A 57,671-nucleotide genomic window follows, 5' to 3' on the forward strand; every position below is an offset into this window, starting at 1 on the left:
TACAGTTAAATGGGGTGTGACAACTTCACGTACGTACTTCCCTAAAGATAACTCAGAATTCTTCGATGGTGTGAATATGACATTAGTCGACTGGTTAAGACAATATGCACCTGAAGATGAACAAACTGAGACATTCTTACGTGGTTTCCTAGGTCGTATGTTATTCAGCGGTGAAGAAGTGAAGAAGAAAGCAAGTGTCCTTTCAGGTGGAGAGAAAGTACGTTGCATGTTAAGTAAAATGATGCTTTCAAGTGCGAATGTTCTCTTAATGGATGAACCAACAAACCACTTAGACTTAGAAAGTATTACTGCAGTCAACGATGGGTTGAAATCATTCAAAGGTTCAATCATCTTCACATCACATGACTTTGAGTTTATTAACACAATCGCAAACCGTGTGATCGACTTAAACCCACAAGGTGCCCTTTCTAAAGAAATCAGTTACGAAGAGTACCTAAAAGAAACTGGTGTATTAAGCTAGAAATTATGCAGAGGTTAGGTGAAAAATCCTAACCTCTTTTTCTATGTTTAATCCCTACAGTTCAGTCTATATAGAGTATATAGCTAAAAAATTGATAATAGACGATGAAAAAAACAAAGTATAAATTACACTTAATTAGTAAATACTTTCGGAATTTAGGCTTTTTTCAGTAAATTTCTAAAAATCATATATTTCTGGTTTACATCTCAATGGTAACTATGTATAATGTGATACATACTAATTAATTGAATAGTTTTTTGATGAGGCGCATCAATCATAAGTACTTGCCACGCCTACTGTCTGTTGCAGTTGGTAAGGAAAGGGTGAGATGCCGAAATAATCATAAATGCAGAGTTATGATTGTTGGACTTTCAGGTTAAGAGCTAAGGGTCTGTCATTATTATCAAATAATGGAGTGCATCACTTGTATATAAATTTACGAGCAAGTTCGCATTCCGGACTTGCTCTTTTTATATATGTGATTCTCCCCTACTATCGAGGAGGATATGTAAAGCAATGAAGAGAAGTGTTTTAAAATTCGGCGGTTCGTCTGTCAGCGATTTTACGAAAATTAGGAATATTGCTGAAATGCTGAAAAATAGAATTGAAAATGACGAACAACTTATTGTCGTGGTCAGTGCAATGGGAAAAACAACTGACCAATTAATGGAAAATGTAGCTGCGCTGACCAGCGAACCAAAACAACAAGAGCTTGCCCTCTTATTAACAACTGGTGAACAGCAAACTGTTTCCTACTTGTCTATGGTGCTAAACGATATAGGCGTTCAAGCAAGAGCCATGACAGGATATCAAGCCGGAATTAAAACAGTTGGACATCATCTCAAAAGCAGGATTGCAGAAATCAACCCTGATACTTTTGATAAAGCATTTGAAACGCATGATGTACTTGTTGTAGCCGGGTTCCAAGGTATCAATGATGAACTTGAATTGACTACGCTTGGCCGAGGTGGTTCGGATACGACAGCAGTTGCATTAGCAGCAGCCAATCAAACACCATGTGAAATTTATACAGACGTTGACGGTGTCTATGCGACTGACCCTCGTATTTATAAAGATGCCAAACGTTTAAGTGTAGTTTCTTACGAAGAAATGATGGAAATGAGCGCACTGGGTGCTGGGGTTTTAGAAACACGCAGTGTCGAACTCGCAAATAACTATAACATTCCATTGTATTTAGGAAGAACGTTATCAAATGTGGAAGGAACGTGGATTATGTCACAAACAGAAATACTAGAGAAAAAAGCAGTAACGGGCGTAGCTTTAGATAGCAAAATGATGCATGTCACTATCAGCTATCCCCTATCTGATAATAAACTCTTAACAGATTTATTTACTTTACTTGAAGAAGGACAAGTCAATGTTGATATGATTTCTCAAATCGTCAACCTTGAAGGGTTACAGCTCTCATTTACAATTAAAGATACTGATTTGACACAAATCAAAGGTATTTTTAACAAATTGTCAGAAAGTTATCAAGCTTTAGATTATAATTTAAATGATGCCTACGCAAAGATTTCCTTGATTGGATCAGGTATGAGAGATATGTCAGGTGTCGCATCGAAAGCTTTCATCAGTTTAATTAATGCAGGTATTCCGTTCTACCAAACAACGACATCTGAAATCAGTATCTCTTATGTTATCGATGCTGATAACGGAGAACGTGCAGTCAAACAACTTTATGAAACATTTGATATTTAAAAGTTGGAAAGCAGCAAGAATCAGAAACTCAAGAAAGAATTAACGACTTTCTTAAATAATAATATGGAGTGAATTGAATATGACAAAATTAGCAATCGCAGGTGCAACAGGTTTAGTAGGAAGCAAAATGTTAGAGACAATCGATCGTAAAAATATTCCATTTGATGAGCTTGTATTATTTTCTTCAGCAAGATCAGCAGGAAAAGAAATCGAGTTTCAAGGTAAAACATATACAGTTCAAGAACTAACAGAAGACGCTGCAAGCGAACATTTTGATTATGTATTGATGAGTGCTGGGGGCGCTACAAGTGAACACTTCTCACCTATTTTTGAAGAAGCGGGAGCCATTGTTATCGACAACTCAAGTCAATGGAGAATGCACGATGATATCGATTTAGTCGTACCAGAAGTCAATGAACCTAAATTTACAAGAGGTATCATCGCAAACCCTAACTGTTCAACAATCCAATCAGTGGTACCTTTAAAACCATTACAAGATAAATACGGTTTAAAACGTGTTGCTTATACAACATATCAAGCAGTATCAGGTTCAGGTTACGCTGGCCGTGAAGATTTATTAAATGGAGAAAAAGGAGAAGAACCAAAAACTTATCCTCATCCTATTTATAACAACGTGTTACCTCACATTGATGTCTTCTTAGAAAATGGTTATACAAAAGAAGAACAAAAAATGATTGATGAGACACGTAAAATCTTAAACTTACCAGACTTAAAAGTAACAGCAACTTGTGTGCGTGTACCTGTACAAGACAGCCACAGTGTTGAAATGGACGTTACTTTAGATAAACCAGCGACAGTAAAAGAAATTCAAGAACTATTTGAAAATGATGATCGTGTTGTCTTAGTAGACAATCCAGAAAATAATGAATATCCGTTGGCTGTTTATTCTACTGGTAAAGATGAAGTCTTTGTCGGTCGTATCCGTAAAGACGATTCATTAGATAATACATTCCATATTTGGGTAACATCAGATAACTTACTTAAAGGCGCAGCATTGAATACAGTCCAAATTTTAGAACAAGTTTTATCAATGAAAGGAGTTTCTTAATATGAGTCGTTTATTTGAAGGAGTTGGGGTAGCTCTTACGACCCCATTCACAAATAATGAAGTCGATTATCAAGCATTAGAGAAACATGTTAATTATTTATTAGACAATAATATCCAAGCGATTATTGTAAATGGTACAACTGCAGAGAACCCTACTTTAACTGAAGATGAAAAAGAAAAAGTATTAGAAGCAGTTATTAAACAAGTGAATGGCAGAGCAACTGTTATTGCTGGTACAGGTACAAACTCAACTAAAAAATCTTTAGATGCTTCATTACGTGCTAAAGAATTAGGTGCAGATGCAATTATGCTAATTACACCTTACTACAATAAAACAAGCCAACGTGGTTTAATCGCCCACTTCACTACAGTGGCAGATGCAGTAGAACTACCTGTTGTTTTATATGATGTACCATCAAGAACAAATATGAGAATTGATGTAGAAACAATGGTTGAGTTAGCGAAAAATCCTTATATTGTAGCATTGAAAGATGCGACTAATGATTTTGAACATCACCGTGCGTTAAAAGAACGCTTAGACTTATCTGAGTTCTCATTATATAGCGGTAACGATGACAATGTTGTACGTTATTACGCTGAAGGCGGCCATGGTGTAATTTCAGTTGTCGCAAACGCGATTCCTGGTGATTTCCAAGCACTTTATGAAAAAGCAAAACGTGGCGAATCTATTGATAAAGATTTCGAACCAATTAACCGTTTGTTAAATGCGTTATCAGTAGATGTTAACCCTATCCCAATCAAAGCACTTACTGCTGTTGAAGGATTCGGTAACTACGAAGTACGTTTACCGTTAGTGACTTTAGAAGAATCAGACCGTAAACAACTTGAAGAAGCATATGCCAAATATAAAGCAGGTGAACTTTAATGAAAATTTTGTTAATCGGATATGGTGCAATGAACAAACGTGTGGCACGTTTGGCTGAAGAGCAAGGACATGAAATTGTAGGTGTTATCGTTCCAGATCCTGAAAATGACTATCCCTACCCTACTTATTCACAAATCAGTGAAGCAAAAGATGCTGAAGTAGCGATTGATTTCTCTAATCCGGAATTATTATTACCGTTATTAGACCAAGATTTCAAATTACCAGTTGTTGTAGCTACAACGGGTGAAAAAGAAAAAATTCAAGAAAAACTACAAGCATTAAGTAAAGACATGCCAGTCTTCTTTAGTGCAAATATGAGTTATGGTATCCATGTCATGACAAAATTATTAGAAGTTGCCGTACCACTTTTACAAGGTTACGATATCGAATTAATCGAAGCACACCATAATAAAAAAGTAGATGCACCAAGTGGTACATTGATTAAATTGTTAGATGTTATCAAAGATATTAAAGAAGTAAACCCTGTCTATGATCGCTCACAAACAACTGAACGTAGAAAACCTGAAGATATCGGAATTAGTGCTGTTCGTGGCGGTACAATTGTTGGTGAACATGAAGTATTGTTTGCTGGTGTCGATGAAACGATTGAATTAACACATCGTGCACAATCAAAAGATATCTTTGCGAACGGTGCAATTACAGCCGCTGAGCGATTGGTTTCTAAACCAAATGGGTATTATACATTTGATAATTTAAATAATTAATTAAACAAAGGAGAGGTTTTTACCATGGCAAAAGATTTAACAGCTGAGGAGATTATTCAATATATTAGTGATGCGAAAAAATCAACACCACTAAAAGTTTATATTAACGGAGCGTTCAAAAACGTAGAATTCCCTGAATCATTTAAAGTATTCGGCGGAGAAGATTCTAAAGTGATTTTCTGTGAAGCAGATGACTGGGATAAATTCTATGACGAATATCAAAACTACATTGAAGATGTAGAAATTGAAATGGATCGTCGCAACTCTGCGATTCCACTAAAAGATTTACGTCATACAAACGCGCGTATTGAACCAGGTTCATTCATTCGTGAACAAGCGATTATCGAAGATGGTGCAGTTGTGATGATGGGCGCAACAATCAACATCGGTGCGGTAGTCGGCGAAGGTACAATGATCGACATGGGTGCGACATTAGGTGGTCGTGCAACAACAGGTAAAAATGTACATGTCGGTGCAGGTGCTGTATTAGCAGGTGTTATCGAACCACCAAGTGCATCCCCTGTTGTAATTGAAGATGATGTATTAATCGGTGCCAATGCAGTTATCTTAGAAGGCGTTCGTGTCGGTAAAGGCGCAATTGTTGCTGCAGGTGCAATTGTGACACAAGACGTTCCACCCGGTACTGTAGTTGCAGGTACACCAGCGAAAGTAATCAAACAAACTTCTGAAGTTGAAGATTCTAAACGCGAAATCGTATCTGCTTTACGTAAATTAAATGACTAATCAAAAACCAGACGTTAACAACTATTAAATAAATCAAAAAAGGCGTATCGTGTGCGTTTTGCAGAGCCTCACATACGCCTTTTATACATATTATTAAGTAAGACAAAAGGAAGGATATTATGACACAAACTGAATTAGAATTTGTAACACAACATCGTCGCCATTTACATCAAAACCCAGAACTAAGTTTGGAAGAATACGAAACAACGAATCATATCATTGCTTTTTTAGAATCTATCGGCGTACCTTATGAACGTCCTTTAGAAACAGGTGTCGTTGCACACTTAAAAGGTAACGGTAATCATACAATTGCGTTTAGAGCTGATATTGATGCTTTACCGATTGATGAAGAAAATGACATCGACTTTAAAAGTTCAAAAGCAAATGTGATGCATGCGTGTGGACATGATGGCCATACAACTGCCCTACTCTTATTTGTCAGACGATGCAAAGCTTTATTTGACAAAGGCGAATTACCGCAAAATGTAGTGTTTATTTTCCAACCTGCTGAAGAAACAGGCGCAGGTGCTAACCGTTTGATCAAAGCTGGTGCATTTGATCATCATCCAATCGAAGCGGTTTTTGGTATCCATGTTATGCCGTTTAATGATGAAGGCACTGTAACAATTATGAATGAAGAAATTACTGCGAGCGCTACAGAATATCGCTTCTTCTTAAAAGGACAATCTAGCCACGTTGCGAATAAAGAACAAGGACGCTCATGTGGTGAAGGTTTAATCCATGTATTAAACCAAGTGAGTCAAATTCAACAATATCATTTGAATGGTTTACAAAGAAATATAGTTCATATTGGTCGTTTTAATGCTGGTGAAGCGATTAACACAGTCCCTAGTCAAGGTTACTTAGAAGGTACAATTCGTACGTATGACACAAATGATCTACAAGCAGTAAAAGATCAAATGTCTAAAATTGCGCAAAGTGTACAGTTATTATTTGGTGTTAATTGCGAAGTGAAGTTTGAAGAAGGTTACCCACCTACTTTTAATGACCCTACTTTACATGATGGTGTCGTTAAAGCTTTAAAAGATGCGGACTTTAATGTAGTAGAATTAGAAAAACCTTATTTATTCGGTGAAGATTTCAGTTTCTATAGCCAAATTGCGCCAAGTTACTTTGCTTTTGTCGGTATTCGTAATGAAGCAAATGACTGGGTACATGGTTTGCATACACCGAAACTTAACTTCGACGAAGCACAATTAATCCGTATTGCGGATTATTATGAAAATCTATTATTCCAATATGGCAAGGAGGTTTCTTCATGACAGCGATTTGGTCGGTAAACCGTCAACAATTTATAGATAATGCGAAAAAAGTACGTCATAACCAAAATTTAATGGCCGTTGTGAAGAACAATGCTTATAACTATGGGTTAGAATTTTCTGTAGAAGCCTTTTTAGAAGCTGGCATTGATACATTCAGCACAACTTCACTTGCTGAAGCTATTCGTGTCAGAAAAATTGCACCAAATGCGACGATTTTTTTAATGAACGCTGTTTATGATTTTGATGCGGTAAGAGATAATCATATTCACATGACCCTGCCCTCTTTAACTTATTACTATCAATATAAAGAAGAGTTACAAGGTATCCATGTTCACTTAGAATTTGAGAACTTACTTCATCGTTCTGGGCTTAAAACCATACAAGAAATTAAAGAAGTACTTGAAGATCATGCGAATAACCAAAATGAAGATAAGATGATTATCAGTGGTTTATGGACACATTTTGGTTACGCAGATGAATTTGATGTTCCTGAATATGGTATTGAAAAACAAGCGTGGGTTGACGTTGTCGATGCATTACTTTCTGAGGGATATCATTTTGATTTAATTCATGCACAAAACAGTGCTTCATTTTATCGAGAAGAACAACAACTTTTACCGCATCACACGCATGCACGTGTCGGTATTGCTTTATATGGCTCAAGACCTTACAGCAGCTTATCAGAAGACGTTATCAGTCAATCACTTACTGTTAAAGGTAATGTGATTCAAGTCAGAGATGTAAATAAAGGTGACTATTGCGGCTATAGCTTTGCGTATGAAGTCGAACAAGATCATACAAAACTTGCGGTTGTTGATATGGGTTACGGTGACGGTATTTTAAGAACCAGAGCTAAACACGAAGCCATTATTAATGGTAAACGTTACCCTATCAAAGCTTTGATGATGAGTCATATGTTCGTTGCGGTTGATGAAACCGTTACTGCACAAGATGAAGTGATACTATATAATGAAGATATGCGTATTGATGAATATACGTTTAAAGGTGTCGGCGCGAACTCTGAACAATTAAGTGCGCTAAACCATGATTCTTTGATAAAGGAGATTCGATAAAATGGTTGTAGAATATAAAAATGGTAAATTAACAATGGGTGGCACAAGTTTAGAAATGATTGCTCAAAGCTTCGGTACCCCACTGATTGTTTATGATGAGGACCAAATCCGTAATCAAATGCGCAGATATAAAGAAGCATTTGAAGCTAGCGGCCTTGATTATAATATTTCATATGCTTCAAAAGCATTTACTTGCCTGCAAATGGTTAAGCTTGTACAAGAAGAAGGATTAAGCTTAGATGTTGTATCTGAAGGTGAACTTTATACTGCTTTAGAAGCCGGTTACGACCCAGCAAACATCCACTTTCATGGTAATAACAAAACAAAACACGAAATTCGTTATGCATTAGAAAGTAAAATCGGTTATTTCGTGATTGATTCTTTAGATGAAATCGAATTAATTAATAGATATGCATCAGAAACAGCTGATGTTGTACTACGTGTAAATCCTGGTGTAGAAGCACATACCCATGAATTTATTCAAACGGGCCAAGAAGATAGTAAATTTGGTTTATCTATTCGCTATGGTTTAGCAGATCAAGCGATTGAAAAAATTCAAAATAGCGATAAATTAAACTTAAAAGGTATCCATTTCCATATTGGTTCTCAAATTGAAGGCACAGAAGCAATGATTGAAACAGCTAAAATTGTGATTAAATGGTTAAAAGATTTGAATTTAGAAGTGGATTTACTAAATATTGGTGGTGGCTTCGGAATCCGTTATGTTGAAGGTGATGTCAGCTTCCCTATCGAGTCAGGTATCAAAGAAATTACAGATGCTTTAAAAGATATTGCGAAAGAAGCAGATTATCCACTACCAACAATTGGTATTGAACCAGGACGTTCTATTGTGGGAAAAGCTGGTGTAACGCTTTATGAAGTCGGTACAATTAAAGAAATTCCTGGTATTAACAAATATGTATCTATTGACGGTGGTATGAGTGATCACATCCGTACAGCATTATATGGTGCAAAGTATGATGCCTTATTAGTTAATCGTGATGAAGAAGCGGACGATACAGTCACTATCTCTGGTAAATTATGTGAGTCTGGCGATATTATTGCGCGAGATGTGAAATTACCTTCATCTGTTCATCGTGGCGATTACCTTGCGATATTATCAACAGGTGCATATCACTACTCTATGTCATCTAACTATAACCAAATGCAGAAACCTGCAGTGTTATTTGTGAAAGATGGTAAAGCAAGAGAAGTTATTAAACGTCAATCACTACGTCAATTAATTATTAATGATACAAAAGTAAAATAAATCATAAATGTAAAAAACGAACTGAGATAAGATCAGTTCGTTTTTTTGTATTATACGAGATTTAATAAATTAACAGAAGAAAAATCACTCTTTTCCAAGAAACAACAATATATCATTATCTAAATTTTCCTTCCGTTTTATATTGGGGATAAAGCCAAAAAAGGAAAAAGACAAAGAAAAAAACACTTTACAAAGTGTAAAGTGTTTAATAATCAATAAAAGCCATCTATTAATTATAGTTTAACAACGTTTGCAGCTTGAGGACCGCGGTCGCCTTCAACTACTTCAAATTCTACTGATTGACCTTCTTCTAATGATTTGTAACCTTCTTGGTTAATTGCTGAGAAGTGTACGAATACATCGTTTTCTCCTTCAACTTCGATAAAACCGAATCCTTTTTCAGCGTTGAACCATTTAACTGTACCTTGTTTCATAATTTGTGAAACCTCCAAGACTAAAATTCAATATGCTTATTCGCATATTACAAAAAATACTTACGATAATTAGAGTATTGTAAAACCACAAAAGTAAATCTAGATATCTATATCATTCTAATCACTTTTCAACAGTCTTATGTATATGCTGCAGGTGGATTAATAACTGTTCATGACTCAATATAAATCTTACGATACCACCCTTAGTTGCAGATTACGCAAAAGCAATGTTATCGGTATGTTCTATATGTGTTTGAGCTAAATATTCTTTGCAATATGGAATAAAACTATTGCTTAAAACCCATTATAGTGCATTCCCCATATCATTGCAATACAAATAGTAAAAAATAATTAGTCAATAATTGGGAGGTCGTAATATACTTCGTTATTATATAATACGATAAAGCTATAAAATATTTGCATATCTTCATCGCAATCTTCACAAAACCCCATATCACAATTATTGTAGAATGCATAAATGTTGTACTTACCTTTTATGAAATTATCAAACTTCATTTTAGACAAACAAATCAGTTCTCTGTATTTTTTAAGCATATCCTCATATTGTTCAAATTGAAATTGTTCATAGATATTATCGCGCCAATCATCGAACAACCACCATCCCTCATAGTCAGCTCTGATTATATTGACTGTCCACACTTTAAAATCCCCTTTTTAGAAAATCATTTCTCTTTATATTCTTAACTATTGAAGAGATAATTTCAAGAAATGTGTTTGTATTTATAGATATTGGGTTGTGTAGTAAATATTAGTTTTTTGCCCTGAAAATTCGTATAATAAAACAAAGAGGTGATCTTATGCAACGTAGAAAAATTCAAGTATTTGGACAAGTACAAGGTGTCGGATTCCGTTATTTTACTGAACGCCTTGCACAAAAATATCATATTACAGGAACAGTACAAAATGTTGAGCAATATGTAGAAATATATGCCCAAGGTGAAGAACAAGAACTCGAACAATTCACACAAGCGATAATCGAGGGTGCTTCCCCTGCTTCCAATGTCACAGACTACAACATTGAACATCTAGATACAGATTCATCTTTAGAAAGATTTAGAACTATTTAAAAAGGAAGATGTAAATTGAGATATTATATTTCTCGAATTTATGGAACACTTGTAGGTGTTCCAGCTGCTATTGTCGCTTGGCTCACAAGTATTTATGCATTCGATATATTATTTGTATATGATTTAGGAATCGGTATTGTAGCATTCTTTGCTTTTTACCTTCCTACTCAATTTTTCACATCCAAAAAATATTTAAATGAAATAGGATTAACACGAAGAGACTTTAGATTTGTGCGTCACCATTTAAATAATGCGCAAACAAAAGTTAGAAAACTACTAAAATCCTTTATCAACGTGCGATCAATAAAAGATTTCAAGCAAGTTAACGAAATTCATAGATTAGCACGAACAATATATTTTACGGTGAGACAGCAACCACAAAAGTTCTTTATTGTTGATAGCTTTTTCTATTCGCACTTAGACAATGCGTTGAACTTGATTGAAAGCTATACAAGATTGGCAAAAATGCCAGCAAAATCTAAAGAAGAAAAACAAAAGTTAGAACAAACACGTATTACCTTAGATGAAGTTAAAAGGACTTTAGTTGCTGATTTAAAGCGATTAAATGAAGAAGACTATACACGTCTTGATGTTGAAATGGAAATGAATAAAATAGAGCAACAACGTCACTTACAAAGAAAGGAGCATGATTAATGGCTAACGAAAATGAAATGCCGACACATCCAGAGTTACAGAGCCAGATTTCAAATAACCAGACACTCATGGAGGCTAATAAAGATTTCACGCCAGAACAACAAAAGAAAATTCAAGAGTTGGCAAATCAGATTGAACCGATGAATTATGACTCACTGATGAAATTCGGTTCCAATGCACAATCTAGTATGTCGACTTTTGCACATAAAATGCTGACTGAAGTAAAGTCTAAAGATACAGGCCCTATCGGAGATACATTAAATCAATTAATGGTAAAACTTAAAGAAGTACAACCCGATGACTTTAAACAAGAAAAAGATTCTTTCATAAAGAAAATTTTTAAACGCGCTAAAGCTTCTGCGAATGAAATTTTCTCAAGAATGCAATCAGTTGGCTCTCAAGTAGACCGTATTTCTGTTGAATTAAAAAATCATAAAGATGGATTGAACAGAGATATTCAATTATTAAACGGTCTATATAATCAAAATAAAGACTACTTTGAAGAACTTAATCTTTATATTGCAGCGGCACAAGAAAAGAAACAAGCAATCTTAGAACAAGAATTACCTGAGAAAAGACAAAAGGCATATGAATCAGGCAATCAAATGGATATTCAAGAAGTAGCTGATTTAGAACAATTTGCGGATCGTTTAGATAAACGTATCTACGATTTACAGTTATCTAGACAAATATCACTACAAACTGCACCACAAATTCGTATGATTCAAAATGTGAACCAAACACTTGCCGAAAAAATTCAAAGCTCCATTTTGACAAGTATTCCATTGTGGAAAAACCAAATGGCTATTGCGTTAACATTGATGCGTCAACGACAAGCAATGTCAGCACAACGTGCAGTTACTGATACTACCAATGACCTGTTAACTGCGAACTCAGAGTTGTTAAAACAAAATGCAGTGGATACAGCTGTTGAAAATGAACGTGGAATTGTTGATATTGAAACATTAAAATCAACACACGAGAATATTATTGAAACAGTTGAACAAACATTGCAAATTCAAGCTGAAGGTCGTGAAAAACGTCAACAAGCTGAACAAGAATTGCAACATTTAGAAGCGGATATGAAAGAACGCTTATTAACAATGAAAGAAAATAAAGTACAATAACAAACAAAAACGATTATCTCCCCTACCGTTTTGGTGAAAGATAATCGTTTTTTCTTTTGTATGATTGAACAATATTAATTTTTGGGTAAGTATAACGAGATAAGTTCAAAGGAGTCTGGTAACTAATGACACAACACTTCAATAAAGGTGTTTTGTTTTATCATCAAGCTGCAGGTCAAGGCAATCTGTATAAATCTATTGGACAAGTAACAGAAAGCTTAGTTCAAATGTGTGATGATTTAACAATTAAATTAAGTGAAGAAGAAGGAGATATTAAAAAGTTTTGTGATACTGTAGCTCAAAATGATGACCATTCATATGATATCTTCTTTATCTTAGGCGGCGATGGTACAGTTAATGAGTTAGTAAACGGCGTCGTAAAAAATGAGTTGAATATTCCTATCGGCATTATTCCAGGCGGAACGTTTAATGATTTTGCTAAAACATTAAATTTGGCTGCTAGACCTGTACAAGCAGCACAACAATTGCTTGAAGCTAAAGTGAAATCTTTTGATGTATTAGATATTAATGGTCATATTGCGTTAAACTTTGCCGGAATCGGTATGATGGTAGAAAATGCAGAAAATGTAGATTCAAACAGTAAGAAAGTTTTTGGTAAGTTAAGTTATATCTTTACTACTTTAAAAGTAATTGCTGATCCTGAAACCTATAAATATGAAGTTAAAGCAAATGGTGAAAGTTATTCAGGAGAAACATCCATGATCCTCATCGCAAATGGTAATTTTGTCGGTGGAAGCAGAATTCCTTTAGAAGACTTATCCCCTTGCGATGGTAAAATGAATATCTTCCTATTCAAAAATCATAATATGAGTTTAATTAAGGATTTCTTCCACGTGAAAGACAGTATGAATTGGAATGATATCACTGAGAATATCACATTAGTATCCACTGATGAAGCAACTTTAGAAACGACTCCAAATACTAAAATGGACATTGATGGAGAAATATTATTTGATACGCCTGCAGAAATTAAATTGTTAAAAGACAAAGTAAAACTATTGTATGTAGATATAGAAAACGAATAAGAATAGAAAACGGGAGTGTACGTATGATTTGTACACTCCCGTTCTAGATTTATAGAATTATTCTTTTTCGTAAACGATTGGTTTTTGATTTTTTGCGCCTAAGCTGATTAAGTACCCGATAATTACAGCTGCAATCGCAATTGGGAACCATTCTAGGCTGTTGCTAGCAAGTGGTAATTTGCTCCAAGCTCCAAAATGAATCCATTCTTTAGCAACCGCTACACTAATTAATGATGTAATTGTAATCACAATAATTGTAAATTGTTGGACGATTGGTTTCATTGGAACAAATCGTGCCATCAAAATTAATAATACAGTTGTAATTCCGATTGGATATAAAATCATCAATACTGGAATTGAAAGTTGAATAACTTGGTTTAAACCTAAGTTAGCAAGTACTAAACTGATACCAGTAAAGACTAATACATAAGCTTTGTAAGAGATTTTAGGGAAAATACTATTAAAGTATTGACTTACTGATACTACAAGTCCACATGCTGTTGTTAAACAAGCAAGTGCAACGATGATACCTAATAAGTATTTACCAAATTCACCATAACCAGTTCCGGCAATTGTAGTCAGTAAGTATGTACCGACGTTTTGGTCATGTGCTGCTAAATCTTTTAATTTCTCTGGAGATACAACCATATGGTTACCGATATAACCTAGAGAAATATAAATGAACATTAAACCAGCTGCTGCAATTACACCTGCCATTGCTGTTTGTTTGAAGATTGTATCAGCATGTGTCACTCCTGTTGCTTTAACTGCATTTACTACAATCATAGAGAAAGCAATTGCGGCAATTGCATCCATTGTAAGGTAACCTTGTGTAAAACCTTGAGAGAAACCAGTTAATGTTGATGTATATGCTTCTGTACCATGGCTAGATGGATTACCACCGAAGTCCATAAATCCTTTGATAATCATAGCAATGATTGTAATCAACAATGCTGGCGTTAATAATGAACCGATACGGTCTACCATTTTACCAGGACTCAAACAAAGATATAATACTACTGCGAAATAAATAACTGAGAAAATAAATAACGCAATTGGGCTGCTTGTATTAATGATCGGTGTAACAGTCATTTCAAATGATGTTGACGCTGTACGCGGAATTGCGAACAACGGTCCGATTGTTAAATAAATAGCCACTAGGAATACTACTGAGAAAATAGGTGATATTTTATTAAATGATCCGATATAACCTTGTTTATCTAAAGCACCTACTACCACACCTAATAACGGAAGCCCGATTCCCGTTAATACAAATGCGAGAATAGCTGGCCAGAAATAATGACCGCTATCTAGTCCTAAATTTGGTGGGAAGATAAGGTTTCCGGCGCCAAAGAAGATGGCAAACAAGGTAAACCCGATAATCCATGTGTTTTTATTCATTTTGATGTGCTCCTTCTGTTACTATAAATCTTAAATATTGCTTTATTTTAGCATAATGCACTAGGAATTGCCATATAAACTTTCAGAAAATTTAAAAAGTATCACGCGAAATTTGTTACATAATCAGTGAAATATGTCATTTTACTAATTTTAAAACAAAATAATACGCATACAATCAACAAGATAATGTCTTATTGTGTTTTGTATGCGTATTGTATAAGGTCTTTAGACAGACTTCAATAATAGTTTTTTCAATAAAGGTGAAAGTTGACTCGGTAAGTTCTCAACACCTTCTACAAATAAAGCGTATTGCCCATAAATATTATGGATGGTACGTTCAATATCTTCGGTAATTTCTTCTTGACTTAAGAATACGTTAAATATCTCAACACCATATTTTCTAGCTTCTTCAACAGCTTCGTACGTGTCAATAATACCATCTTGATCGTAATTATATGCTGAAGGTTCACCATCAGAAAAGATGATTAAAAATTGTTGGTGATGCGGTCTGCTTAATAAGCGTTCACTTGCAATTCTGATTGCGACACCATCCCTATTATCATCTTGTGGCGTTAATTCCATTATTCTAGCGCTGTCTTTTGAACCGATAGAATAATTATAATTGATAATTTCATCAATAATATTAGGTTGCGATTTGTCATCAGCATCAAATGCATCCTCATTAAATGCTAAAACTTCATGTTTTACATTCAGTTTTTTCAAGGTTTCATGGAATAATACGACACCTTTGATTGTTTCTTCCATTTTATCAATCATACTTGCTGATGCATCAACAAGTAATGTGAATGTCGCATCGAAGGAACGACTTAAATCTTGTTTTTTATAGAACATTTTATATTGGTCATCAATAAACCAATTGATTAAGTCTCTTTGTAAACGTCCTTTAGTAAGGTTATGACGTTCATCAACTTGTTCACGTTCTATCGTTTTTTCAATGATTTGTGTTAAATCCTTGATTTCGTATTGTACTTCTCGTTCTACTTCGTGATATGCTGCACGATCCTCAGCTGTTATTTCCGGCACATTCCATTTAATTTCCACATTTTCATTGATACCTTTTAAGGCAAAAGGTTGTGATGAAGCACCTGTTTGGCCACCCGACTCATTATCTAAGGTCTCATTTGATCCTTTACCCTTTTTAGTCATCATATCTGTCATATCATCAGAAGCATCACCTTCCCGTGCGTTGTCATTATCACTGACAGCTTCACTGTTCTCGCCTTCATGGAGTTCCATTTCTAGGTAAGAACCACCTTGCGATTTAGAGTCTTGTGCTTTGGTGTCAGCTTCAGCTGTCTCGATGTCATCATCTTCATCTGTGTCATCTTTACCGTCAACATTTGCTGCATCCACACGTTTAAGGTCATCGAAAGTTTCAGCTTGGATTTCTTTATAAACTTTACGTGGAATGTAATAATACTCATTTAGCATGTCTTCATCTAATAAGTCATCAAGCTGATACATAATACGTTCAGCTAAGAACTTATTGTCTTCTGATGTGTAGTTCATAAAGAAATTAGGCAGATACATATACATACTTTGTAAGATTGGATCTAAATCAGGTCTAATACTAGGCACTTCATAAAAGTCTTCAGTTAATAGTGATTTCTCTAAATATAAGAAGATTAAATCAGTATAAGTTGTTTTTGTGCGATAAACACTGATTTGTGACTCAGTATAGTTAAGACGAATTTGTTTGCGCAAAGCGATTGCATCTTTCATACTTGGGCGAATTTTAACAATCGCATTTAGCACACGCATATCTTCTAATAATTTGAAGACTTGTTTAAAGAAGCTTGGATGTTTAAATTCTTGATTGTCTAATACTTCATTCACAATAAATTCATCCATTAATCGATAACCATAGGTCGCAAGTAAAACATCTGTCTTTAGTCCAGTAATTTCAATATGACTTGGACGGTGTGTCCAGAAGACACTAGCGATTAATTCATTTTCGATCGGATCATAATAAGGGAATTTTTGAATTTTGACATGCGTTTGATTATTTTCCAAAAGTAAACGTGCAAGGTCTTGCAACATCATCACTTTTTTAGCGTCTAAGATTTCATCATTAAACTTGATAAATCGATTGGTCATAAAAATCCCTCACTAAAAGTTCAATTCTATTGCATTAATAATCGCTTGTTGTTCACGTTCATCTTCTAACTTGTCAATAATCGCACGTTGAATTGCACGTTCAATCGGCATGACTGTTGCTAAATCACTCATATCAATCAATGCACGGATACTTGCAGCTTCTTCAGAAATTTGCCCTTGTTTTGTCATAGTACGTAAGTCTTCATTAAATGCGACAATTTTTGAAATAAGTGCATCATCGTCTAAGCGACTTTGTTCTTTAATAACTGTTTTTAATGTTTCGCCATCAATATAGTCTACATGAATAACAACGAAACGGTTTTTTAATGCTTCGTTCATCGGTAATGTACCTACATAACCTTCGTTAATTGCTGCAATGACATTAAAACCAGGTTTTGCTTTAATAATTTCACCAGTAAACGGATTTGTAAGACTGCGACGATAGTCTAGCACACCGTTTAAGATAGGAAGTGTTTCAGGTTTCGCCATATTGATTTCATCAATGTATAGAATGTGTCCTTCTTTCATCGCTTGGATAACAGGTCCATCAATAAAGACAATTTCTTGATTGCCATCTGGACTTGTTTGGATAGTTTTGAAACCTAGTAAACTTTCAGCGTCTAAATCAACAGAACAATTGACTTGATGCATTGGAATATTAATATCTTCACTTAATGATTCTGCGAGTTTCGTTTTACCTGACCCTGTCGGTCCTTTTAATAAAATGTTTTTATTTAAGCGCATCATTGCATATGCGTCACCAAATACTGTTTTATCGGCATTAATATACTGATGTTGTGCCATTTAAAATTTCTCCTTTTCATACATCAAAAAATAGACCGAGGCACATCATTGTGCCCAAGTCCCTAATCGAATATTTAATTCAAATTGCTTATTAAACTTCTTTAAAATACTCTTTATAATAACCGCCAACTTTACCTGAGTTATCAATGATTTGATAATATTCTTCAGTTTCGTTAACGACATCGTATTGTTTTCCAATAGTCAACATATCAGATACTGTAAATTTTTTAGCGTCTGTATGCAGTACTTCTACCTTTTTAATTGGTTGTTTGTCTTTCCATTCTTCGTGTAACATATGTTCACAATCCTTTCTGTGCAGGTTATGCTTTTTCTAAAGTTAAGATGAATGACAATCCACTATTTTCTGTAATACGAACTGATTCTGAATCTTGTTGTTCAAGTGTTTGATATGGAATGCCAATTGTTTCTAGCTGTTGGACCGCATTGCGGTATTCTTGTTTAGATTGCGTACTAAATTCGATTTGTTCGACCGAACCATATTCTGGTAAATTAATTGGTTCTGTAGCTTGGAAGATGTGTAATTCTCCACCTAAGCCGCCTTCTCCAATTCGAAATACTTGTACTTTAAAGTCATCATCTGTAGTCGGTGTGTATTCAGCAAAATGATCAAGGCCGAATACTTTAGATAAAATCGATGAAGTCAGCAACATTTCATTAACTTGAACAATCACTGGTCCAAGTCCTTGGATTTGGTGAAGCGGATTCACCGTACCTTCATCGGTAGGCATACCTAATGGTACACCACTATTATTTTCATTAGAATAGATATCAAAGAATTGTCCGTTACCGTCTTTAAATTCAAAATGTTTATTATTATTCATTTCAGTAACGTCACCATATTTGATTTCATTTTGGTCTAAAATTGATTGATACTCTTCTAATCCTAAATCTGATGGTGTTCTTAAACCGACACTTAAGACATGATTATTTTCTGTCGAATAGTTTGGTACTTCAATAAAGTGTATTCTTGTACCCGGACTTAAAAATGCATCACCAAAACGTACTGCATTTTTTGAACCTTGTCTTTCATAATTCAATCCTAAAATATCATGAAATAAATAAATTGATTGTTCTAGATTTCGAGTACCTATTGTGACACTTCGTAAACCTGCCATTTTACCCACACCTTCTTTTGTGATTTCTCATTCATTATAACTTAAATGAAGTGGTTTTTGTATGATGAAGTGTTCAATGAATGAATTCAGTCAAAATAAGGTATAGTAATAATATATAGGATTAGAAAAGGCGTGTTTGATCTGAAAATTTGGATCAAAGGAGATGATTAATAATGCTTACTTTCTGGATATTATTCGCTTTAACGATACTTGTAGCAGCGTACTCCGGTATTAACTACTTCACAGGTCGAATTAAAGAAAATGCGAAGTTTAAAAAGCAACATTTCGGAGTTTTATGTATCGTATTTGTCATCCTTGCAATTATAGAACTTGTCGTTTTCAATATGCTATAGAATTAAAAGCAGCGATGATTGATTTTAATGAGTTAAATCAATCACGCTGCTTATTTTTGTTTCTAAATTCAAAAATCAACATAAAAATACGACGGCAAAACTGCCGTCGTATCAAGGTTTGTAATATGATTTACTTTATAGATTAAGATTCTAATAATAAATCTTCAGGGCTTTCGATAAGCTCTTTGATTGTTTTCAAGAATCCTACTGCCTCTTTACCATCAATAATTCTGTGGTCGTAGCTTAAAGCAAGGTACATCATAGGACGGTTCTCAATTGTATCTTTATCAATCGCGATAGGACGCGTGATGATTGAGTGCATACCTAAAATAGCTGCTTGGCTTCCGTTAATGATTGGTGTAGACATCATTGAACCGAAGATACCACCGTTTGTGATAGTGAATGAACCGTTCATTAAATCACCAAGTGATAATTTGTTGTCGCGTGCTTTAACTGCTAAGTCTGCGATTGAACTTTCGATTTCTGCGAAGTTTTTCTTATCACAGTCACGTACGAATGGCACGATTAAACCATTATCTGTAGATACCGCAATACCGATATCATAGAATTGTTTAGTAATCATGTCTTGTCCATCAATTTCAGCATTCACTGCAGGGTATTTTTTCAATGCTGCAACGGCTGCTTTTGTGAAGAATGACATGAAACCTAATTTTGTTCCGTCATGATCTTTGATAAATTGTTCTTTTTTACGTTTACGTAAGTTCATCACATTTGTCATGTCAACTTCGTTGAATGTAGTCAGCATTGCTGTGTTATTAGATACTTCTAATAATTTCTTAGCTGCTGTTTGTTTACGACGAGACATTTTTTCGCGAATCACTGGTTTGTTTGGTGTGCTGCTTTGTGGTTTAGCTGGTGCTTCTGATTTCGCTGGCTCAGCTTGTTTTTGGTTACCTTGTTGTTGACGATCAATGTCATCTTTACGTACAACATCGTTACCTTTAGAAGCAACTTCTGCTAAGTCGATACCTTTTTCACGCGCATATTTACGTGCAGATGGTGTTGCATTGACGCGTTGGTCACTAGAAGCACTTTCTTTTTCTTCTGATTTGTCAGCTTCTGCTGGTTCAGATTTTGATTCTGATTTGTCTTCAGATTTTGGTGCTTCTTCTTTTTTGTCATCAGATGAAGCTGAAGATGATGAACTGCCGCTGCCTTCCCCTACAGTTGCGATTGCTTGTCCTACTTCAACAGTATCACCAGGTTCTGCTAAGTGTTCTTGTAAAACACCTGCTTCTTCAGATACAACTTCAACGTTGACTTTATCTGTTTCTAATTCGACAACAGCTTCACCTTTGTCTACTGAATCACCTGGATTCTTCAACCATTCAGCTATTGTACCTTCTGTAATAGATTCTGCTAACTCTGGAACTACGATCTCAGACATACTAATTTCCCCCTAATTTTTGTTAAGACTCTCTTCGATAATAGATTTTTGAACGAGTTTATGATTTTCTCCGTCACCTTCAGCTGGCGCAGAACGTTTAATACGACCGCTATATTGCAATTCGTATTGATCGCTAGCGATATCACTTAAGTAAGGATATACGAACAACCAAACACCTTGGTTTTGCGGTTCTTCTTGAACCCATGCAATTGTTTCAAGGTTTGGCAACTGATCAATAACTGCTTTGATTTCGTCAGCTGGGAATGGATATAAGCGTTCTACCGCAATCAATAAAATCGATTCATCCGGTTCTTTTTGCAGACGTTCCTTCAAATCAATAAACATTTTACCTGAAGCTAAAATCACTTTTTTGACTTTGCTTGCTTCATGCTCTTCTGGCAAGATAGGTTCGAAATGGCCTTGTGTAAATTTATCGATTGTGTCAGCTACAGTTTTATTTCTTAATAAACTTTTCGGTGACATGACAACTAGTGGACGCATTGCATCAGTATCCAAGCTTGCTGCTTGTGCACGTAATAAGTGGAAATAGTTACTAGAGCTAGATAAATTTACGACAGTCGCGTTATTCTCAGCTGAGAGTTGTAAGAAACGCTCTAATCTTGCTGATGAGTGTTCTGGACCTTGTCCTTCATATGAATGTGGTAAGAACAATGTTAGACCTGAGCGTTCGCCCCACTTCGCATAACTGCTGAATAAGAAGTTATCGAACATCATTTGTGCCATATTCGCAAAGTCGCCGTATTGAGCTTCCCAGATATTCATAGTACCCTTGTTTTCAACATTGTAACCGTATTCGAAGCCTACAACAGCTGCTTCAGATAACGGTGAGTTATGAACATCGAATGATGCACGTTGATTTGGTACATGTTGTAAAGGCACATATTCTTCGCCAGTATCAGGGTTATGCAATACCGCATGTCTGTGACTGAAAGTACCACGTTCACTGTCTTGACCTGTTAAACGAATTGGTGTGCCATCTTGCATGATTGTCGCAAATGCAAGTTGTTCAGCTTGTGCCCAATCTACTAAACCATCTTCTTTTTCAAATGGTTCTCTACGTTTTTCTAAAACTTTGTTCAGTTTTTTCAAGACTTCAAAACCTGTTGGATATGTTAATAATGCATCATTGATTGATTTCAATTCTTCGAAATCAAATTGACGATCATCAGGTTGAAGCGGTAAGTCAACATTGTCCGGTTTAGACATATCTTGTGTTGTTGTTTTATCATTTTTATCGATTTTATCATGTGCTGCACGTAGTTCTTTTTGAACATCATCTAAGATGTCATTCTTTTCATCCTCAGAGATAATGCCTTCTTCAACCAATTGGTCACCATAAATGTGATCTACAGTTGGATGCTTACGGATGGCATGATAAGGAATTGGGTTTGTAATAGATGGTTCATCCATTTCGTTATGACCATAACGACGGTAACCGACTAAATCGATAACAACATCTTTGTTGAACTCTTTTCTGAAGTCCATTGCAATATCAATTGCTTCAATTGTTGCTTCAACATTGTCTGCATTAACATGCATAATCGGTACATCATAACCTTTAGCAACATCAGTAGAATATGTTGTTGAGCGACCATCTTGTGGCTCTGTAGTGAAACCGATTCTGTTGTTAGTAATCAGATGCAATGAACCGCCTGTTGAATACCCCTCTAAGTTGCCTAAGTTCATTGTTTCAAAGTTGATACCTTGTCCTGGATAAGCAGCATCACCATGAATTAAAATCGGCATAGATTTGCTGAAATCTGTTTGTACTTTGCCGCTTTGATGACGGTCATCTTGTACAGAACGTGTTTTACCTAATACAACCGGTGACACGATTTCTAAGTGACTTGGGTTGTTTGCTAATGAAATGCGTTGTTCTATACCATAAGTGTCTGTTGTTTTCGTACCGCCTAAGTGATATTTAACGTCACTTGTCCATGCTGAACCTGAAGTTAATTCTAGACTGCCGTCTTGTGGTAGGAACTTCATTGGATCAGTATGCATGAATTCAGAAATCATCATTTCATAAGGTTTTTCTAACACATGTGTTAAAACGTTGAGGCGTCCACGGTGTGCCATACCTATTTGAATATTTTGAATTTCTTCTTTAGCTGCACGACTTAAGATTTGTTGCAGCATTGGCACAAGGGTATCTACACCTTCAATAGAGAATCGCTTTGCCCCTACAAAGTTTTTATGAAGATATTTTTCGAAACCTTCAACATGTGCTAATGTCTTGAATAATTCTAGCTTTTGGCTTTTATTTAAGTTTGCTTTATATGGCGTTTCAATACGTCGCTTGAGCCAAGCGCGTTCTTTATTGTTGTTAATGTGTGTGTATTCAAAAGCAATCGGCCCTTTATAACGCTTTTCCATGCGTTGGATTGCTTCATAGGCATTGTCATAAATATCAGAAAAATGATCTGACACAATGCCTGAAGAAATTTGTTGTAAATCTTCTTTTGTTAAATTGAAATCTTCAAGTGTCAATCTAGGAACATTTTTACGTTCTGGTCGATTGACTGGATAAATATCTGCCTGCAGATGCCCATATTGTCTGATGTTATCGATTAAACGCATAACTTGTTTAATTGTCATATCATCAGAACTTGATGAAGGTGCTGCAGCCACCTCTCTGTTGTCATTGTTAATTGTACTAAATAGAATTTGTAAATCTTCAGAGACAGAAGTTGGATCTTGTAGATATTGATCGTATAAATCAATAATTACCCCTAAGTTAGCTCCGAAATTTACAGGTGCTTCACTAACCTGTGTATATTTCGTCATATTACTCCCTCCACAATATATTGAAACGCTTACAAATAAATAATATCATTAAATGTTCACAAATTAAAGGGAGAATGACGATTTGATGGCATGAAAAAGAGCCGATATGACGGCTCTTTATACACATATATAACCTTAAATATAATATTGTACAATAATAGACGAATTATCATTAAAATGTAATTATACGTTGAAGGTAATTTTGAATGTAGTAAACGTATCAACTTCACTTTCAACTTGAATCGTACCGCCATGTAAATTCACTATATTTTGAGCAATCGATAATCCTAAACCATTACCTCCACGTTGTCTAGAACGTGATTTGTCTACGCGATAAAAACGGTCAAAGATAAAGTCTAAGTCTTTTTTAGGAATGCCTGAACCATGATCGGTAATTTCAATAGTTGCTTGTCTATTTTTAAGTGCAGTACAAATTTCTATTCTTTTCTCTCTTGTATCATATTTAATCGCATTATCCAAAAAGATAAGCAATACTTGTTCAAGTTGATAACGATTAATATTCAGCCATATTGGTTTCACTGACGGTGTAAATGTAAAACTATAATCAGGATGTAATTGTTTGAGAGATTTTAGTCTAGATTTAATCTCGTCATTCACATCAACAGGTTCTACATCTAAAGCATCCTTATAGGTTGATTCTTTCGTTAATAGTAACAACTCTTCTACTAACTTGGTAATACGATTCATTTCTTCGATTGTTATATCTAATGATTCTTCTAAAATTGCTGGGTCTTTCTTACCCCATCGTTGGATAAGATTTAAGTGACCTTGAATGATTTGAAGCGGTGTTCTCAGTTCGTGTGAAGCATCTTCTACGAACTGGCGTTGTTGATCAAATAGTTCTTCAATTTGAATCATCATATCGTTGAATGTATCAATCAAGTCAGTTGTTTCATCGTATTCTGTCGGTAGTTCTAACTTTTCCTGGAAACCATCTCTACGGATTTTACGCATTTTGTTAGCCATAATTGTAATAGGTTTTGCGATTTGTGCAGAAAAGATATAACTGATAGTGGCAGTAATAATAATGGCAATAATACCAAATAACACCGATAAGATGATTAATGAATGCATAACACTATCATAACTTGCGAGCGAATGGATAATCACAGAATAACCATGAAACTTTTCAGTTTCGACTGGATGAGAAACGATTAAAAAGTTTGCATCTTTAATACGTTGCACGTAAACACTGTGATACTGAGAAGGTTCAATACCTTTTGTGCTATTAATAAAATCACTCATAGTCGATGTTTCGGTTATCTTTTGTTTGTCATTATCAAACAGAATCACTTTTTGGAAATTACCAAGTGATGCGTTTAAATCTAAAGGTTTAATATCAACCAAAGATTTCGTCGCAAGTAAAGCTGAAACGTTATCAGCACTTTTTTCTGCATCATTAATTTCACTGTCTCTTAAAGTAATGCTCAAAAAGTAAATGATGACTAAGCTGAAAATGAAAACAATCAAAAACGTAATACTCGTAGTAATTAGCATCCATTGAGTTTTTAATTTTCGTTGCTTCATTTGCGTATCACATAACCGACACCACGTACTGTTTCGATTACCTTTTCTTTACCAAACGGTTTCAATTTATTTCTCAGATAACGAATATAAACATCCACTACATTGGTTTCTACTTCGCTGTCATAACCCCAAACATGATTTAATATTTGTTCACGTTGCAAGACATGATTTAAGTTTTCAGAAAGCAGCTGTAACAAGTCATATTCGGTTTTAGTTAATTCAACCTCTTGACCATCAATCGTAACACGAAAGGCTTCTTTATTAATTTGAATACCTTTAATGTCGATGATATCTTTAGCTGGTTGGCGTCTTAATGTTGCACGAATACGTGCTAATAGTTCTTCGATATCGAAAGGCTTTACGATATAATCATCTGCACCATAATCTAAACCTGCTACTTTATCATATGTATCACCTTTTGCTGTGATGATAATAATTGGAGTAGATTTGACTTCACGTATTCTCTTACATATTTCTAAACCATCCATATGTGGCAACATCAAATCGAGTAAGTACAGATCATATTCTTTTTTTAATGCTGTTTCTAATCCTTCTGCACCATCATTTTCAATATCAACTTCATAATTCTCATGTACTAATTCTAATTCAATGAATCGAGCTAAGTTTTGCTCATCTTCTACGATTAATATTTTTGTCATTGAAAGCACCTCAATCATGATTTTATCATAATCAAAACGTTTAAGAACGAATGAAACGAATCAAATGATTAATTGTGACAAAAATATGGAGTTGAATAAAAAAGTGAAATTATTTTTGATTTCTAATTGACAACCATTCTCACTAATGTATAATAGTAATTGAAAATGATTATCAATCACAAATGAGACATCCCCCCCACATTTCGTTCTTAATTGGATTGGTCATTTTCGATTTATCCCCTTTTATATATGCCCGTAAATACTGACGTTACACTAAAAGTAACGTGACATACTTAACCGATTCTCAATTAAGCAGAATCGGTTTTTTTCTATTATAAATTAAAAAAAGTGAGATTAAGCAGCACTTAATCTCACTTTAATTCTCATTTAGCAAAGGCTTTGAATTTACCTTTGAACAATAATGATACAGATAAAATACATACAGCACCTGCAAGTACACCTGCAATGACATCAGTAGGATAATGTACACCTAAATAAATTCTAGACATACAAATCATCGCAATCATGAAGATGCAGAATGAAGTCATCATCACACGTGGTGTCCCGTGTAAGTAATGGCTTGAAATTGCAATCAAGCTACCGAAGAAAGATGTAGAACCTTGCGCGTGGCCACTTGGGAAACTATAGCCGCCAATTTCTACAAGTCTTAATTTAGTAGGACGCTCTCTATCAATTGTGTTTTTCATAATTGGATTAGAGATACTTGAAACTGCCATCACAATCGCAAAGAATAAAGCTTCTATTTGCATTTTACGCATTAATAAAAATGCGACAACACAAAGTGAAAGGCAGATCATTGACCATACTTCGCCTATCCAAGTTGCACCCATAAAAATACTAGTTGTAATGATGCTGTGTGAGGCATAAATAAAATCATAGACTTCTGTATCAATCCAATTACCGATTCTATTTTGATGGAACACAGCAATCGCGCTGAATATCAATGTAAATACTAGAATCAGTGAAATTCTTTTAGCTCGACTCAACTCAGCTTTCCCTCGTTTCCTTTTGGTTTGTATCTTTAAGAATCTTGTCTAATAAATCTTCTTTAGTAAATAGCTGGTGATAGTTCGACATTTGTTGTTCAATAGTTGAACGATTATTTTCAATCTCTTTTAACGCATCCATGAATTTTTGTTGAGAAGCTTCATCTTCTGGTAATGTTTGCGCATACCCTTTAGATTGGAAATATTTTGCATTATCAATCTGATCGCCACGAGACTGGTCTAATCCTAATGGAATCAGCAACATAGGAATGTTTAATGTTAAGAATTCATAGATTGCATTAGCACCTGCTCGGCTGACTACCATGTCTGTAATCGCGAGTAAATCTGTTAATTCACTTGTCACAAATTCAAATTGACGATAACCTTCTTTTTGAATAGATGAATCAAGTAGTCCTTTACCAGTTAGATGAATGATTTGATAATCTTTTAATAATTCGTCAAGATTGCGTCGAATTAAATCATTAATCGTTTTACTGCCTAAACTGCCGCCCATGACTAATAACACTTTTTTCTCAGCGTTAAATCCTGTCAGTTGATAACCTTTTTCTTTGTTACCCTGTTTTAAGTCATCTCTAACAGTTGCACCGACAAAATCTGCTTTTGCTTTTGGCAGATATTTTAATGTATCTTCAAATGTTGTATAGATTTTATTTGCGAATTTTAGAGAAATTTTATTCGCAAGACCTGGAGTGATATCTGATTCGTGAATAATCACCGGGATATTTAATGAACGTGCCGCGATGACTACAGGTACAGATACAAATCCTCCCTTAGAAAAAAGTAAATCTGGTTTTTGTTTCTTTAAGATTTTACGTGCGTCTAAAATTCCTTTGAGTACTTTAAATACATCCTTGATATTTTCAAATGATAAATATCTGCGTAACTTCCCGCTGGATATCGGGAAGTATGGTGTATTTGGTAATTGTGATGAAATCATATCTTTTTCAATTCCATTTTTAGAACCTACATAAAAAGTTTGGTAACCTCTTTCATTCGCAATTGGAATCAAACTTAAATTGACTGAAACATGTCCGACTGTTCCGCCGCCAGTAAATGCAATTTTCGTCATGATAAATACCTCTATTCTTATTTTAAAATTCTATAATAGGCATAGAATGATTCTTCCTTATCGTAAGGAGGATAATTTAAATTGGCTTCGCCTGCTTTATGAAAACCAAATTTTTCAAATAAGTTTTGCGTACGTTGATTCGCAGCATACGTATCAGTGAGTAACACATCAACGCCGTGATCTAATGCGCGTTCAACAGCAAAGTTAAATAATGCTGTTGCTGCGCCTTTATAATTAGCAGAACCTGCAAATCTATGAATGACATAAGCATTGGTTCTATCTATCGGCCATTCTAGTTCATCATACCATTTTGATTGATTTTGGTCGATAACAATATAACCATAAATTGTATTCTCCTCTTCTAATACAAATAATGATTTATTTGTAATATCTTCCTCAAAATGCTCTAGTAATGGATAGGCTTCATCCCATTGTGGATTATTATCTTCTGCCATAATTTTTTTGGCTTCTTCTGTCAATGCGGCTACCGCATTTAAATCTTCTTGTGATGCGTTTCTGATCATAAATTGTGCCCCTTTATTTTAATTTTTTGATTAAAGCATCTAACATTTCATCATCTTTATTCGCTTTATCTACTAACTTTTCTGCGAATTTTTGATTCGTTTCTTTATCAAATTTGCCTGTTACTGGTAATTGATTATCTTTTTGGAAATCTTCAACTGCAGATTTGAGTTTTGCATCATAGTCATTGTTTTCTTTTCCAACTTGATAATCCAAAGCTTTTAAACCAATTTTTATAGATTTGACATTTTTATCTTGATCGCCTTCTTTAAACACTTTGTCATCAGGAATCATTGATAATGATTGATACTTAGGAGATGCAATTTCGACATCTGGTTTGATTCCTTTACCATGGATATAAGTACCGTGTGGTGTTAACCATTTCATTTCAGTATATTTTAATAACGAACCATCTGAGTATTCTTGTGTGGTTTGTACAATTCCTTTACCAAATGTCTTTTCACCATAAACCTTCGCTTTATTATAGTCTTTCATTGCACCAGTAAAGACTTCAGAAGCACTGGCTGAACCTTCATTGACAAGGATAGATACTTTCATATCTTTTGCTTCTTTTAATGGATCGGTCGGAGTATTCACCGATTCTATTTCTTTCCCTTTTTGCAACTTCACAACCGGTTTATTTTTATCGATGAAGATATTCGACATTTTAACGGCTTCATTTAATAATCCGCCTGGATTATTACGTAAATCTAATACAATTTTTCGTACGCCTTGTTTGTGTGCTTTCATAATATTAGTTTTCAATTCAGCGGCTGTATCTTCTTGGAATTTATTAATCGTGAAGACACCAACATCGCCTTCTTTTTTGTATTCAACACTTTTAACGTGGATTTTTTCTCTTTTGATTTTAATGTTTTGTTCTTGGTTGGCACGCTTAATAGTTAACGTAACTTCAGTACCTTCTTTACCACGTACCATTTTGACTACTTCTGTCAGTGACTTACCTTTAATAGATTTCCCATCTACTTTAGTTAAAACATCTTTGGGTTGTACACCTGCTTTTTCTGCAGGAGATCCTTTCATGGGGCTGGTTACACTGATTTCTTTATTACGTTGCTGCATTTCAGCGCCGATACCTACGAAATCACCTGAAACGTCTTCATTAAATGATTTGGTTTCATCTTTTGTCATATATTGTGAATAAGGATCTTTTAATGATTTAACCATACCGTTAATGGCAGATTCAGATAATTTTTCTGAATCTTGTTTTTTATAGTAATCATTGGCTAATGTTTGATATGTACTTTCAACTTTACTGAATGATTTTCTTTGTGAGTCGTCTAGCCCTGAAAATTTGTGTGCTATCGCGATTGTCGCAAAGACTGTAAGGATAATCGTTAACAACAATGCGAGTATACTAAATGTGATGAATTTCCATCTTTTAATTTTAAAAAACTTAGGTGCCTTTTTTGAGTCTTGTTTATCTGAAGGTTGATTAGTTTCATCATTATGTTGTGTCACTCGGATATGCCCCTTTCTTAAATTACGTTGATGTGCATAAATAAGTTCTAGTTTGAATGGATAATTCATTTTACCAAATTCAGCACGTTCATCAACTTATATATGGCTATATAAAAAATAAAAGGGCTGGTGCCTCACACCAACCCTACGTCAAAAATTTAAAATTTTAACCATTCCTGATATTCATCAAATAAGTCATCAAATACATACATTGGTGAACTGATAGAAGCTTCAGTCTCTATATAGTCTGACAATGTATGAAAGTCTGACTCATGTTTTGGAAAAGCTAAATCATCAAAAATCTGTTCTGCTAATTGACCTTTTTCATCAGGTCTGCCTCGCACAGTAAGCGCAAATTGATAAAATGAATAATCTTTCATTAACCCATTGTCACATCAATTACTTTTGTTTCACTTTTAACTAATTGATCTTGCGGGTGGATATCGATTTTATCTGCTTGATCTGTATTAGTAATAATAATTGGTGAAATGACTGATTTAGCGTTATTTCCAATATAGTCTACATCAAATTCAACTAGTGGATCTCCAACTTTTACTGTATCGCCGCTTTCAACTAATACATTGAATCCTTCACCATCTAATTGAACTGTATCTAGACCGATGTGAATTAATAATTCTAAACCGTTATCAGCTTTTAAACCTAACGCATGTTTAGTTGGGAAGATATTGTCAACTTTACCTTCAATTGGTGAAACAACGACACCTTCGCTTGGATTAACACCGAAGCCATCACCCATCATTTTTTGCGCAAATACTGGGTCTGGAATATCTTCGATTTTAACGTATTCACCAGAAATCGGTGCATAAACCTCGATTGACTTATCTACTTTATCCTCTTTGCCAAATAATTTTTTAAACATATTATTTCTCTCCTTGGTTCTTGAAATGTGGAATCAAATCACCATATCCAAGTTCTTCTAATTTATCATAAGGAATAAATTGTACAGCAGCTGAATTGATACAATATCTTAATCCGCCTGTTTCTTTTGGTCCATCATTGAAAACGTGACCTAAATGACTGTTTTCAGAACGTACTTCAGTTCTTACCATACCAAATGACTTATCTACAAGTTCAATGATATCATCGTCACTTAGAGCTTTAGAGAAGCTTGGCCAACCACAATCAGAATGAAATTTTTCTTCTGAAGTGAATAGTGGTTTGCCTGAAAGTTTATCGATATAGATACCTTTTTCGAAATGATTCCAATATTCATTTTGGAAAGGAGGTTCTGTACCATTTTCTTGAGTAACAAGATATTCCATATCTGTTAATTCATTTTTACTTTTTTTAAGCATTTTGCTCCCCCCAATGTCTTTCTATAAAGTCTTTTCTTCCTGAACCTTTTTGATACTGTTCATAATGCATTGGATTCTTTTTATAATAATCTTGATGATAAGATTCTGCCGGGTAAAAGTTTTTATATGGTTTTACCGGTGTGATCACAGGTTTATTAAAAATCATTTGTTCGTTTAACTGCTGGATTTTAGATTGTGCAGCTTTTTCTTGTTCTTCGTCATGGTAGAAAATGACCGGTTGGTAACTTTCACCGCGATCGAAGAATTGTCCACCATTATCTGTTGGATCGAACGTCTTGAAATAAACATCTAATATATTTTCAAATGAAGTGATTTCAGGATCATATTCAATTTGTACTGCTTCAACATGTCCTGTTGTGTTCGTACATACTTCTTCATAAGTTGGATTTTCTACGTGGCCGCCACTGTATCCTGATACAATATTCTTAATACCAGGATATGATGTGAATGGTTTTACCATACACCAGAAACAACCGCCAGCTAATGTTGCATATGCCAAAATATTACCTCCATTCGGCGTTTAGTCAATTCTAAATTTATCATGACTGCACTTTATTTTCTATTAGTTTGCTTTAACCCGATGATTTTCATGAGAATTATCGATTATTGACGCAAGACAACGAATCCTACTGCACCTTGTCCAGTATGTGTTGAAATAACTGGTGTTGTCGTATTGATTTCAACTTCAGTATTATTTTCTTCAATCGCAAATTGTTGTTTAAACTTATCTACAAAATCTAATGCATTTGCATGAGCTAAGCCGATTTTTTTAATCGAATGATTTTCAATGAACTGAGCAAGCTCTTTTTTAATAATTTGAATACTCGACTTTTGCGTACGTGCATTATGAAGGATTTTGATTTGTCCATCATCAAGAATGCCCACTGGTTTTAAACGCATCATATTACCAATCATACCTTTAGCTTTACCGATACGTCCGCCTTTAATCAGTTGGTTTAATTGGCCAATCACTACAAAGAGTTTGATATTGCTTTGTAAATGTTTTAATTTTTTAAGAATTTCTTCTGTTGATAACCCTTCGTTATTCCATTCAACAATATGTTCCAGTTGGAAACCAAGGCCGAATGAAATGGATTTTGAATCAATAACTGTAACTTTTGAATCAGTCATTTGACTAGCTTGATACGCAGTTTGATACGTACCGCTTAATCCAGATGTCATATGAATACTAATGATTTCTGAGCCGTCTTTTCCTAATTCATCGTACATTTCAATAAATTTACCAATAGGAGGTTGGCTGGTTTTGATATCTACATCTTCTTCTATTAACTCAATTACACGTTCAGAAGAAATGTCTTGTTGGTCGATATAAGATTTGCCTTCAATCGTTAAATTAAGAGGAATCACATGAACATCGTGCTCTTTTAGATATGATTGAGGTAAATCTGTTGTTGAGTCTGTGACAATTTTTTTACGCATTTCCATACCTCCTATTACTTTTTACGAACAAGATGTAAGAACGTGTGCGGAATTTTATTGCGTTCATCTTGTTCTCCTTTAACTGAAGATTCAACTTCCCAATCTTCAAAAGTATAAGGTGGGAAGAACGTATCTCCTTGGTATTTATCTTCAATGACAGTGATGTACATGTCATCTACTTTATCGATAAATTCTTCAAACAATGCTTGGCCGCCGAAAATGAAGACATGGCCAGGCAAATCATAAATATCCTCAAAATTGTGTATGACATCTACACCTTCAGGATGAAAAGATTCATCACGTGTTAAAACGACGTTACGTCTGTTTGGAAGCGGTTTGCCGATAGATTCATATGTTTTACGGCCCATTACGAGTGTATTGCCAGTACTTAATTTTTTGACATGTTTTAAATCATTAGGCAAATGCCATGGTAGTTGGTTATCCTTACCGATTACTCTGTTTTGATCATGCGCAACAAGAATAGAAAGCGTCATATTCTTATCCCCTTTCAAAAATTCTAATTGTTTTTATACAGCGATAGGTGCTTTAATACCTGGGTGTGATTGATAATTTACAATCTCCAAGTCTTCATATTGAATATCAAAAATTGAACGATCTGTATTGATTTTTAATTGAGGTGGTTCGTAACTTGAACGACTTAATTGTTTTTTGACCGCATCGATATGATTAGAATAGATATGTGCATCACCAATCGTATGCACAAACTCACCGACTTCTAAGCCGCATTCTTTTGCTACTAAATGTGTTAGTAAACTATAACTTGCGATATTAAATGGAACTCCTAAAAATACATCTGCACTACGTTGATATAATTGGCAACTTAGTTTGCCGTCCTGTACATAAAACTGGAACATCGTATGACATGGCGGTAATGCCATCGTATCAATTTCTGCTGGGTTCCATGCAGATACGATGTGACGTCTAGATGTAGGGTGAGTTTTGATTTGTTCGATGACTGTAGCAAGTTGATCATAATGTTGACCATCTGCACCAACCCAATCTCGCCATTGCTTACCATATACATTCCCTAAATTGCCGTGTTTTTGCGCAAAATCATCATCGTTTAGAATGCGTGATTTAAATTTTTCCATTTCTTGTTGGTAAACTTCGTTGAATGCTTCATCTTGTAATGCTCGATGTGCGAAATTCGTCATGTCCGGTCCATGATAATCTTCTGATTCAACATAGTTTTCAAATGCCCATTCATTCCAAATATTATTGTTGTATTCTAGTAAATATTTGATATTTGTGTCGCCTTTCATAAACCAAATCAGCTCAGTCGCAATCAACTTAAAGAATACTTTTTTAGTTGTTAATAAAGGGAAGCCTTTACTTAAGTCATAGCGTGATTGATGACCGAATTTTGAAATGGTACCAGTACGTGTACGATCATCGCGTTCGTTCCCGATAGCTAAAATTTCCTTACATAGGTCATGATATGCTTCGTCGAATGAATTCATACCTATCTCCTCCTCAAATCGTATGTATCTCCAATTATAAAAAATGGGACAATTGATGGACTGAGTCAGCCATCAAATATTGTCCCGTACCTTCGATTATGAAATCAATTCAAATTGATTAACAGTTTTCATCAAACATATCTTTGATATCCATACAGATATCTTGAATATCGCGTCCCTCAATATATTCACGAGGCATAAAATGTTTTAATTCTGTACCTTTAAATAAAGCGAAAGAAGGACTTGAAGGTACTTGTTGTATGAACTCTCTCATTTCTTGTGTTGCTTCTTTATCTTGACCTGCAAAGACAGTTACTTTGTGATCAGGCTTTTTATCATTTTGCTCAGCAACTGCTACAGCTGCTGGACGAGCTAATCCAGCTGCACAACCACATACTGAATTAATAACAACAAATGTAGTCTCTTCAGCACCTACATTGTCCATATATTGATCAACTGCTTCTGCAGTTTCTAAACTTTCAAAACCATTTTGCGTTAACTCGCTACGCATACCTTGTGCGAGTTCTTGCATATATGCTTCATATGGATTCATAATATACACTCCTTGTTCATTTATAGTTTATTTTACATGAAATAATCAGAAATGTAATCTAATTAATTTGTTGATTCATCCTAATTCCGCTTATTTATTGCGGTTAGCAATTTGTTTCCAAACAGATCCTAGTGCTTCGTCACCTTTTTCAATACGAGAGATGGCCATTTGAATCTGTAACTTCACTTCGTAAGCGTCATCATCTTCATGTGCTTTCAAAGCTGGTAATTGTGCTTCGCCACCTTCATCAAAAATAAACATCGCGGCACGCCAACGCACAATCTTTTGTGGATCATCTAAAGCTTTCTCCATTTCTGGTAAAGCTGCTTTAAATCCTAAATCACTTAATCCATCTCCGGCAGTTCGGCGTACACCAGGATTTTTATCTTGTAAACCTTGGTACATATATGGAAGAACTGACTCATCTTCTACCATACTTGCTAGCACAATAGCTTCGCGTCGAATTGGAATTTTAGGATGGTTTAATGCAGCTTCGATAAGAGGATAATCTTCTTTGGTTGGTGTTGGGAAAGACTTCAACATTCTAAGTTGCGCTTTCCAATCTTCTGCCGCGTTAAATTCATCAACTGTCACATGTTGATAGTGTGCTGTTGGAACCACAATATCTGTATTTAATGCTTCTTGTTTTAATTCATTAAGTTTATTTTCAGGATATAGTGCGACAAGTTCTTCTTCAACATTATCCATAACTTCTTCTAGTTCGCCATAACGCGTACCTAAATCTTCCCACTTACGCATAAATACTACATTGTCATCATCTTTTTGTGCTGCTAGCATTGTATCGACAAAGTAGTCTGGTAATTGTCTGCGTTCTTCATCCTTAGTGGTAGTGAGTTTAATCTGATACGGGATACCTTTAAATTTGAGCACTTCCGCTTTAATTTCGCCGAAATGTTCATCAGGTGCAGGTGTATCATTTGTTTCAGTTTCAGATTCATTACTAATTGCAGCTGTAATATTAGGCAATAATGCTTCCCAATCTGCTTTTGGTGCTTTATCCACAGCTAAAAAGTCGATGACATGGAAAATGGATTTAACACCATCAACCTCTAAAAGTCTATTGATAAAATCAGGTTGGCCTTCTTTTACTTTTGTATAGGTGGAGGATTGATTGTCCTCTCTTTTCTTATTCAATACCACTTTCATGGTATTCGGACTTGGTGTCGGTTCAATACGAACGATTTCCATCAAAATAACCCCCAATTATTGTAGTTCGTTACCAAATTGCTTGATTTGTTTACCTACTGAACATTCGTAAATACAAAAATGATGTGCATGTGTTTTCCCTTTTGTTTTACGATTATATGTTTTTAATTCACAATTTTTGCAGTAAGTGCTTAATAAATCATCTATGGAATCAAGCGCTCTTTTTTCGGATTTTGAAAAAATAATCGTCACTCCCTTTACATAATTAATAACACCTTAAATGGTTTAAGGACGATTAATTTAGCCTCATTATATCATGCGACACGGTTAACTTCATCTCTCTACTTTGTAGTTGTAACTAAATGGCTATTGCATTTAATGTACGATTTCTATAGAATATATGAGTTGAGTTGCGGTTTCTAAACACCCGCATTAACAAAATTTAGGAGGTTAATTATGTTTTACAATGAAATATTAGGTATTATTGCCTTTCTAGTGACCTTTACATTAATGGTCGCAATGTATCGTTTGTTCGGTAAGCAAGGTTTGATTGCTTGGGTAGCTATCGGAACTGTAATTGCTAACATTCAAGTAATTAAAACTGTAGACATCTTTACGATTTCTGCGACTTTAGGAAATGTAATGTTTGCGTCTATTTATTTAGCGACGGATATTTTAAACGATATCTATGGACGTAAAGTAGCTAAAAGAGCAGTATGGATGGGCTTTAGTTCATCATTAGTGATGATAATTTTAATGCAACTATCATTACATTTTATTCCCGCTCCAGAAGATATGGCACAAAAAGCGCTAAGTACAATTTTCAATATAGTACCTAGAATCGCGTTAGGTTCGATTATCGCTTATATCATCGGACAACATATCGATGTCTTTATCTTCAATGCGATTAAAAAAGTATTCAAGTCAGATCGCACATTTGCAATTCGTGCATATGGGAGTACGACATTAAGTTCTATTATTGATACTGCCCTTTTTGTAAGTATCGCGTTTATTGGTTTGCTGCCAGCAGGTGCAGTCTTTGAAATCTTTATTACGACTTACTTCTTAAAACTACTTGCTACAATCTTTAATGTGCCATTTGGTTACTGGGCTAAATCAATGTACCGAAAAGGTAAAATTCAATCCAAAGATGAAGGTTACTGATTAAGGGTATAGATAATATAATATTTTGATTAAGGATGGAATGATGTATGGCTAAAATATTTTTTGATGCAGCAGTTAAAGGTAATCCAGGACCAGCATCTATTGCAGCAACAATTATTGAAGAGAGTAACCATCAAACTTTCACGCAAGATATCGCACCTACTGACAATCATTCAGCAGAATGGCAAGCTTTTAATTTTGCCTTAGACTGTGCATTAGAATTAAATGTATCTACGGCATTAATTTATACCGATTCTAAGCTGATCACTGACAGTTTAGATAAAGGCTTTGCTAAGAATGAGAAGTTTAAAGGTTATTTAGTTGAAGCAGCGAAGAAAATGAAAGCATTTGATTTATGTCTGATTGATTGGATTCCTAGAGCACAAAATAAAGAAGCCAATCATCATGCGCAACAAGCGCTCTATCAGCAATTAAAATAAAAGAAGCGGGAGGACGTCTCCACAGTTATTAACTGTGAAACGCCCTCCCGCTTTTGTTTTGAATGATTAAAATGGTAAGAATTCTCTTTCAATAAATTTCTTAGACACTTTCAAATCGTGAGTATCTAAGACATTGAAAATATCAATGAAATCCAGATGATACTGCATTTGATTAAATAATGCTGTTACATCTAATGGTACATTAGTGTGGATTTCTGCAAGTTGTTTTGAAAGTTTCAAATCATCTAATTGGCTGATGATTTTCTTTTGTTGTGCCGGTGTCAATTCGTCAATGTGATTGATAACATTTTCTACAGACTGATATTTTAAGATTAATTTATGTGCTGTTTTTTCACCAATTCCTTTGACGCCAGGATAACCATCAGCGGTATCTCCCATAAACGCTTTGATATCGATGAGTTGAAGCGGATGTAATTGATATTCTTCTTGATAGCGTGTTAAATCATAACGGTTATAAATATTAAATCCTTTTTTAGTCAACCAAACTTCAACATTAGGATTTATACATTGTAAGATATCTTTATCTCCTGTAACGATATAAATTTCGTTATCCTCTGATAAATTTCTGCTTAACGTTCCGATAACATCATCGGCTTCATAATTTTTAACTCCAATATTAACAAACCCAAGTGCGTTTGAAATATCTTGAACTAAATCGAATTGTGGTATCAATTCATCAGGCGGTGCTGGTCTATGTTGTTTATAATCTGCAAACATTTCATTTCGAAACGTTTGTTGCCCCATGTCCCAACATACAGCGATATGTGTCGGCTGAATATCATCTATCGCTGAAAAGATGTGACGAACAAATCCTTGTACGCCATTAGTCGGAACTCCGTTTGAATTTCTCATGAATTGATGATGAATGCTTGTAGCATAGAAATGGCGGAATAATAACGCCATTCCATCTACCAGCAATACTTTGTTTGTCATACTACTTCCTCTTTCTAAGTTAAATAATTTCTTTTAATTGACGGTTAGCCGCATCAATTTGTTGAATCAAGCTATTATCAATTTTAACGCTTAATAATGCGCTTGCTTGTTCATGTATTTCATTTGAAATCTCATTTAATTGTTGATCTGCAATCTTGCCCATCTTAGACACTTGTTGTTCTAACTCTTGTCGTAATTGGTTAATGTTGTTTTGCAACAAGTCAACCGTTTCCATTGTGATTTGCTCTTGTAGTTCTTTTTGTGCTTTCAGTTGCAACAAACGCTTTTTCGTCAATTTTTTCGGAAGATGTTCGAACATTTCATTAAAATCAATATGCATCGTTGTAATTTTATCTTTATCCATTTCAATCTCAAAGTGTGGCTGCAATAAAATATGCAATTGATTCAATTGCTTAACAATAGGTGCAAGTTGATCTTCCAGTTGCTTATTAAAGAATTTTTTAATACGTTCAGCAATTAAAGTTTGTTCCATATACAATCTGCCATGGATTTGTTCAAGATATGTTTTAACTGCATCACGTTTTTCAGCATCAAAGTCATTGTTTTTAGTCATTTGCCCGTTGAATACTGTACGAACTTCATCAAACAATTGAATTTTTAAGCGTTCATTCAAGTGATATACTTGATCTTCAACTTCGTTATAAACATGTTGCTTAGTCGTTTTTAAAGTCGTATTTGGAATCGCACCTTTTTGTTCAATCTTTCTTACTTCTTGTTGACGCATTTCCATTTCTTCACGATTATTTTGATAGTCTTCTGACATTTGTGTATAAGAGGCACTAATTTGTTCAAGTTGCGCTTTCATTTGTTGTTGTAAAACAACCTTAGATTCGACCTCCGCAAAATAATCTAGACTATCTTTTAGTTTATTTAGCCCTTCATCGCCCTCTTTTAATGCACGTCGACTAGAAACACTATAAATATCAGCAGGCATATTTACTTGTTGTAATGCATCGCTGACATAATCTTCCACAGCTTCTAAATCTTCTGTTGATTCTGCTAAATCTACTGCATTAATAATCATCTTGAATGTTTGATTTTCATTGAGTTGATTCATCTCTTTCATATACTCAATAAATGCTTTGTCGTTATCAGTAAATGAATGATTGAAGTAACTTACGTATAAAATCAAATCAGATGATGTTAATATTTTTTCCGTTTCATTAGAATGACGTTGGTTATTTGAATAAAGACCTAAAGAGTCTACAATAATTTTATTTTTCAACCAGTCTATCGGTAAGTTTAAATGAACAGTTTCCACAAACGCAGCATACTCATCTTGAGCACTCCATTTTTTCACTTCATCCTGACTGATATCGTGATGGTAACCATCTTGAATCATATTTTGGTATAAATCTAATTGTTCTTTAACCGCATTAACAAAAGCAAGTTGTTCTTTCTTCAATGAATGTTTTAACTCTGTTGTATCTGTTGCTTTAAAGTCCTCTAAACTCTCAAAGTGGAATTTTTGAGATTCAACTAATTGATTTAATTCCGCGAGTAATTGAGGTGCTTGTTTTAAAGTGATTGCACTTGAATTACCATATGAGAGCTCTGTTGTTGCTGCTGTAGTAGGATTTGGTGAACTTACTAAATAATTTTCACCTAGTAACGCATTGATTAAGCTGCTTTTACCAGCACTGAATGTACCGAAGACGCCGATTTTCACAATTTGTTGATCCATTCGTTCAATAGCAGCCTTCAAATCTGATTTGGTTTGTTCAAATAAAGGAACAGGATCAATGATATCGATACCTTGCTTAATTGTTTCAATATCGATATCAGATTTTAACTCAGTTTTTTGTTTAGTTTGGTTCAGTTGTTTTTTCGGTGTTTCTAGCTCTTCTTTTGTATATGTGATTTCTGTACGGTCAATCAATTTATCTAATGAATCATCTAAATGAATATAATAATGTTGATAATTTCTTGTGATGAGTGATTCACGTAGCTTACGTAACTCAATATATTTTTCATAATCATTTTGATCCGTCTCTTCTTCATCGTCGACATGTTGTGTTTCAGCATTTTCAATAGCACGTTTTAATAGAGGTTCAGATTCTTTTTTAATAAATCGATGAATAGCTTTAACGACATCGTCACAGAAGTTTAATACATAAGCATTACTGATACTCATTTGTTCTTGGTATAAATCTGTGACAAGTGAGGATGGTATTTCATAATGCTGATTTAAAATAGATTGGTTGACGTCTGTTTGGTTGATGAAGCGGGTTAAGAATGACATATCTTCTCGCATTGGCTGTCTGATTTGTTGATTTACAATATCTTGTAACGCTGTCATTACATTTTGTAAACGCTCTTCCCTAGCTTCTTCAGTTTTCTTTTTCTTATTAAAGAATCCGCCAACTTTGAATGTTTTTACTTGGCTCTCTAAGTAGAGACGAATCTTTTCACGCATTTCATGCGGCATTAAGTATGCGTTTTCTAAAATGTTTTTGCGTTGATAATTTAAATATTTATAGAGCTTATCTGGATCATTTAACAACTGTGCTTCTTCACTAACAGATTGATTCTGTTGGAAATTTAAATAAGCTTGGTCAAATTGTGAAGCATCAATATCTAAATTTGCTAAAATATCCTGCATTTCAGCTTGAATATATGATTTTTGGTCTTCGGTAATAAACTGTGTGATTCTTTCAATATAGTCTTCCATAGACTCGCGATGTGTATCTTGTTCGATTAAGAAATCAGACAGTGCATTAATTTGATTTTCTGGGTGGTCATACTTAGAAACATAAAATGTTTTCAGAAGTTCTAAGTCCCATTCATCTACCGCGTGCTGAATATTTTGTTTGAAAGCATCGAATGAAAGCTCTTCATCATTATGTTTATCGATTTGATTTATTACGAATACTACTGGGATGCCTGCATGATTCAAACGTTTCATAAATTGGAAGTTCATTGCGGATTGAACATGGTTATAATCTACTGTATAAAAAATAATATTGCTGGTAAACATGAATTGTTCTGTTGATGCTTGGTGTAATGAAACGTTTGAGTCTACACCTGGTGTATCTTGTAAGGTGAATCCTTTTTTGAATTTATCAGATTCAAAACGAATTTCTACAGACTCTACATCCCCATTTTGTCTGTTTAATTGCTTCACTTCATCATAATTATTCAAGCGTGTATATTTTTGACCTTCTAAGTTTGCGATAATTTCACTTTTATCAGCGACACTGACGATTGCTGTGTTGCTGGTTGTCGGTACAGGTGAACTTGGTAAGATTTCTTGTTCTAGTAGTAAGTTGATTAATGTAGATTTGCCTGCTGAAAAGTGACCGACAAATGTTAATGTGTATTGATCTAGATAAACTTTTTTAATGACTTGGTTGATAATATGGACCAAATCTTGATGGTTTGATTTTTCGACTTCTTTTTTTAATTTATATAAAATATCTAATTGGTTGTTACTCGTCATAGATTATGTACCCCTTTATAAATAACATTGCTTTAATTGTATACTAAAAGCGCTTTACTCTAAAGGATTAAAATCGATGTTGCGGAGAATAAAAAAGATGCATCTGACTGATATTTAGTCAAATGCATCATAATTTTAAAGACCTGGATTATTCGCATGCTTAATTTGTAAGTAGCGAGATAAGCTGTAAACGATAATTCCAGCCCAAATAAAGATAAAGGTAACGAATTGATTTGTATCAAAAGGTTCTCTGTAAATAAAAATACCTAAAATAAAAATTAATGTCGGACCGATATATTGAATGAATCCCATTAATGATAAAGGAATACGTCTTGCACCTGCAGAGAACGAAATTAATGGAATCGCTGTAATAGCCCCTGAGAACAATAGCCAGAATGTCGGCATGTTGATACCAATGGTTGTTTGATGTGAGATCCATAAATAAACGATATAAATCAAAGCTGTTGGCGTTGTAACGATACATTCAAATGTAATACTGCTTAAAGCATCAATCGGTACAATTTTCTTAAGCAGGCCATAAAATCCGAATGACACTGCTAAAATAATCGAAACAACCGGGAACTCGCCGATTTTTAACGTCATGTATAGCACACCAATAAAAGCAAGGAAAATTGCTAACCATTCTAACTTATTGAATTTTTCTTTCATAAAGATCATCGCAAGTAAAATGCTGACGAGTGGATTAATATAATAACCTAAACTCGCTTGGAGTACGTGATTATTATTAACCGCCCAGATAAATGTGCCCCAGTTTACTGTAATGATATAGCCGGCTAGAATAATAGCCCAAAGTTGTTTAGTTGTTAAGGCTTTAATGCCACTTATAAATTGTGAACTTTTTCCCATTGCCATGATTAATACAACCATAAAAATCATGGATAAAATAATACGATAAGCGAGAATTTCAAACGGACTGATATCATTGAGCAACGACCAATAAATTGGTAATGTTCCCCAAAGGATATAGGCAATTATGGAGTATACTATGCCGCGTTTAAATTCTTGATTCATCCTAGTCACCCCAATTTTTCAAACTATTTACTTTTTCTTAGCCCAATATTGATAATACGTACATTCTATATAACCATTGAAGAGCTTTCTACGTTTTGTTGCTTTTTGTTGTGTTAAAAATTCAAATTCTTTATTACTTGTTAAAATGTACTCTGATAAGTTTTTGTGCTGACGCATCAACTTACCAAGATAGCGATACATTTCTTCAACTTCTTCTCTATCACCAATACGCTCACCGTATGGCGGGTTACCGATTAATGCGATAGGTTGATCGGTATGGATATCTAAAGTATTCACATCTTTGACACCGAATTGAATGACTTCACTCAATCCTACTTCTTCAGCGTTACGTATCGCAATGTCTACCATTTCAGGATCAATATCATATGCATAGACTTCAACTTCTTTGTCGTAATCTGCTTGTTGATCTGCTTCGTCACGCAATTGTTCGTATAGATCATCAGGCATGATATCCCATTGTTCTGAAACGAATGAGCGGTTAAAGCCAGGCGCAATATTTTGTGCAATTAAGCATGCTTCAATTGCGATTGTTCCTGAACCACAGAATGGATCGATTAAAGGTGTGTTGCCATCCCAGTTAGCTAAGCGAATCAACGCAGCAGCTAATGTTTCTTTAATTGGCGCTTCACCTTGTGCGAGTCTGTATCCGCGTTTGTTTAAACCTGAACCAGAAGTATCAATTGTTAAAAGTACTTCGTCTTTATGAATTGCGACTTCCAAAGGATACTTACTTCCTGTTTCATCTAACCATCCTTTATGTGCGTAGGCATCTTTTAAGCGTTCAACAATTGCTTTTTTCACGATTGCTTGAACATCAGGTACACTATGAAGCGTTGATTTAACACTTCGACCCTGTACTGGGAAATTACCATCTTCTGTAATGATTGTTTCCCAAGGTAATGCTTTGGTTTGTTCGAATAATTCTTCGAATGTTGTTGCTTTAAAGCGTCCCATGACTAATCGGACTCTGTCAGCAGTACGCAGCCATAAATTACTTTTGGCAATTGCAGTTTCATCGCCTTCGAAAAATATTCTTCCGTTTTCCACTGTTGTTTCGTAGCCTAATGCGTTAACTTCTTTTGCAACTACAGCTTCAAGACCCATTGGACATACTGCTAATAATTGATACATATGCGTTGACCTTCCTTCTATTTTTGTTGATTTACTTTATTATTGTAGCAAATTTTGAAGCGGTAATATATGTGTAGTAAGCGAGATATCAAATAAAAAAGCTCTCCAATCTTGGAGAGCTGAACTAGTGAGGATATTTCTATAAGCCATGTTCTGTACCTTAGTACTGATAACGTGCACTAGTAGTCACTCGTACGCCGGTGGTAACCATCTGTCTGGAATAAGTATTTACGCACACTTATTCCCTCATTTATACGTTGAATTCCGCTAAATAAGTGCTCCTACCAAATTTGGATTGCTCACTCGAGGGGTTTACCGCGTTCCACCCTTTACATTTCTGTAAAGGCTCCGTCACTGTGGCACTTTCAAGCTACTTTAATCATATCCAAAAGACTTAGATTATTTCACTGCCGTCTATTAGCCTTGACTTATTGTTTCATCAAGCACGAACACTACAATCATCTCAGATTGTGTGAGCATGGACTTTCCTCTATATTGCTATAGCGATTACCCGAAATATCACTTCTTAAAATTATAGCATGGTTCTTTGTCTATGGTAAAGCTAATCCGAAAAAGCACAACTTTTCAGACTTCGAGCCATAAACTTAGAATAACTATTTTCCAAATACTGCTTTTTCTAAATTAGAGATACGTTTAAGAATATCTACATTACTAGAATTTGTGTTTGAAGAAAAACTTTTGTTTTCTTGTGGTCTAGAAGTAGCTACACGTAAACGTAACTCTTCAAGTTCTTTTTTCAACTTATGATTTTCTTCATTTAATTTAATTACTTCATTATTCATGTCTGCCATTTTTTGATAGTCTGCGATGATGTCATCTAAAAATGCATCTACTTCTTCCCTTCTATATCCACGTGCAAGGGTTTTTTCGAAGTCTTTCTCATAAATATCTTTTGCTGATAATTTTAAAGATACATCTGCCATTTTTTCTCCACCTCATTCGAAACTTTCTTCAGACCACTGTATATCACTGATGAATGTATTGATTTCATCAAACGTTACAACATCATAAGTATAGTTTGTTTGTTCTGCAAAATCAACTAACATCCGCTTAAAGAACTTTGGACTCGCTTCTTGTTCTTCATCATAAATTAGAACAGTCATATCAGTATGGTCTAGGATAAATTGATCTGTTTGTTTGAATTGAAAGGGTCCTTCGTAGGGTGCGTGATGCACTGAATCATGAAAATCAGCTTTTTCAATAATTTGTTGATACTTCAACTGATTTTGTTCATTCCAACGTTCTGTATGATTTTGAAAAGGTGTAATCACACCGAGCTTTAATTCAGGATACTCTTGTTGCAAGTCAAGCACCACTTCAGCTGTCCACATTTCAATTCCTAATTGTCCTTGTATCAATACCCATTCTAAACCTTCCTCAACCAGATTTTGCAATTTATTTTTTAAAAATAATTTAAGGTATTTTACTTCAGGTGCATCATCTTTAAATATATTTAATTCATAGGATTTATAGCCGGTAACATATGCTGTTTTAACCATATTGCGTTTCACTTTCCTTTAAATAGTTTAAGTCATAGTTCACACTTTTCAGTTTATCCATAAAGAGTTTCCGGCTTGCTGAAGCATAATGACATTCGACAGAAAGGCGTTCTAAATTTTCTTTGAGTATTTGATACTTCAACTGATTCATGTATGAAAGCGCAATGATATTTTCTGCATAACCATCCAAATGGTTCAACAAATCATCGATGTGATAAGCAAAAGGCATCACCTCGTTTTTGAAATCATATGCCTTACCTGATCTAGCTTCTTCATATCTTTGTTTCATAATATAGGTTTGTTCTATTAATGTTGAGATAATGGTATACAATCACATTTCGCCTCCCTCACAATTAAATTATCATATATTGATAAGTACGTCATTTCAGAAAACCTTTAAATCCCTATGATAAAAGGGTTCAATATTGTTAAATGGCCTGATTAACGTTAAAATAAGTGACATATACACAAACCAATGTTTGCTTAAATTCTAAAGGAAGGTTTTTAAGTAAGCTTTGTATTGAAATAAGTTTCGAGAGTTTGCATCTCACTGTAAGTTGTGTATAATTATTACGGTTTAAAAACCTGTTGGTGTGGTGAAACAAATGAATTATCCAAATGGTAAACCATTTAATAGAAATAAGACTAAAGTTGGACGCACAAACCCATTCAATTCAAGTAAAATCAAGTATGGCGGACGTGGGATGACTTTAGAAAAGGAAATCGAATTATCAAACGATTACTACCTTTCTACAGGTAAAGCAGTAATACACAAGAAACCGACACCCGTTCAAATCGTAAATGTTTCTTATCCTAAACGCAGTAAAGCTGTGATTAAAGAAGCATATTTCCGCACCCCATCTACAACTGACTATAACGGTATTTATAATGGCCGTTATATTGATTTTGAAGCAAAAGAAACACAGAGCAAGACGTCTTTTCCATTACAAAATATTCATGAACACCAAGTTGCGCATATGAAATCATGCTATGAACAAAACGGAATTGTATTTTTACTAATTCGTTTTAAAGCATTAGATGAAGTTTATATGCTACCTTATCGTTCCTTTGAAAACTTTTGGCAAAGACATCAAAATAACATCAGAAAATCAATTACAGTTGAAGAAATAAGAAAAAATGGTTACCATATTCCTTATCAGTATCAACCACGATTGAATTACCTCAAAGCCGTTGATAAGTTGATATTAGATGAAAGTGAGGACCGCGTATGACGGAAAGAAAGAAGACTTCTCATTCTAAGAATGGAAAGTCTGGTAAAAAACAGAATAGGAATATTAAGAGGACAATTATTAAGATTATTGGCTTCATTTTAATTGCGTTTATTGTCTTAGCCTTAGTTGGTGTTCTTTTATTCGCTTACTACGCATGGAAAGCGCCAGCGTTTTCTGATGCAAAATTAAAAGATCCTATACCAGCAAAGATTTATGATAAAGACGGTAAATTAATCAAGACACTTGATAACGGTCAAAGACGTGCACACGTGGACTTAAAAGATGTTCCGCAAAATATGAAAGATGCCGTTCTAGCTACTGAAGATAATCGTTTCTATAAGCATGGTGCTTTAGACTATAAACGTTTATTCGGTGCGGTCGGTAAAAACATTACTGGCGGATTCGGTTCACAAGGTGCATCAACATTAACACAACAAGTTGTTAAACGTTCATTCTTAACCGATCAAAAGTCGATTGGCCGTAAAGCACAAGAAGCATACTTATCGTATCGTTTAGAACAAGAGTACAGTAAAGATGAGATTTTCCAAATCTACTTAAACAAAATTTACTACTCTGACGGTGTTTATGGGATTAAAGCAGCAGCTAAATATTACTTCGACAAGGATTTGAAAGATTTAAATTTAGCTGAGGAAGCGTACTTAGCAGGTTTACCTCAAGTACCTAACTTATACAATGTATATGATAATCCTAAAGAAGCGGAATCTCGTAAAGATACTGTATTATACTTAATGCATTATCATAAACGTATTTCTGAACAAGATATGAAAAAAGCGCAAGATACACCAATTGAGAAAAACTTAGTTAAACGTAGTGCTGATGATCGTGCAATTAAGCCAGATAATAAAGATCCTGAGTATAACTCATATGTGAACTTTGTGAAGTCTGAATTAATGGCACATCCTGAGTTCCAAGACAAAAATCTTGGCGACTTAATGAATAGTGGTATTAAGATTTATACTAATATGGACTCTAGCGTTCAAAAAGCATTGCAGAACCGTATTGATAACGGCAATTACTATAAGAACGAAGATCAACAAGTTGGTTCAACAATTGTGGACAGTAAGAGCGGTGGATTAGTCGCAATTTCTGGTGGCAGACACTTCAAAGATGTTGTCGACCGTAACCAAGCAACTGACCCTCACCCTACTGGTTCTTCATTAAAACCATTCTTGTCTTACGGACCAGCAATTGAGAATATGCAATGGGCAACAAACCATGAACTTCAAGACGAATCAGAATACATGGTAGATGGTACTACATTCAGAAACTATGATACGAAGAGTCATGGTAATGTCACACTTTATGATGCATTACGTCAAAGTTTCAACATTCCAGCATTGAAAGCTTGGCAACAAACGAAACAAGATGCTGGTCAAGACGCACCTAAGAAATTTGCAGACAAAGTTGGCTTGAAATATGAAGGTGAAATTGGTCCTTCAGAAGTACTTGGTGGTTCATCATCTGAATTCTCACCTACTGATTTAGCTTCTGCTTTCGCAGCGTTAGCTAATGGCGGTGAATACAACCAAGCACACGGTATTACTAAAGTTGTCGATCAAGAAGGTAATACTACGGAGTTTGATCACAAACACCACAGAGCTATGCATGATTACACAGCATACATGCTTTCAGAAGTACTAAAAGGTACATTTGAAGCTTGGGGTTCTGCTTATGGTCATGGCGTATCTGGTGTTAACTTAGCAGCCAAAACTGGTACAGGTACTTATGGTTCAGAAACTTACCAACAATACAACTTACCTGATAACGCAGCGAAAGATGTATGGATTAACGGTTTCACTCCTAAATACTCAATGTCAGTTTGGATGGGCTTCAATAAAGTTAAAGAATATGGTCAAAACTCATTCGTTGGTCATAACGAACAAGAGTATCCACAATACTTGCTTGAAGATGTGATGTCAGATATCAGTCCTAGAGACGGACAAGACTTCCAACGTCCAGCTTCAGTTAATGGTTCAAGCAAATCTGACTTATACGTTGCTAGCAACCCTGACCACAATACTACAAACCGTAAAGTAAACGGTAATGGTACTACTCAAGGCGGCAGCAGTAATAGCAACAATAGTCAACAACAAGGTTCAAATAACAGAAGTCAAAACTTTGGTAACAATAACCAACAAGGACAAAGCAATAATCAACAACAAGGCAACAACAACCAGCAAGGCGATAATCAAAATAGCAATGCATTATCTAGATTCTTTAATCTACATGCCATTTTCAATAATAAAGCTTCATAAATAATAAAAGTGCAGTGACTCAAACTTCTGAGCACTGCACTTTTTTCTATACTTAATAATATGAAAAGACATGTTTGAACAAGAAATTCATACATGTCTTTTATCATTTTCATTCAAATTATTAGCGTTTTTGATGTGCTTGTCTTGCTTTATACGCTGCGTTCATTTTAATGAGTTCACTGATGAGTGTTTTCATCTGACGATAGCCCATAAAGTGGTGTTTTCGTTGATGAATATAATCAAATCGTTCTTGGAAATTAATGGGCACAACTGGATAAGTATCTAACTTATCGTAATCAATTGTTTCAACATTGTTAATCTGACAAAAATAGTGTTCGATTAAAGTTAAATATTCATCAAGTAACGCTTTTCCTTGGTCTGATGTTAATTGTTTCTTTTTCGCAAAGACATCAATTTGGGCTTCTAAAGCTTCAAAATCAGATTTTGTAATCAAAAAATCACCTCTTATGCTTTAGCTTCTTTTCTTAGTTTTTCACGATATCGTTTCTGCCCTTCTCTACAATCATCGAATAAAGGACAAATATCACATTTCGGTGCACGTGCTAAACAGTGATAACGTCCAAAGAAGATCAGTTGATGATGACTTTGATTCCATCTTTCTTTTGGAATAATTGAACACAGGCGTTCTTCTACCTCTTTGACGCTGTCTTTCCATCGATTAATACCTAATCTTTTAGAAACACGTTCTACATGTGTATCAACTGCTAACGCTGGTACACCGAATGCGACACTTAATACAACATTCGCAGTTTTTCGACCAACACCTGCAAGACTTTCTAAATCTGTACGATTATTAGGTATTTTGCCATCAAATTTAACGATAAGTGATCGGCATAGCTTTTGAATGTTTTTCGCTTTATTACGATATAAACCGATTGAGCGAATATCTTGTTCCAGTTCTTCTAAACTGACATCCAAATAATCTTGTGGTGTTTTATACTTTTTAAATAACTCACGTGTTACTTTATTAACTAATACGTCTGTACACTGTGCAGATAGCAACACCGCAATGGTTAATTCAAATGGATTATCATGTTTAAGCTCACATTCTGCATCTGGAAACATTTCATCAATGACATCTATCATACTTAATGCTTTTTTCTTACTTAACATTATGATTCCTCCTGATTCAACCAGTCAAATTTCGGAATGCTTTTGACTGTATGTTTCATTTGCGGTGTATGGTATTGACTACTGATCTTTTTAGAGTCCTCCACTGTTTTAACGTTGTTTTTCTTCCAATTTAATAGGATTCTATCAATGTATTTAAAGCTCATTTTTTCTTGACTCAATGCTTCATTCACCGCAGCTTGAATCACTGAAATATCATGGTGATCAACGTCAATCCACTGATTTAATGTATCAATTTCAATGGGTGATAAAGGACGGCCAAATGAGCTTTCAATCATTTGGAATAATGACTTAAAGGACTCTTGGTTATTCATTTCACGTTGTTGTGTTTCTTGGGATTTTAAAATTTTACTGAAAGATTGATAAAAACCATCTAGATTCATAAATTCAGCAAAACGTCCTTCTTCATCTTTTTGTACTGTTAAATCTAATAAGTCTAATTGAATTAGACGCTGAATAACACCTGTCACTTCACGTTCCTTCATCGTTGTACCTTTACTAAGATATGAAATAGAAGGTTGTTTATTTGAATGCTCATATTCATAAATTAATTTTAATAAGATGATTAAATCAGTTTCTGATAATCCCATGTCAGCATAGTGATCGAGTAATTCTCTTCTAATAACAACGGGGCGTTTTCTAAGTAATTCTATATCCAAAGTGACCCTCCTTTTTTGATATTTTACCTATTGAAATGGTCCAGTCATCGTTTACACACATGACTGGACCCATTTATTTTTCATTCAAATCATAGAATTGTTTATGGATATAAACGGTTTAATAAGCGTGGGAATGGTGCTGTTTCTCTAACGTGTTCTACGCCAGAAATCCATGCCACTGTTCTTTCTAAACCTAAACCGAAGCCGCTGTGAGGTACTGAACCATAACGACGTAAGTCTAAATAGTACTCATAGCTTTCTTTATCTAAACCATGTTCTTCGATACGTGACTCTAATAATTCTAAGTCATTAATACGTTCAGAGCCACCGATAATTTCACCATAACCTTCAGGTGCGATTAAGTCAGCACATAAGACTGTGTCTTCATTGTCTGGATTTGGCTGCATATAGAATGGTTTGATTTTTGTAGGATAATTTGTGATAAATACTGGTAAATCATAATGGTTTGCGATCGCTGTTTCATGCGGTGCACCAAAGTCTTCACCCCACTCGATGTCATCAAATCCTTCTTGTTTTAAGTATTCGATTGCATCATCATATGTGATACGTGGGAATGGTGTTTTAACTTTTTCAAGTTTAGAAGTGTCTCTGTCTAAGATTTTAAGTTCTAAGGCGCAATTCTTAAGTACAGATTGAACAACATGAGCAACGTATTGCTCTTGTGCTTCTAAACTATCGTCGTGGTTATAGAAAGCCATTTCGCCTTCAATCATCCAGAATTCGATTAAATGACGGCGTGTTTTAGATTTCTCAGCACGGAATGTCGGACCGAATGAGAAAACTTTACCATATGCCATTGCTGCTGCTTCTAAATAAAGCTGACCACTTTGTGATAAGAAGGCATCTTCATCGAAATATTTAGTGTGGAATAATTCACTTGTACCTTCTGGTGCACTTGCTGTTAAAATTGGTGGATCAATTTTAACGTATCCGTTATCGTGGAAGAATTCGTATGTTGCACGAATAATTTCATTACGGATTTTCATCACTGCATGTTGTTTTTTAGAACGTAACCATAAATGACGGTGATCCATTAAGAATTCTGTACCGTGATTTTTTGGTGTGATTGGATAATCATGTGCTTCATGAATAATCTCAATAGATTTAACTTGCATTTCATAACCTAAATCTGAACGATTATCTTCTGTAATTGTACCTGTAATGTACATTGATGATTCTTGATTTAAGTTTTTAGCTGTCGCAAATGTATCTTCATCTACTTCAGATTTCACTACGACACCTTGCATGAATCCAGTTCCATCACGTAATTGCAAGAATGCAATTTTACCGCTAGAACGTTTGTTTTGAAGCCAAGCGCCAATTGTGACTTCTTGACCAATGTAGTTCTTTGCTTCTTTGATTGTAGTCTTCATTATTCAAACTCCTATACTTCTTTTTGACATTTATTAGAGAATTAATGATTGCTCGAAACTTCTAATTTTATCAAGTTGCTTTGAGCATTTGATTAACTTTTAACCCGTATATATTTTATCAAATAAATGCGTTTTCTTCTAGTTGATAAACTCTATTGTGCGGTTAATCGCTTTAATATTTTACTGAACTTTTGCAGATTACCGATTTGCTGATTGAATGCTTTTAACGTATGCATAAAGAAATGCTGATAATTACTTTTGATTAAGCGGTCATCAAAGGAAACAATGATGCCTTTATCATTTTCGTTTCGAATTAAACGCCCTAATCCTTGTCTGAAACGAATGACTGCATCAGGCAGCACATAGTCTTTAAACGTGGAGACAAACTCTGAATCCATCAACCAGTATTTCGTATTGTTCTGATTCATAAACGGCAGTTTTGCAATCATGACACATTTAATGCCGTCACCTTGAAAATCAAAGCCTTCAAAGAATGTTCCTGTTCCTAATAAGATTGCTTTATCAAAGCTGTTGAATTGTTGCGCTATTTTATAGTTTTGACTATTGTTTTGCTGTGACAAGATAATGTAATCTTCAAAATCAGGTAAGTCATTTAATAATTCTTGAACATGATACATCATTTTGTAACTTGTAAAGAGCACTAAACATTTAGATTCAGTCATATTTACATATTCAGTAATATAACTGACAATCGCGTGCTCATATTTTTCTACATCACGATAATGATAAGGCTCAACATCATTTGGAATAAAGATAGTTGCTTTATTTTGGTTATCAACTACATCGTCAATAATATACGTGTTGAATTCAGCATCTTGGTTAAACCACTTTTTATAAGCTTCAAAGGATCCATTAAAAGTTAACGTGCCTGAAATAAAAGTTAAGGCATTAAACTTGTCTAAAATTTGATGTGAAAGTATATCTTTCACCTTATAATCCTTCACATAAATCGTAATCGTTGATTTCTGTTCTAAATTTTTAATGGATAAAAAGCATGTGTGATCTGCTTTTAAACTTTGTTCAATCGCACGGAAGTGGTCATTGATGTACAGTAAATGTTTACGAATTGATTTGATAGTTTTATGACTCATGCCATTAAAGTATTCTAACGTTAAGTTCAATTTATGGATAATCTCATGGATATCTTTTAATATCGGCGCTTTATCAAATTGATTTACAAAATGAATCTTATGATTATCATCATCATGAATCGTAGAATCATGGATAATATCGAAGATTGTCGTAAATAATTGTTCATTCAATTCATGAATATCATTTACTGCGGTTTTAAGTCCAAAAACATCAATCGGTGGAATATCTAATCTTTCTAAGATACGTTTTTGTTCAAGACGATCTACTGCCTTTAATAGTTTTTCATTTTCAGTCTTACCGATTAAACCTAGTTGATATTTAATATCTGAATAGCTGAGTTCATTTGTGACTTGGTCTAATGCATAATCTGGTAAGCGATGTGCTTCATCGATAATACAGTCTTCAAACAATTGATAAATACTATTTTCTTGAGAAGCATGTATTAAATGCGCATGATTTGTTATACCAATTTGGATATTTTGTGCATTACGTTTTAAGAAATTATAGTAATGAATATCATGACGGACCGGCACATAAGTTTCAGCTTTTTGCTCTAAATACATCTTTTGTCCGCCTTTAAGATTAAGCTCTTGAATGTCCCCTGTTTCTGTGTGGGTAATCCATATCAACAACTGCATTTTAAGTAAAGTTACATCGTAGTTTTGTGTTTCGTCTTTAAGGATTTGACTGATGAGTCCTAAAGAAATATATTCACGTTTACTTTTGATAATCGCCGCATTGATACGGTAACCAAGTACTTTTTCTAGTGTAGGTATTTCATGTTCTAATAACTGATTTTGCAATAACTTAGTATTTGTTGAAATCATGACATGTTGTTTAGTTTCAATATTATACATCAGTGCTGCAATTAAATACGCAATAGATTTACCTGAACCTAAAGGTGCTTCAATCAATGCTTTATCATTATGCATGAGTTGATCTAAAATAATTTCTGTTAAATAAAGTTGCTTTGGTCGATATGTGAACCCCAAAGCGTCAATGACCTTTTTATAAAAGTCTTCAGTTGAACCTTCAAAATCAATGGAAGGTGCTTTGAAATCGACTTGTTTTCTGTAAATGATTTGTTCAAATTGAGCGTATTGATTATCTAATGGCTGATCGCCATGATGTCTAACCATTTCAAACAATACATCATGTAACTGATATTTTAAATCTTTGCTTAAGTAATAAAGTTGTTTCAATGTATCAGTCGGTAATGCGTTCAATACATTAAAAGCTTTAACCATTAATTTTGCTGTAGTAGCCGCATCTTCATCAGCGCGATGAGCATTATTCAGTGGAATATTATGATTTTCTGCTAATTCACTCAGCTGATAGCTTTTATCCGTTGGAAATGCAATTTTAAACAATTCTACAGTATCAATCGTTTTTCTTGGATGATAAGTAATATTACATTTTCTAAATGCATTTTTTAAGAAGTTCAAATCAAAAGAGACATTATGTGCAACAAACACACAATCCTTCAAGACTTCATAAACTTCATCTGCAATTTCATGAAAGTATGGCGCTTGTGTTAACATAGCGTCTTCGATTGACGTGAGTGCCTGAATGAAAGGCGGAATTTCTAAGTCTGTCTTTATTAAAGAGTGGTATGAGCCGACAATTTCATAATTACGTACAAATGTAATACCGATTTGGATGATTTCATCATAATCCTTCTGGTTACCTGTCGTTTCTAAATCTACCACTGCATAAGTAGTTTGACTCACACGATCGCCTCCTTTCTATAAATCTATATCTGCACTCATTAAACGGTGGTTTGTACCTGCTTCATCTACGACTAATAAGAAACCATCTTTATCGATATCTATCGCTTGACCACTGAATTGTTCATCATTTTCTGTGAATTTCAATGTTCTATGCCAGATATTCGAGTGTGTTCTATATTCGTCTCTAATAGATTCAAATGGTACGGTTAAGAATTGAATATAACGTTTTTTCATATTTTTTAATAATGTATCTAAAAATGCATAACGGTCTACTTTTTGATCGGCATGTTCAAAAATGCTTGTGGCACGATGTGCAATCTCTTCTGGGAATTCGTCTGCATGTTGATTCATATTGATACCGATACCACATATAACAGCTTCTATACCATCACTGTTTGCGGACATTTCCGTTAAAAAACCACATACTTTTTTCGAACCGATATAAATATCATTCGGCCATTTGATTTCAACTTTATCGTTTGAAAATGGTTGGATAGATTCGCGAATTGCTAAAGCCATAAATAAATTAAATGTAGTGATTAAAGAAAAAGGAACTTTAGGACGAAATACTGCACTCATCCATAGACCTTTCCCTTTTGCTGAGTCCCAAAAACGGTTGAAACGGCCACGCCCTTTCGTTTGTTCATTACTCAACACTAACATTGCGTTTTGATGGCCAACCATTTTTTGTTTCGCAGCAAGCTGTGTCGAATCAATCGTATCATAAACATAGACATCATCGAAAAAACCTTGTGCATCCACAATTTGCTCTACAATTCCAGGATACCAAGTATCCGCAAGCTGTTCTAATTGATGGCCTCTATGATTAACAGAGTGAATAACACACCCTTCTGCTTTTAATTGATCTATAATTTTTTTAACAGCAGTTCTCGAAATTTGTAACTGTTCTGCTATCATTTGACCAGATATATATTCTGGTTGATTATCATATAACATTTTAACGACATCTTGACTATATTTAGACATTTGCTTTCACCCATTTTATGATTTCACTTTGTTCATTTTGCAACTCATGATTGATAATCGCGCATTCTATTTTTCTTAGTATATCTTTTAACCATGGGCCGCCTTTTCGATTTAATGTTTCTAATATGATTTTACCATTGATAGCGATATCACTTCTTTTAGAAATCACTAATTCCTTGTCAATCTCTTTAATTGATTCTTGATTTATTATTAAAGGATGACCTAAATAAATCCTGTTTTCATTCAGTGTTTCATGCATCGACAATATATAAGATAATACAGGCAAGCCGTAGTCGTAAACTAAAAGACGCAATGCTTTTTTATCTGAAAGTGTTTCTAGCTTTTCAAAAATACTACAATACATTTTTACCTTCTTTTTCATATCGTTACTAATTTTTAGTTTTGCTAAAGCACCGTCATTCTCCGGTTGTTTAAACATCATTACCGCAAGCATTAATTCTAATGAAATTGGTTCGCAAATATGAATGTGTGACATCTTATGATTTTTGAAAAATGGCACATAATCAAAGAAATTCAGTTCAAGTAATAATGGATAAACGTGTGCGACATCTTTACCATTTAGTAGTTTCGTTAACTCCACTATGATTCTTTCGATGGACAAATAGGCAGTATCAGCCATACGGTTTTTCATCGCGTTGTATGTGTCATCTTCTATGTCAAACCCTAATTGCGATTTAAAGCGTAAGCCTCGTAGTATGCGCAAAGCATCTTCAGTAAAACGCTCTTCTGCAGGCCCTACTGTAACAATTCGTTTTTGTTTAATATCTTCATATCCGCCGAAATAGTCTCTAATGGTAAAATCAGTATCCATCGCAATCGCATTCATTGTGAAGTCTCTACGCTCTACATCTTTATATAAATCACGTACAAAATAAACTTCATCTGGCCGTCTATGGTCTTTGTATTCACCTTCGGCACGATATGTGGTTACTTCATAATTTTCATTTCGATAAACCACGTTAATCGTTCCATGTTCTTTACCAATTGGGATCGTATGATCAAATATGGATTCGATTTCATCGGGAGAAGCGCTAGTAGTAATATCAATATCGTGAATAGGACGGTTCATTAAATAATCACGGACCGATCCACCGATAAAATAGGCTTCAAATCCATTCTCTTGTATTTGGTTTAAAATAGGTGCAGCTTTTAAAAATAAGTCTTTATTCATGATTTTCCTCTAACATTTGGTTGTAATAATATTCATATTGATCTGCGATTAACTCAGAGTTGAAACGTTCTGTCACATCTTTCAGCATTTGTTCGCGAACACGTTGATACAACGTATCATCCGTTAATAACTTAATCGCATATTCACTCGCTTTATCGCTATCTCCAATATCAACAATAAAGCCTGTTTCTTCATGTTTAATCACTTCTTTAATACCGCCCGCCGTTGAACCGATGGGTACAACACCTGTTTTCATCGCTTCTAATAAAGTTAAACCAAAACTTTCCTTTTCACTTAACAA

General features: G+C 34.6%; 58 protein-coding genes, 1 other RNA gene, 1 pseudogene and 1 riboswitch (2 of these 61 cut by a window edge). Of the genes and pseudogenes, 18 read left to right on the forward strand and 42 right to left on the reverse strand.

What is annotated here, in order from left to right; all coding sequences use genetic code 11:
* The 9 genes from CD112_RS02665 to lysA all read left to right on the forward strand — a co-directional run.
* Nucleotides 1-481, forward strand: partial view of an ABC-F family ATP-binding cassette domain-containing protein gene (locus tag CD112_RS02665; protein ID WP_002480905.1) — the 3' portion only. It extends 1,121 nt beyond the left edge of the window; 481 of the gene's 1,602 nt are visible here — the last part of the coding sequence; the start codon falls outside the window, past its left edge; its stop codon occupies nucleotides 479-481.
* 252 nt (nucleotides 482-733) lie between these two features.
* Nucleotides 734-910: riboswitch (Lysine riboswitch) on the forward strand.
* 87 nt (nucleotides 911-997) lie between these two features.
* Nucleotides 998-2,200, forward strand: a complete 1,203-nt coding sequence (locus CD112_RS02670; protein ID WP_002480906.1) for an aspartate kinase — start codon at nucleotides 998-1,000, stop codon at nucleotides 2,198-2,200.
* Nucleotides 2,201-2,279: 79 nt separating this feature from the next.
* Nucleotides 2,280-3,269, forward strand: a complete 990-nt coding sequence (locus tag CD112_RS02675) for an aspartate-semialdehyde dehydrogenase (RefSeq protein ID WP_023015223.1) — start codon at nucleotides 2,280-2,282, stop codon at nucleotides 3,267-3,269.
* Between the two features lies 1 nt (nucleotide 3,270).
* Entirely contained in the window at nucleotides 3,271-4,155 is an 885-nt protein-coding gene (gene dapA, locus CD112_RS02680) for a 4-hydroxy-tetrahydrodipicolinate synthase (protein ID WP_023015222.1), read from the forward strand.
* Nucleotides 4,155-4,880 (forward strand): 4-hydroxy-tetrahydrodipicolinate reductase, encoded by a 726-nt coding sequence (dapB, locus tag CD112_RS02685; protein WP_002480909.1) that lies wholly within the window; start codon nucleotides 4,155-4,157, stop codon nucleotides 4,878-4,880. The genes dapA and dapB overlap by 1 nt, the downstream gene beginning before the upstream one ends.
* A 24-nt stretch (nucleotides 4,881-4,904) precedes the next feature.
* Nucleotides 4,905-5,624 carry a 2,3,4,5-tetrahydropyridine-2,6-dicarboxylate N-acetyltransferase gene (dapD, locus tag CD112_RS02690; RefSeq protein WP_103363803.1) on the forward strand — a complete coding sequence of 240 codons (720 nt, stop codon included), beginning with the start codon at nucleotides 4,905-4,907 and terminating at the stop codon, nucleotides 5,622-5,624.
* A 119-nt stretch (nucleotides 5,625-5,743) separates the two neighbouring features.
* Nucleotides 5,744-6,907, forward strand: a complete 1,164-nt coding sequence (locus CD112_RS02695; RefSeq protein WP_103363804.1) for a M20 metallopeptidase family protein — start codon at nucleotides 5,744-5,746, stop codon at nucleotides 6,905-6,907.
* Nucleotides 6,904-7,980 (forward strand): alanine racemase, encoded by a 1,077-nt coding sequence (locus tag CD112_RS02700; RefSeq protein WP_023015220.1) that lies wholly within the window; start codon nucleotides 6,904-6,906, stop codon nucleotides 7,978-7,980. Before CD112_RS02695 ends, CD112_RS02700 begins: the two co-directional genes overlap by 4 nt.
* A 1-nt stretch (nucleotide 7,981) precedes the next feature.
* Nucleotides 7,982-9,250 carry a diaminopimelate decarboxylase gene (gene lysA, locus CD112_RS02705; protein ID WP_103363805.1) on the forward strand — a complete coding sequence of 423 codons (1,269 nt, stop codon included), beginning with the start codon at nucleotides 7,982-7,984 and terminating at the stop codon, nucleotides 9,248-9,250.
* 233 nt (nucleotides 9,251-9,483) lie between these two features.
* Here the strand turns inward: lysA and cspA are convergent, their stop codons facing one another.
* Both cspA and msaA read right to left on the reverse strand, forming a co-directional pair.
* On the reverse strand, nucleotides 9,484-9,684 hold the full coding sequence (gene cspA, locus CD112_RS02710) for a cold shock protein CspA (protein WP_001831260.1): 201 nt from the start codon (nucleotides 9,682-9,684) through the stop codon (nucleotides 9,484-9,486).
* Between the two features lie 351 nt (nucleotides 9,685-10,035).
* Complete coding sequence (gene msaA / locus CD112_RS02715) at nucleotides 10,036-10,344, reverse strand: regulatory protein MsaA (protein WP_023015218.1); 309 nt, start codon at nucleotides 10,342-10,344, stop codon at nucleotides 10,036-10,038.
* Between the two features lie 158 nt (nucleotides 10,345-10,502).
* Between msaA and CD112_RS02720 the strand changes: the two genes are divergently transcribed.
* From CD112_RS02720 to CD112_RS02735, 4 genes are all read left to right on the forward strand, one after another.
* Nucleotides 10,503-10,772: an acylphosphatase gene (locus CD112_RS02720; RefSeq protein WP_002480918.1), complete on the forward strand. Its 270-nt coding sequence runs from the start codon at nucleotides 10,503-10,505 to the stop codon at nucleotides 10,770-10,772.
* A gap of 15 nt (nucleotides 10,773-10,787) precedes the next feature.
* Nucleotides 10,788-11,426, forward strand: coding sequence for a 5-bromo-4-chloroindolyl phosphate hydrolysis family protein (locus CD112_RS02725; RefSeq protein WP_103363806.1), 639 nt, complete (start codon nucleotides 10,788-10,790; stop codon nucleotides 11,424-11,426).
* Nucleotides 11,426-12,553: a toxic anion resistance protein gene (locus tag CD112_RS02730; RefSeq protein WP_103363807.1), complete on the forward strand. Its 1,128-nt coding sequence runs from the start codon at nucleotides 11,426-11,428 to the stop codon at nucleotides 12,551-12,553. Before CD112_RS02725 ends, CD112_RS02730 begins: the two co-directional genes overlap by 1 nt.
* Before the next feature lie 125 nt (nucleotides 12,554-12,678).
* Nucleotides 12,679-13,599, forward strand: coding sequence for a diacylglycerol/lipid kinase family protein (locus CD112_RS02735; protein WP_103363808.1), 921 nt, complete (start codon nucleotides 12,679-12,681; stop codon nucleotides 13,597-13,599).
* Nucleotides 13,600-13,656: 57 nt separating this feature from the next.
* Here the strand turns inward: CD112_RS02735 and brnQ3 are convergent, their stop codons facing one another.
* From brnQ3 to CD112_RS02760, 5 genes are all read right to left on the reverse strand, one after another.
* Nucleotides 13,657-15,000 carry a branched-chain amino acid-like transporter carrier protein BrnQ3 gene (brnQ3, locus tag CD112_RS02740; protein ID WP_002480922.1) on the reverse strand — a complete coding sequence of 448 codons (1,344 nt, stop codon included), beginning with the start codon at nucleotides 14,998-15,000 and terminating at the stop codon, nucleotides 13,657-13,659.
* A 225-nt stretch (nucleotides 15,001-15,225) separates the two neighbouring features.
* Nucleotides 15,226-17,118 carry a vWA domain-containing protein gene (locus CD112_RS02745; protein ID WP_070463440.1) on the reverse strand — a complete coding sequence of 631 codons (1,893 nt, stop codon included), beginning with the start codon at nucleotides 17,116-17,118 and terminating at the stop codon, nucleotides 15,226-15,228.
* 12 nt (nucleotides 17,119-17,130) lie between these two features.
* Nucleotides 17,131-17,922, reverse strand: a complete 792-nt coding sequence (locus CD112_RS02750; protein WP_002480924.1) for an ATP-binding protein — start codon at nucleotides 17,920-17,922, stop codon at nucleotides 17,131-17,133.
* 91 nt (nucleotides 17,923-18,013) lie between these two features.
* A complete protein-coding gene (locus CD112_RS02755) occupies nucleotides 18,014-18,217 on the reverse strand; it encodes a DUF6501 family protein (RefSeq protein ID WP_002480925.1) in 204 nt (67 codons plus the stop codon).
* Nucleotides 18,218-18,242: 25 nt separating this feature from the next.
* Nucleotides 18,243-19,058 (reverse strand): VOC family protein, encoded by an 816-nt coding sequence (locus tag CD112_RS02760; protein WP_002480926.1) that lies wholly within the window; start codon nucleotides 19,056-19,058, stop codon nucleotides 18,243-18,245.
* Between the two features lie 173 nt (nucleotides 19,059-19,231).
* On the opposite strand from CD112_RS02760, the gene CD112_RS02765 reads away from it, so the two are divergent.
* Nucleotides 19,232-19,411 carry a hypothetical protein gene (locus CD112_RS02765; protein WP_002480927.1) on the forward strand — a complete coding sequence of 60 codons (180 nt, stop codon included), beginning with the start codon at nucleotides 19,232-19,234 and terminating at the stop codon, nucleotides 19,409-19,411.
* Between the two features lie 142 nt (nucleotides 19,412-19,553).
* Here the strand turns inward: CD112_RS02765 and sucB are convergent, their stop codons facing one another.
* From sucB to CD112_RS02855, 19 genes and pseudogenes are all read right to left on the reverse strand, one after another.
* Nucleotides 19,554-20,819: a dihydrolipoyllysine-residue succinyltransferase gene (gene sucB / locus CD112_RS02770; protein ID WP_023015213.1), complete on the reverse strand. Its 1,266-nt coding sequence runs from the start codon at nucleotides 20,817-20,819 to the stop codon at nucleotides 19,554-19,556.
* A gap of 12 nt (nucleotides 20,820-20,831) precedes the next feature.
* On the reverse strand, nucleotides 20,832-23,627 hold the full coding sequence (locus CD112_RS02775) for a 2-oxoglutarate dehydrogenase E1 component (protein ID WP_103363809.1): 2,796 nt from the start codon (nucleotides 23,625-23,627) through the stop codon (nucleotides 20,832-20,834).
* A 183-nt stretch (nucleotides 23,628-23,810) separates the two neighbouring features.
* The gene (locus CD112_RS02780; protein ID WP_023015211.1) at nucleotides 23,811-25,175 is read right to left on the reverse strand and encodes a HAMP domain-containing histidine kinase; all 1,365 of its coding nucleotides are present in this window, start codon (nucleotides 25,173-25,175) and stop codon (nucleotides 23,811-23,813) included.
* Nucleotides 25,172-25,834 (reverse strand): response regulator transcription factor, encoded by a 663-nt coding sequence (locus tag CD112_RS02785; protein ID WP_002480931.1) that lies wholly within the window; start codon nucleotides 25,832-25,834, stop codon nucleotides 25,172-25,174. Before CD112_RS02785 ends, CD112_RS02780 begins: the two co-directional genes overlap by 4 nt.
* 60 nt (nucleotides 25,835-25,894) lie before the next feature.
* Nucleotides 25,895-26,060, reverse strand: a pseudogene (locus tag CD112_RS13745) (hypothetical protein).
* 157 nt (nucleotides 26,061-26,217) lie between these two features.
* The gene (locus CD112_RS02790; protein ID WP_002480932.1) at nucleotides 26,218-26,841 is read right to left on the reverse strand and encodes a phosphatase PAP2 family protein; all 624 of its coding nucleotides are present in this window, start codon (nucleotides 26,839-26,841) and stop codon (nucleotides 26,218-26,220) included.
* A gap of 1 nt (nucleotide 26,842) precedes the next feature.
* A complete protein-coding gene (gene murG / locus CD112_RS02795; RefSeq protein WP_023015209.1) occupies nucleotides 26,843-27,931 on the reverse strand; it encodes an undecaprenyldiphospho-muramoylpentapeptide beta-N-acetylglucosaminyltransferase in 1,089 nt (362 codons plus the stop codon).
* 17 nt (nucleotides 27,932-27,948) lie between these two features.
* A complete protein-coding gene (locus tag CD112_RS02800) occupies nucleotides 27,949-28,455 on the reverse strand; it encodes a GNAT family N-acetyltransferase (protein WP_103363810.1) in 507 nt (168 codons plus the stop codon).
* Between the two features lie 13 nt (nucleotides 28,456-28,468).
* On the reverse strand, nucleotides 28,469-30,004 hold the full coding sequence (locus tag CD112_RS02805) for a S41 family peptidase (protein ID WP_103363811.1): 1,536 nt from the start codon (nucleotides 30,002-30,004) through the stop codon (nucleotides 28,469-28,471).
* 89 nt (nucleotides 30,005-30,093) lie between these two features.
* Nucleotides 30,094-30,315 (reverse strand): YozE family protein, encoded by a 222-nt coding sequence (locus tag CD112_RS02810; protein ID WP_002480936.1) that lies wholly within the window; start codon nucleotides 30,313-30,315, stop codon nucleotides 30,094-30,096.
* Complete coding sequence (locus tag CD112_RS02815) at nucleotides 30,315-30,815, reverse strand: PTS sugar transporter subunit IIA (protein ID WP_070463445.1); 501 nt, start codon at nucleotides 30,813-30,815, stop codon at nucleotides 30,315-30,317. The genes CD112_RS02810 and CD112_RS02815 overlap by 1 nt, the downstream gene beginning before the upstream one ends.
* Nucleotide 30,816: 1 nt before the next feature.
* Complete coding sequence (gene msrB / locus CD112_RS02820) at nucleotides 30,817-31,251, reverse strand: peptide-methionine (R)-S-oxide reductase MsrB (RefSeq protein WP_002480938.1); 435 nt, start codon at nucleotides 31,249-31,251, stop codon at nucleotides 30,817-30,819.
* Complete coding sequence (gene msrA / locus CD112_RS02825) at nucleotides 31,244-31,771, reverse strand: peptide-methionine (S)-S-oxide reductase MsrA (protein ID WP_002480939.1); 528 nt, start codon at nucleotides 31,769-31,771, stop codon at nucleotides 31,244-31,246. The genes msrB and msrA overlap by 8 nt, the downstream gene beginning before the upstream one ends.
* Nucleotides 31,772-31,875: 104 nt before the next feature.
* A complete protein-coding gene (gene fakB, locus CD112_RS02830) occupies nucleotides 31,876-32,712 on the reverse strand; it encodes a DegV family protein (RefSeq protein ID WP_002480940.1) in 837 nt (278 codons plus the stop codon).
* A 14-nt stretch (nucleotides 32,713-32,726) separates the two neighbouring features.
* Nucleotides 32,727-33,206, reverse strand: coding sequence for a dihydrofolate reductase (locus CD112_RS02835; RefSeq protein ID WP_002480941.1), 480 nt, complete (start codon nucleotides 33,204-33,206; stop codon nucleotides 32,727-32,729).
* Nucleotides 33,207-33,239: 33 nt separating this feature from the next.
* The gene (locus tag CD112_RS02840; protein WP_002480942.1) at nucleotides 33,240-34,193 is read right to left on the reverse strand and encodes a thymidylate synthase; all 954 of its coding nucleotides are present in this window, start codon (nucleotides 34,191-34,193) and stop codon (nucleotides 33,240-33,242) included.
* Nucleotides 34,194-34,311: 118 nt separating this feature from the next.
* Nucleotides 34,312-34,746, reverse strand: coding sequence for a bacilliredoxin BrxA (gene brxA, locus CD112_RS02845; RefSeq protein ID WP_002480943.1), 435 nt, complete (start codon nucleotides 34,744-34,746; stop codon nucleotides 34,312-34,314).
* Nucleotides 34,747-34,836: 90 nt separating this feature from the next.
* On the reverse strand, nucleotides 34,837-35,955 hold the full coding sequence (locus CD112_RS02850) for a conserved virulence factor C family protein (RefSeq protein WP_023015206.1): 1,119 nt from the start codon (nucleotides 35,953-35,955) through the stop codon (nucleotides 34,837-34,839).
* Nucleotides 35,956-35,970: 15 nt separating this feature from the next.
* Nucleotides 35,971-36,165, reverse strand: a complete 195-nt coding sequence (locus CD112_RS02855; RefSeq protein ID WP_082709474.1) for a zinc-finger domain-containing protein — start codon at nucleotides 36,163-36,165, stop codon at nucleotides 35,971-35,973.
* Nucleotides 36,166-36,369: 204 nt separating this feature from the next.
* On the opposite strand from CD112_RS02855, the gene CD112_RS02860 reads away from it, so the two are divergent.
* A complete protein-coding gene (locus tag CD112_RS02860; protein WP_002480945.1) occupies nucleotides 36,370-37,077 on the forward strand; it encodes a queuosine precursor transporter in 708 nt (235 codons plus the stop codon).
* A gap of 47 nt (nucleotides 37,078-37,124) precedes the next feature.
* On the forward strand, nucleotides 37,125-37,517 hold the full coding sequence (locus tag CD112_RS02865) for a ribonuclease HI family protein (RefSeq protein WP_023015205.1): 393 nt from the start codon (nucleotides 37,125-37,127) through the stop codon (nucleotides 37,515-37,517).
* Between the two features lie 66 nt (nucleotides 37,518-37,583).
* Here CD112_RS02865 and CD112_RS02870 read toward each other — a convergent pair whose 3' ends face one another.
* The 8 genes from CD112_RS02870 to CD112_RS02905 all read right to left on the reverse strand — a co-directional run bounded on the left by CD112_RS02870 (nucleotide 37,584) and on the right by CD112_RS02905 (nucleotide 45,966).
* Nucleotides 37,584-38,471, reverse strand: a complete 888-nt coding sequence (locus CD112_RS02870; protein WP_103363812.1) for a 5'-3' exonuclease — start codon at nucleotides 38,469-38,471, stop codon at nucleotides 37,584-37,586.
* A gap of 19 nt (nucleotides 38,472-38,490) precedes the next feature.
* Nucleotides 38,491-41,931 carry a dynamin family protein gene (locus tag CD112_RS02875; RefSeq protein ID WP_103363813.1) on the reverse strand — a complete coding sequence of 1,147 codons (3,441 nt, stop codon included), beginning with the start codon at nucleotides 41,929-41,931 and terminating at the stop codon, nucleotides 38,491-38,493.
* A gap of 135 nt (nucleotides 41,932-42,066) precedes the next feature.
* Nucleotides 42,067-42,963 (reverse strand): EamA family transporter RarD, encoded by an 897-nt coding sequence (gene rarD, locus CD112_RS02880; protein WP_103363814.1) that lies wholly within the window; start codon nucleotides 42,961-42,963, stop codon nucleotides 42,067-42,069.
* A gap of 27 nt (nucleotides 42,964-42,990) precedes the next feature.
* Complete coding sequence (locus CD112_RS02885) at nucleotides 42,991-44,115, reverse strand: THUMP domain-containing class I SAM-dependent RNA methyltransferase (RefSeq protein WP_002480950.1); 1,125 nt, start codon at nucleotides 44,113-44,115, stop codon at nucleotides 42,991-42,993.
* Between the two features lie 137 nt (nucleotides 44,116-44,252).
* Nucleotides 44,253-44,634: RNase P RNA component class B (gene rnpB / locus CD112_RS02890), an RNA gene on the reverse strand.
* 95 nt (nucleotides 44,635-44,729) lie between these two features.
* Nucleotides 44,730-45,059, reverse strand: a complete 330-nt coding sequence (gene gpsB / locus CD112_RS02895; RefSeq protein WP_002480951.1) for a cell division regulator GpsB — start codon at nucleotides 45,057-45,059, stop codon at nucleotides 44,730-44,732.
* Nucleotides 45,060-45,071: 12 nt separating this feature from the next.
* Nucleotides 45,072-45,635, reverse strand: a complete 564-nt coding sequence (locus CD112_RS02900) for an SLOG family protein (protein WP_057510508.1) — start codon at nucleotides 45,633-45,635, stop codon at nucleotides 45,072-45,074.
* Nucleotides 45,628-45,966 carry a DUF1798 family protein gene (locus CD112_RS02905; protein ID WP_103363815.1) on the reverse strand — a complete coding sequence of 113 codons (339 nt, stop codon included), beginning with the start codon at nucleotides 45,964-45,966 and terminating at the stop codon, nucleotides 45,628-45,630. Before CD112_RS02905 ends, CD112_RS02900 begins: the two co-directional genes overlap by 8 nt.
* A gap of 274 nt (nucleotides 45,967-46,240) precedes the next feature.
* Here CD112_RS02905 and recU point away from each other — a divergent pair, with 274 nt between their 5' ends.
* Together recU and CD112_RS02915 are read left to right on the forward strand one after the other, a co-directional pair.
* The gene (gene recU / locus CD112_RS02910; RefSeq protein WP_023015200.1) at nucleotides 46,241-46,867 is read left to right on the forward strand and encodes a Holliday junction resolvase RecU; all 627 of its coding nucleotides are present in this window, start codon (nucleotides 46,241-46,243) and stop codon (nucleotides 46,865-46,867) included.
* Nucleotides 46,864-49,143 carry a transglycosylase domain-containing protein gene (locus CD112_RS02915; RefSeq protein ID WP_103363816.1) on the forward strand — a complete coding sequence of 760 codons (2,280 nt, stop codon included), beginning with the start codon at nucleotides 46,864-46,866 and terminating at the stop codon, nucleotides 49,141-49,143. Before recU ends, CD112_RS02915 begins: the two co-directional genes overlap by 4 nt.
* 121 nt (nucleotides 49,144-49,264) lie before the next feature.
* On the opposite strand, the gene CD112_RS02920 is transcribed toward CD112_RS02915, so the two are convergent.
* The 8 genes from CD112_RS02920 to bshA form a co-directional block, all read right to left on the reverse strand.
* Nucleotides 49,265-49,597: a YpoC family protein gene (locus CD112_RS02920; RefSeq protein WP_103363817.1), complete on the reverse strand. Its 333-nt coding sequence runs from the start codon at nucleotides 49,595-49,597 to the stop codon at nucleotides 49,265-49,267.
* An 11-nt stretch (nucleotides 49,598-49,608) separates the two neighbouring features.
* Entirely contained in the window at nucleotides 49,609-50,277 is a 669-nt protein-coding gene (nth, locus tag CD112_RS02925) for an endonuclease III (RefSeq protein ID WP_103363818.1), read from the reverse strand.
* Entirely contained in the window at nucleotides 50,277-50,954 is a 678-nt protein-coding gene (locus CD112_RS02930) for a DnaD domain-containing protein (RefSeq protein WP_103363819.1), read from the reverse strand. Before CD112_RS02930 ends, nth begins: the two co-directional genes overlap by 1 nt.
* Nucleotides 50,955-51,055: 101 nt before the next feature.
* On the reverse strand, nucleotides 51,056-52,348 hold the full coding sequence (gene asnS / locus CD112_RS02935; RefSeq protein ID WP_002480959.1) for an asparagine--tRNA ligase: 1,293 nt from the start codon (nucleotides 52,346-52,348) through the stop codon (nucleotides 51,056-51,058).
* 152 nt (nucleotides 52,349-52,500) lie between these two features.
* Entirely contained in the window at nucleotides 52,501-55,191 is a 2,691-nt protein-coding gene (locus CD112_RS02940; protein ID WP_023015198.1) for a helicase C-terminal domain-containing protein, read from the reverse strand.
* A 15-nt stretch (nucleotides 55,192-55,206) separates the two neighbouring features.
* Entirely contained in the window at nucleotides 55,207-56,178 is a 972-nt protein-coding gene (locus tag CD112_RS02945; protein WP_023015197.1) for a biotin--[acetyl-CoA-carboxylase] ligase, read from the reverse strand.
* Nucleotides 56,171-57,370, reverse strand: coding sequence for a CCA tRNA nucleotidyltransferase (locus tag CD112_RS02950; RefSeq protein ID WP_103363820.1), 1,200 nt, complete (start codon nucleotides 57,368-57,370; stop codon nucleotides 56,171-56,173). Before CD112_RS02950 ends, CD112_RS02945 begins: the two co-directional genes overlap by 8 nt.
* Nucleotides 57,363-57,671: the 3' portion of an N-acetyl-alpha-D-glucosaminyl L-malate synthase BshA gene (gene bshA, locus CD112_RS02955; protein WP_002480963.1), read on the reverse strand. 822 nt of this gene lie beyond the right edge of the window; the window shows 309 of its 1,131 coding nt (coding positions 823-1,131); its start codon lies beyond the right edge, outside the window; its stop codon occupies nucleotides 57,363-57,365. The genes CD112_RS02950 and bshA overlap by 8 nt, the downstream gene beginning before the upstream one ends.

Source organism: Staphylococcus simulans, from assembly GCF_002902285.1.
In the GTDB taxonomy this organism is placed as follows: domain Bacteria; phylum Bacillota; class Bacilli; order Staphylococcales; family Staphylococcaceae; genus Staphylococcus; species Staphylococcus simulans.

What these genes read in the sequence shown, in the direction of transcription:
- CD112_RS02785 (WP_002480931.1), bottom strand. Translation starts at nt 25,834, where the DNA reads ATGACAAAAATATTAATCGTAGAAGATGAGCAAAACTTAGCTCGATTC.
- lysA (WP_103363805.1), top strand. Translation starts at nt 7,982, where the DNA reads ATGGTTGTAGAATATAAAAATGGTAAATTAACAATGGGTGGCACAAGT.
- recU (WP_023015200.1), top strand. Translation starts at nt 46,241, where the DNA reads ATGAATTATCCAAATGGTAAACCATTTAATAGAAATAAGACTAAAGTT.
- CD112_RS02815 (WP_070463445.1), bottom strand. Translation starts at nt 30,815, where the DNA reads ATGTTTAAAAAATTATTTGGCAAAGAGGATAAAGTAGATAAGTCAATC.
- nth (WP_103363818.1), bottom strand. Translation starts at nt 50,277, where the DNA reads ATGTTAAGTAAGAAAAAAGCATTAAGTATGATAGATGTCATTGATGAA.
- CD112_RS02720 (WP_002480918.1), top strand. Translation starts at nt 10,503, where the DNA reads ATGCAACGTAGAAAAATTCAAGTATTTGGACAAGTACAAGGTGTCGGA.
- CD112_RS02775 (WP_103363809.1), bottom strand. Translation starts at nt 23,627, where the DNA reads ATGACGAAATATACACAGGTTAGTGAAGCACCTGTAAATTTCGGAGCT.
- CD112_RS02840 (WP_002480942.1), bottom strand. Translation starts at nt 34,193, where the DNA reads ATGAATTCATTCGACGAAGCATATCATGACCTATGTAAGGAAATTTTA.
- CD112_RS02755 (WP_002480925.1), bottom strand. Translation starts at nt 18,217, where the DNA reads ATGTTACACGAAGAATGGAAAGACAAACAACCAATTAAAAAGGTAGAA.
- brxA (WP_002480943.1), bottom strand. Translation starts at nt 34,746, where the DNA reads ATGAATCCATATGAAGCATATATGCAAGAACTCGCACAAGGTATGCGT.
- CD112_RS02745 (WP_070463440.1), bottom strand. Translation starts at nt 17,118, where the DNA reads ATGACCAATCGATTTATCAAGTTTAATGATGAAATCTTAGACGCTAAA.
- CD112_RS02850 (WP_023015206.1), bottom strand. Translation starts at nt 35,955, where the DNA reads ATGGAAATCGTTCGTATTGAACCGACACCAAGTCCGAATACCATGAAA.
- CD112_RS02670 (WP_002480906.1), top strand. Translation starts at nt 998, where the DNA reads ATGAAGAGAAGTGTTTTAAAATTCGGCGGTTCGTCTGTCAGCGATTTT.
- CD112_RS02695 (WP_103363804.1), top strand. Translation starts at nt 5,744, where the DNA reads ATGACACAAACTGAATTAGAATTTGTAACACAACATCGTCGCCATTTA.
- rarD (WP_103363814.1), bottom strand. Translation starts at nt 42,963, where the DNA reads ATGAATCAAGAATTTAAACGCGGCATAGTATACTCCATAATTGCCTAT.
- murG (WP_023015209.1), bottom strand. Translation starts at nt 27,931, where the DNA reads ATGACGAAAATTGCATTTACTGGCGGCGGAACAGTCGGACATGTTTCA.
- CD112_RS02835 (WP_002480941.1), bottom strand. Translation starts at nt 33,206, where the DNA reads ATGACGCTTTCTATTCTTGTTGCGCATGATCAAAACAGAGTAATCGGT.
- fakB (WP_002480940.1), bottom strand. Translation starts at nt 32,712, where the DNA reads ATGCGTAAAAAAATTGTCACAGACTCAACAACAGATTTACCTCAATCA.
- dapA (WP_023015222.1), top strand. Translation starts at nt 3,271, where the DNA reads ATGAGTCGTTTATTTGAAGGAGTTGGGGTAGCTCTTACGACCCCATTC.
- CD112_RS02950 (WP_103363820.1), bottom strand. Translation starts at nt 57,370, where the DNA reads ATGAATAAAGACTTATTTTTAAAAGCTGCACCTATTTTAAACCAAATA.
- asnS (WP_002480959.1), bottom strand. Translation starts at nt 52,348, where the DNA reads ATGAAGACTACAATCAAAGAAGCAAAGAACTACATTGGTCAAGAAGTC.
- msrB (WP_002480938.1), bottom strand. Translation starts at nt 31,251, where the DNA reads ATGCTTAAAAAAAGTAAAAATGAATTAACAGATATGGAATATCTTGTT.
- brnQ3 (WP_002480922.1), bottom strand. Translation starts at nt 15,000, where the DNA reads ATGAATAAAAACACATGGATTATCGGGTTTACCTTGTTTGCCATCTTC.
- CD112_RS02805 (WP_103363811.1), bottom strand. Translation starts at nt 30,004, where the DNA reads ATGAATTATCCATTCAAACTAGAACTTATTTATGCACATCAACGTAAT.
- CD112_RS02945 (WP_023015197.1), bottom strand. Translation starts at nt 56,178, where the DNA reads ATGTCTAAATATAGTCAAGATGTCGTTAAAATGTTATATGATAATCAA.
- gpsB (WP_002480951.1), bottom strand. Translation starts at nt 45,059, where the DNA reads ATGGCAGATGTATCTTTAAAATTATCAGCAAAAGATATTTATGAGAAA.
- CD112_RS02735 (WP_103363808.1), top strand. Translation starts at nt 12,679, where the DNA reads ATGACACAACACTTCAATAAAGGTGTTTTGTTTTATCATCAAGCTGCA.
- CD112_RS02765 (WP_002480927.1), top strand. Translation starts at nt 19,232, where the DNA reads ATGCTTACTTTCTGGATATTATTCGCTTTAACGATACTTGTAGCAGCG.
- CD112_RS02915 (WP_103363816.1), top strand. Translation starts at nt 46,864, where the DNA reads ATGACGGAAAGAAAGAAGACTTCTCATTCTAAGAATGGAAAGTCTGGT.
- CD112_RS02760 (WP_002480926.1), bottom strand. Translation starts at nt 19,058, where the DNA reads ATGGCAGGTTTACGAAGTGTCACAATAGGTACTCGAAATCTAGAACAA.
- CD112_RS02900 (WP_057510508.1), bottom strand. Translation starts at nt 45,635, where the DNA reads ATGGTTAAAACAGCATATGTTACCGGCTATAAATCCTATGAATTAAAT.
- CD112_RS02730 (WP_103363807.1), top strand. Translation starts at nt 11,426, where the DNA reads ATGGCTAACGAAAATGAAATGCCGACACATCCAGAGTTACAGAGCCAG.
- dapB (WP_002480909.1), top strand. Translation starts at nt 4,155, where the DNA reads ATGAAAATTTTGTTAATCGGATATGGTGCAATGAACAAACGTGTGGCA.
- CD112_RS02860 (WP_002480945.1), top strand. Translation starts at nt 36,370, where the DNA reads ATGTTTTACAATGAAATATTAGGTATTATTGCCTTTCTAGTGACCTTT.
- CD112_RS02810 (WP_002480936.1), bottom strand. Translation starts at nt 30,315, where the DNA reads ATGAAAGATTATTCATTTTATCAATTTGCGCTTACTGTGCGAGGCAGA.
- CD112_RS02885 (WP_002480950.1), bottom strand. Translation starts at nt 44,115, where the DNA reads ATGTATCAATTATTAGCAGTATGTCCAATGGGTCTTGAAGCTGTAGTT.
- CD112_RS02870 (WP_103363812.1), bottom strand. Translation starts at nt 38,471, where the DNA reads ATGACAAACAAAGTATTGCTGGTAGATGGAATGGCGTTATTATTCCGC.
- CD112_RS02675 (WP_023015223.1), top strand. Translation starts at nt 2,280, where the DNA reads ATGACAAAATTAGCAATCGCAGGTGCAACAGGTTTAGTAGGAAGCAAA.
- CD112_RS02780 (WP_023015211.1), bottom strand. Translation starts at nt 25,175, where the DNA reads ATGAAGCAACGAAAATTAAAAACTCAATGGATGCTAATTACTACGAGT.
- sucB (WP_023015213.1), bottom strand. Translation starts at nt 20,819, where the DNA reads ATGTCTGAGATCGTAGTTCCAGAGTTAGCAGAATCTATTACAGAAGGT.
- dapD (WP_103363803.1), top strand. Translation starts at nt 4,905, where the DNA reads ATGGCAAAAGATTTAACAGCTGAGGAGATTATTCAATATATTAGTGAT.
- CD112_RS02800 (WP_103363810.1), bottom strand. Translation starts at nt 28,455, where the DNA reads ATGATCAGAAACGCATCACAAGAAGATTTAAATGCGGTAGCCGCATTG.
- CD112_RS02865 (WP_023015205.1), top strand. Translation starts at nt 37,125, where the DNA reads ATGGCTAAAATATTTTTTGATGCAGCAGTTAAAGGTAATCCAGGACCA.
- cspA (WP_001831260.1), bottom strand. Translation starts at nt 9,684, where the DNA reads ATGAAACAAGGTACAGTTAAATGGTTCAACGCTGAAAAAGGATTCGGT.
- CD112_RS02700 (WP_023015220.1), top strand. Translation starts at nt 6,904, where the DNA reads ATGACAGCGATTTGGTCGGTAAACCGTCAACAATTTATAGATAATGCG.
- CD112_RS02750 (WP_002480924.1), bottom strand. Translation starts at nt 17,922, where the DNA reads ATGGCACAACATCAGTATATTAATGCCGATAAAACAGTATTTGGTGAC.
- CD112_RS02875 (WP_103363813.1), bottom strand. Translation starts at nt 41,931, where the DNA reads ATGACGAGTAACAACCAATTAGATATTTTATATAAATTAAAAAAAGAA.